This window comes from Nocardia sp. CA-129566 (genome assembly GCF_050956075.1).
Lineage (GTDB): Bacteria > Actinomycetota > Actinomycetes > Mycobacteriales > Mycobacteriaceae > Nocardia.
In genome coordinates, this window is record NZ_CP192086.1 from 1 (window position 1) to 53,930 (window position 53,930).

The 53,930-nt window shown below is 64.1% G+C and carries 66 protein-coding genes and 2 pseudogenes (1 of these 68 running past the window's edge); 44 read left to right on the plus strand and 24 right to left on the minus strand.

All coding sequences use genetic code 11. From position 1 onward, the window contains the following. Both ACQP0C_RS41425 and ACQP0C_RS41430 read left to right on the plus strand, forming a co-directional pair. Positions 1–1,101, plus strand: coding sequence for a hypothetical protein (locus ACQP0C_RS41425; RefSeq protein WP_433734914.1), 1,101 nt, complete (start codon positions 1–3; stop codon positions 1,099–1,101). Next, positions 1,098–2,264, plus strand: a complete 1,167-nt coding sequence (locus ACQP0C_RS41430) for a hypothetical protein (protein WP_433734915.1) — start codon at positions 1,098–1,100, stop codon at positions 2,262–2,264. Before ACQP0C_RS41425 ends, ACQP0C_RS41430 begins: the two co-directional genes overlap by 4 nt. A gap of 54 nt (positions 2,265–2,318) precedes the next feature. Here ACQP0C_RS41430 and ACQP0C_RS41435 read toward each other — a convergent pair whose 3' ends face one another. From ACQP0C_RS41435 to ACQP0C_RS41460, 6 genes are all read right to left on the minus strand, one after another. After that, positions 2,319–2,525, minus strand: a complete 207-nt coding sequence (locus ACQP0C_RS41435) for a helix-turn-helix transcriptional regulator (protein WP_433734916.1) — start codon at positions 2,523–2,525, stop codon at positions 2,319–2,321. A gap of 194 nt (positions 2,526–2,719) precedes the next feature. Continuing rightward, a complete protein-coding gene (locus ACQP0C_RS41440; RefSeq protein WP_433734917.1) occupies positions 2,720–3,091 on the minus strand; it encodes a hypothetical protein in 372 nt (123 codons plus the stop codon). Continuing rightward, a complete protein-coding gene (locus ACQP0C_RS41445; protein WP_433734918.1) occupies positions 3,091–3,483 on the minus strand; it encodes a hypothetical protein in 393 nt (130 codons plus the stop codon). Before ACQP0C_RS41445 ends, ACQP0C_RS41440 begins: the two co-directional genes overlap by 1 nt. Then, positions 3,483–3,689, minus strand: coding sequence for a hypothetical protein (locus ACQP0C_RS41450; protein WP_433734919.1), 207 nt, complete (start codon positions 3,687–3,689; stop codon positions 3,483–3,485). Before ACQP0C_RS41450 ends, ACQP0C_RS41445 begins: the two co-directional genes overlap by 1 nt. A 304-nt stretch (positions 3,690–3,993) precedes the next feature. Continuing rightward, on the minus strand, positions 3,994–4,338 hold the full coding sequence (locus ACQP0C_RS41455) for a type II toxin-antitoxin system PemK/MazF family toxin (RefSeq protein WP_433734920.1): 345 nt from the start codon (positions 4,336–4,338) through the stop codon (positions 3,994–3,996). Further along, complete coding sequence (locus tag ACQP0C_RS41460) at positions 4,335–4,589, minus strand: hypothetical protein (protein WP_433734921.1); 255 nt, start codon at positions 4,587–4,589, stop codon at positions 4,335–4,337. The genes ACQP0C_RS41455 and ACQP0C_RS41460 overlap by 4 nt, the downstream gene beginning before the upstream one ends. Before the next feature lie 131 nt (positions 4,590–4,720). Here ACQP0C_RS41460 and ACQP0C_RS41465 point away from each other — a divergent pair, with 131 nt between their 5' ends. Further along, positions 4,721–5,695 (plus strand): pentapeptide repeat-containing protein, encoded by a 975-nt coding sequence (locus ACQP0C_RS41465; RefSeq protein ID WP_433734922.1) that lies wholly within the window; start codon positions 4,721–4,723, stop codon positions 5,693–5,695. Between the two features lie 135 nt (positions 5,696–5,830). On the opposite strand, the gene ACQP0C_RS41470 is transcribed toward ACQP0C_RS41465, so the two are convergent. Together ACQP0C_RS41470 and ACQP0C_RS41475 are read right to left on the minus strand one after the other, a co-directional pair. Next, positions 5,831–6,688 (minus strand): hypothetical protein, encoded by an 858-nt coding sequence (locus ACQP0C_RS41470; protein WP_433734923.1) that lies wholly within the window; start codon positions 6,686–6,688, stop codon positions 5,831–5,833. Beyond that, positions 6,688–7,563, minus strand: coding sequence for a ParA family protein (locus tag ACQP0C_RS41475; RefSeq protein WP_433734924.1), 876 nt, complete (start codon positions 7,561–7,563; stop codon positions 6,688–6,690). Before ACQP0C_RS41475 ends, ACQP0C_RS41470 begins: the two co-directional genes overlap by 1 nt. A gap of 441 nt (positions 7,564–8,004) precedes the next feature. On the opposite strand from ACQP0C_RS41475, the gene ACQP0C_RS41480 reads away from it, so the two are divergent. Beyond that, the gene (locus ACQP0C_RS41480; RefSeq protein ID WP_433734925.1) at positions 8,005–8,136 is read left to right on the plus strand and encodes a hypothetical protein; all 132 of its coding nucleotides are present in this window, start codon (positions 8,005–8,007) and stop codon (positions 8,134–8,136) included. Positions 8,137–8,139: 3 nt separating this feature from the next. Here the strand turns inward: ACQP0C_RS41480 and ACQP0C_RS41485 are convergent, their stop codons facing one another. Further along, positions 8,140–9,267, minus strand: coding sequence for a hypothetical protein (locus ACQP0C_RS41485; RefSeq protein WP_433734926.1), 1,128 nt, complete (start codon positions 9,265–9,267; stop codon positions 8,140–8,142). 816 nt (positions 9,268–10,083) lie between these two features. On the opposite strand from ACQP0C_RS41485, the gene ACQP0C_RS41490 reads away from it, so the two are divergent. The 4 genes from ACQP0C_RS41490 (at position 10,084) to ACQP0C_RS41505 (ending at position 15,336) form a co-directional block, all read left to right on the plus strand. Then, the gene (locus ACQP0C_RS41490) at positions 10,084–11,826 is read left to right on the plus strand and encodes a hypothetical protein (protein ID WP_433734927.1); all 1,743 of its coding nucleotides are present in this window, start codon (positions 10,084–10,086) and stop codon (positions 11,824–11,826) included. Positions 11,827–11,865: 39 nt separating this feature from the next. Next, complete coding sequence (locus ACQP0C_RS41495; RefSeq protein ID WP_433734928.1) at positions 11,866–12,249, plus strand: hypothetical protein; 384 nt, start codon at positions 11,866–11,868, stop codon at positions 12,247–12,249. 12 nt (positions 12,250–12,261) lie between these two features. Beyond that, entirely contained in the window at positions 12,262–12,711 is a 450-nt protein-coding gene (locus ACQP0C_RS41500; RefSeq protein ID WP_433734929.1) for a hypothetical protein, read from the plus strand. Positions 12,712–13,575: 864 nt separating this feature from the next. Next, on the plus strand, positions 13,576–15,336 hold the full coding sequence (locus ACQP0C_RS41505; protein ID WP_433734930.1) for a hypothetical protein: 1,761 nt from the start codon (positions 13,576–13,578) through the stop codon (positions 15,334–15,336). On the opposite strand, the gene ACQP0C_RS41510 is transcribed toward ACQP0C_RS41505, so the two are convergent. Then, positions 15,300–16,292, minus strand: a complete 993-nt coding sequence (locus ACQP0C_RS41510) for a DnaB-like helicase C-terminal domain-containing protein (RefSeq protein ID WP_433734931.1) — start codon at positions 16,290–16,292, stop codon at positions 15,300–15,302. The genes ACQP0C_RS41505 and ACQP0C_RS41510 overlap by 37 nt on opposite strands. Positions 16,293–16,357: 65 nt before the next feature. Between ACQP0C_RS41510 and ACQP0C_RS41515 the strand changes: the two are divergent. The 3 genes and pseudogenes from ACQP0C_RS41515 to ACQP0C_RS41525 form a co-directional block, all read left to right on the plus strand. Then, a pseudogene (locus tag ACQP0C_RS41515) lies at positions 16,358–16,543 on the plus strand (DciA family protein); the annotation flags it as partial. Positions 16,544–16,555: 12 nt separating this feature from the next. After that, complete coding sequence (locus ACQP0C_RS41520; RefSeq protein WP_433734936.1) at positions 16,556–17,455, plus strand: DnaB-like helicase C-terminal domain-containing protein; 900 nt, start codon at positions 16,556–16,558, stop codon at positions 17,453–17,455. 848 nt (positions 17,456–18,303) lie between these two features. Next, a complete protein-coding gene (locus ACQP0C_RS41525) occupies positions 18,304–19,236 on the plus strand; it encodes a replication protein RepA (protein WP_433734932.1) in 933 nt (310 codons plus the stop codon). Positions 19,237–19,290: 54 nt separating this feature from the next. Here the strand turns inward: ACQP0C_RS41525 and ACQP0C_RS41530 are convergent, their stop codons facing one another. Together ACQP0C_RS41530 and ACQP0C_RS41535 are read right to left on the minus strand one after the other, a co-directional pair. Further along, positions 19,291–19,698 carry a hypothetical protein gene (locus tag ACQP0C_RS41530; RefSeq protein WP_433734933.1) on the minus strand — a complete coding sequence of 136 codons (408 nt, stop codon included), beginning with the start codon at positions 19,696–19,698 and terminating at the stop codon, positions 19,291–19,293. Positions 19,699–19,816: 118 nt separating this feature from the next. Continuing rightward, on the minus strand, positions 19,817–20,716 hold the full coding sequence (locus ACQP0C_RS41535; protein WP_433734934.1) for a TRADD-N-associated membrane domain-containing protein: 900 nt from the start codon (positions 20,714–20,716) through the stop codon (positions 19,817–19,819). Between the two features lie 329 nt (positions 20,717–21,045). Between ACQP0C_RS41535 and ACQP0C_RS41540 the strand changes: the two genes are divergently transcribed. Next, positions 21,046–21,390 (plus strand): hypothetical protein, encoded by a 345-nt coding sequence (locus tag ACQP0C_RS41540; protein ID WP_433734935.1) that lies wholly within the window; start codon positions 21,046–21,048, stop codon positions 21,388–21,390. Positions 21,391–21,695: 305 nt separating this feature from the next. Here ACQP0C_RS41540 and ACQP0C_RS41545 read toward each other — a convergent pair whose 3' ends face one another. Beyond that, positions 21,696–22,040: a hypothetical protein gene (locus ACQP0C_RS41545; RefSeq protein ID WP_433734935.1), complete on the minus strand. Its 345-nt coding sequence runs from the start codon at positions 22,038–22,040 to the stop codon at positions 21,696–21,698. A gap of 329 nt (positions 22,041–22,369) precedes the next feature. Here ACQP0C_RS41545 and ACQP0C_RS41550 point away from each other — a divergent pair, with 329 nt between their 5' ends. After that, entirely contained in the window at positions 22,370–23,269 is a 900-nt protein-coding gene (locus ACQP0C_RS41550) for a TRADD-N-associated membrane domain-containing protein (RefSeq protein ID WP_433734934.1), read from the plus strand. Between the two features lie 118 nt (positions 23,270–23,387). After that, entirely contained in the window at positions 23,388–23,795 is a 408-nt protein-coding gene (locus ACQP0C_RS41555; RefSeq protein WP_433734933.1) for a hypothetical protein, read from the plus strand. A gap of 54 nt (positions 23,796–23,849) precedes the next feature. On the opposite strand, the gene ACQP0C_RS41560 is transcribed toward ACQP0C_RS41555, so the two are convergent. The 3 genes and pseudogenes from ACQP0C_RS41560 to ACQP0C_RS41570 form a co-directional block, all read right to left on the minus strand. Continuing rightward, positions 23,850–24,782 carry a replication protein RepA gene (locus tag ACQP0C_RS41560; protein WP_433734932.1) on the minus strand — a complete coding sequence of 311 codons (933 nt, stop codon included), beginning with the start codon at positions 24,780–24,782 and terminating at the stop codon, positions 23,850–23,852. Between the two features lie 848 nt (positions 24,783–25,630). After that, a complete protein-coding gene (locus tag ACQP0C_RS41565) occupies positions 25,631–26,530 on the minus strand; it encodes a DnaB-like helicase C-terminal domain-containing protein (RefSeq protein WP_433734936.1) in 900 nt (299 codons plus the stop codon). A 12-nt stretch (positions 26,531–26,542) separates the two neighbouring features. Next, positions 26,543–26,728: pseudogene (locus ACQP0C_RS41570) on the minus strand (DciA family protein); the annotation flags it as partial. Positions 26,729–26,793: 65 nt separating this feature from the next. Between ACQP0C_RS41570 and ACQP0C_RS41575 the strand changes: the two are divergent. Beyond that, positions 26,794–27,786: a DnaB-like helicase C-terminal domain-containing protein gene (locus tag ACQP0C_RS41575; protein ID WP_433734931.1), complete on the plus strand. Its 993-nt coding sequence runs from the start codon at positions 26,794–26,796 to the stop codon at positions 27,784–27,786. Here the strand turns inward: ACQP0C_RS41575 and ACQP0C_RS41580 are convergent. The 4 genes from ACQP0C_RS41580 to ACQP0C_RS41595 all read right to left on the minus strand — a co-directional run bounded on the left by ACQP0C_RS41580 (position 27,750) and on the right by ACQP0C_RS41595 (position 33,002). Continuing rightward, positions 27,750–29,510, minus strand: coding sequence for a hypothetical protein (locus ACQP0C_RS41580; protein WP_433734930.1), 1,761 nt, complete (start codon positions 29,508–29,510; stop codon positions 27,750–27,752). The two genes, ACQP0C_RS41575 and ACQP0C_RS41580, sit on opposite strands and share 37 nt — an antisense overlap. An 864-nt stretch (positions 29,511–30,374) precedes the next feature. Next, positions 30,375–30,824: a hypothetical protein gene (locus ACQP0C_RS41585; protein ID WP_433734929.1), complete on the minus strand. Its 450-nt coding sequence runs from the start codon at positions 30,822–30,824 to the stop codon at positions 30,375–30,377. A 12-nt stretch (positions 30,825–30,836) separates the two neighbouring features. Further along, positions 30,837–31,220 carry a hypothetical protein gene (locus tag ACQP0C_RS41590; protein WP_433734928.1) on the minus strand — a complete coding sequence of 128 codons (384 nt, stop codon included), beginning with the start codon at positions 31,218–31,220 and terminating at the stop codon, positions 30,837–30,839. 39 nt (positions 31,221–31,259) lie between these two features. Beyond that, positions 31,260–33,002: a hypothetical protein gene (locus ACQP0C_RS41595; RefSeq protein ID WP_433734927.1), complete on the minus strand. Its 1,743-nt coding sequence runs from the start codon at positions 33,000–33,002 to the stop codon at positions 31,260–31,262. Positions 33,003–33,818: 816 nt separating this feature from the next. On the opposite strand from ACQP0C_RS41595, the gene ACQP0C_RS41600 reads away from it, so the two are divergent. Then, positions 33,819–34,946, plus strand: coding sequence for a hypothetical protein (locus tag ACQP0C_RS41600; protein ID WP_433734926.1), 1,128 nt, complete (start codon positions 33,819–33,821; stop codon positions 34,944–34,946). Between the two features lie 3 nt (positions 34,947–34,949). Here the strand turns inward: ACQP0C_RS41600 and ACQP0C_RS41605 are convergent, their stop codons facing one another. Next, positions 34,950–35,081, minus strand: coding sequence for a hypothetical protein (locus tag ACQP0C_RS41605; protein WP_433734925.1), 132 nt, complete (start codon positions 35,079–35,081; stop codon positions 34,950–34,952). A gap of 441 nt (positions 35,082–35,522) precedes the next feature. Between ACQP0C_RS41605 and ACQP0C_RS41610 the strand changes: the two genes are divergently transcribed. Further along, a complete protein-coding gene (locus tag ACQP0C_RS41610) occupies positions 35,523–36,398 on the plus strand; it encodes a ParA family protein (RefSeq protein WP_433734924.1) in 876 nt (291 codons plus the stop codon). Then, entirely contained in the window at positions 36,398–37,255 is an 858-nt protein-coding gene (locus ACQP0C_RS41615) for a hypothetical protein (protein ID WP_433734923.1), read from the plus strand. The genes ACQP0C_RS41610 and ACQP0C_RS41615 overlap by 1 nt, the downstream gene beginning before the upstream one ends. A 135-nt stretch (positions 37,256–37,390) precedes the next feature. Here the strand turns inward: ACQP0C_RS41615 and ACQP0C_RS41620 are convergent, their stop codons facing one another. Then, on the minus strand, positions 37,391–38,365 hold the full coding sequence (locus ACQP0C_RS41620; RefSeq protein WP_433734922.1) for a pentapeptide repeat-containing protein: 975 nt from the start codon (positions 38,363–38,365) through the stop codon (positions 37,391–37,393). 131 nt (positions 38,366–38,496) lie between these two features. Between ACQP0C_RS41620 and ACQP0C_RS41625 the strand changes: the two genes are divergently transcribed. The 6 genes from ACQP0C_RS41625 to ACQP0C_RS41650 all read left to right on the plus strand — a co-directional run bounded on the left by ACQP0C_RS41625 (position 38,497) and on the right by ACQP0C_RS41650 (position 40,767). Beyond that, entirely contained in the window at positions 38,497–38,751 is a 255-nt protein-coding gene (locus ACQP0C_RS41625; protein WP_433734921.1) for a hypothetical protein, read from the plus strand. Then, complete coding sequence (locus ACQP0C_RS41630) at positions 38,748–39,092, plus strand: type II toxin-antitoxin system PemK/MazF family toxin (RefSeq protein ID WP_433734920.1); 345 nt, start codon at positions 38,748–38,750, stop codon at positions 39,090–39,092. The genes ACQP0C_RS41625 and ACQP0C_RS41630 overlap by 4 nt, the downstream gene beginning before the upstream one ends. 304 nt (positions 39,093–39,396) lie before the next feature. Further along, on the plus strand, positions 39,397–39,603 hold the full coding sequence (locus ACQP0C_RS41635; RefSeq protein WP_433734919.1) for a hypothetical protein: 207 nt from the start codon (positions 39,397–39,399) through the stop codon (positions 39,601–39,603). Continuing rightward, positions 39,603–39,995, plus strand: coding sequence for a hypothetical protein (locus ACQP0C_RS41640; protein ID WP_433734918.1), 393 nt, complete (start codon positions 39,603–39,605; stop codon positions 39,993–39,995). Before ACQP0C_RS41635 ends, ACQP0C_RS41640 begins: the two co-directional genes overlap by 1 nt. Next, entirely contained in the window at positions 39,995–40,366 is a 372-nt protein-coding gene (locus ACQP0C_RS41645; RefSeq protein ID WP_433734917.1) for a hypothetical protein, read from the plus strand. The genes ACQP0C_RS41640 and ACQP0C_RS41645 overlap by 1 nt, the downstream gene beginning before the upstream one ends. Before the next feature lie 194 nt (positions 40,367–40,560). Then, positions 40,561–40,767, plus strand: a complete 207-nt coding sequence (locus ACQP0C_RS41650; RefSeq protein ID WP_433734916.1) for a helix-turn-helix transcriptional regulator — start codon at positions 40,561–40,563, stop codon at positions 40,765–40,767. Between the two features lie 54 nt (positions 40,768–40,821). On the opposite strand, the gene ACQP0C_RS41655 is transcribed toward ACQP0C_RS41650, so the two are convergent. Together ACQP0C_RS41655 and ACQP0C_RS41660 are read right to left on the minus strand one after the other, a co-directional pair. After that, positions 40,822–41,988, minus strand: coding sequence for a hypothetical protein (locus tag ACQP0C_RS41655; RefSeq protein ID WP_433734915.1), 1,167 nt, complete (start codon positions 41,986–41,988; stop codon positions 40,822–40,824). Next, positions 41,985–43,085, minus strand: coding sequence for a hypothetical protein (locus tag ACQP0C_RS41660; RefSeq protein WP_433734914.1), 1,101 nt, complete (start codon positions 43,083–43,085; stop codon positions 41,985–41,987). Before ACQP0C_RS41660 ends, ACQP0C_RS41655 begins: the two co-directional genes overlap by 4 nt. 557 nt (positions 43,086–43,642) lie before the next feature. Between ACQP0C_RS41660 and ACQP0C_RS41665 the strand changes: the two genes are divergently transcribed. The 20 genes from ACQP0C_RS41665 to ACQP0C_RS41760 all read left to right on the plus strand — a co-directional run. Then, positions 43,643–44,137, plus strand: a complete 495-nt coding sequence (locus tag ACQP0C_RS41665; RefSeq protein WP_433734913.1) for a hypothetical protein — start codon at positions 43,643–43,645, stop codon at positions 44,135–44,137. Continuing rightward, positions 44,134–45,834: an FtsK/SpoIIIE domain-containing protein gene (locus ACQP0C_RS41670; RefSeq protein WP_433734912.1), complete on the plus strand. Its 1,701-nt coding sequence runs from the start codon at positions 44,134–44,136 to the stop codon at positions 45,832–45,834. The genes ACQP0C_RS41665 and ACQP0C_RS41670 overlap by 4 nt, the downstream gene beginning before the upstream one ends. 73 nt (positions 45,835–45,907) lie before the next feature. Beyond that, entirely contained in the window at positions 45,908–46,324 is a 417-nt protein-coding gene (locus ACQP0C_RS41675; protein WP_433734911.1) for a hypothetical protein, read from the plus strand. Positions 46,325–46,329: 5 nt separating this feature from the next. Beyond that, positions 46,330–46,719, plus strand: a complete 390-nt coding sequence (locus tag ACQP0C_RS41680) for a hypothetical protein (RefSeq protein ID WP_433734910.1) — start codon at positions 46,330–46,332, stop codon at positions 46,717–46,719. A 67-nt stretch (positions 46,720–46,786) separates the two neighbouring features. Next, positions 46,787–47,074, plus strand: coding sequence for a hypothetical protein (locus ACQP0C_RS41685; protein ID WP_433734909.1), 288 nt, complete (start codon positions 46,787–46,789; stop codon positions 47,072–47,074). Continuing rightward, on the plus strand, positions 47,071–47,376 hold the full coding sequence (locus ACQP0C_RS41690) for a hypothetical protein (protein WP_433734908.1): 306 nt from the start codon (positions 47,071–47,073) through the stop codon (positions 47,374–47,376). Before ACQP0C_RS41685 ends, ACQP0C_RS41690 begins: the two co-directional genes overlap by 4 nt. 3 nt (positions 47,377–47,379) lie before the next feature. After that, positions 47,380–47,862, plus strand: a complete 483-nt coding sequence (locus tag ACQP0C_RS41695) for a hypothetical protein (RefSeq protein WP_433734907.1) — start codon at positions 47,380–47,382, stop codon at positions 47,860–47,862. Next, complete coding sequence (locus tag ACQP0C_RS41700; protein WP_433734906.1) at positions 47,859–48,092, plus strand: hypothetical protein; 234 nt, start codon at positions 47,859–47,861, stop codon at positions 48,090–48,092. The genes ACQP0C_RS41695 and ACQP0C_RS41700 overlap by 4 nt, the downstream gene beginning before the upstream one ends. Next, positions 48,089–48,637, plus strand: a complete 549-nt coding sequence (locus tag ACQP0C_RS41705) for a hypothetical protein (protein WP_433734905.1) — start codon at positions 48,089–48,091, stop codon at positions 48,635–48,637. Before ACQP0C_RS41700 ends, ACQP0C_RS41705 begins: the two co-directional genes overlap by 4 nt. Before the next feature lie 166 nt (positions 48,638–48,803). Next, positions 48,804–49,313, plus strand: a complete 510-nt coding sequence (locus ACQP0C_RS41710) for a hypothetical protein (protein WP_433734904.1) — start codon at positions 48,804–48,806, stop codon at positions 49,311–49,313. A 49-nt stretch (positions 49,314–49,362) separates the two neighbouring features. Next, entirely contained in the window at positions 49,363–49,584 is a 222-nt protein-coding gene (locus ACQP0C_RS41715; RefSeq protein ID WP_433734903.1) for a hypothetical protein, read from the plus strand. Continuing rightward, positions 49,581–50,042 carry a hypothetical protein gene (locus ACQP0C_RS41720; protein WP_433734902.1) on the plus strand — a complete coding sequence of 154 codons (462 nt, stop codon included), beginning with the start codon at positions 49,581–49,583 and terminating at the stop codon, positions 50,040–50,042. Before ACQP0C_RS41715 ends, ACQP0C_RS41720 begins: the two co-directional genes overlap by 4 nt. Next, positions 50,035–50,877: a DUF6551 family protein gene (locus ACQP0C_RS41725; protein WP_433734901.1), complete on the plus strand. Its 843-nt coding sequence runs from the start codon at positions 50,035–50,037 to the stop codon at positions 50,875–50,877. Before ACQP0C_RS41720 ends, ACQP0C_RS41725 begins: the two co-directional genes overlap by 8 nt. A 21-nt stretch (positions 50,878–50,898) precedes the next feature. Then, on the plus strand, positions 50,899–51,639 hold the full coding sequence (locus ACQP0C_RS41730) for a hypothetical protein (protein WP_433734900.1): 741 nt from the start codon (positions 50,899–50,901) through the stop codon (positions 51,637–51,639). 22 nt (positions 51,640–51,661) lie between these two features. Continuing rightward, positions 51,662–52,390: a hypothetical protein gene (locus ACQP0C_RS41735; RefSeq protein ID WP_433734899.1), complete on the plus strand. Its 729-nt coding sequence runs from the start codon at positions 51,662–51,664 to the stop codon at positions 52,388–52,390. Positions 52,391–52,417: 27 nt separating this feature from the next. After that, positions 52,418–52,924 (plus strand): hypothetical protein, encoded by a 507-nt coding sequence (locus ACQP0C_RS41740; RefSeq protein WP_433734898.1) that lies wholly within the window; start codon positions 52,418–52,420, stop codon positions 52,922–52,924. Next, on the plus strand, positions 52,921–53,076 hold the full coding sequence (locus ACQP0C_RS41745; RefSeq protein WP_433734897.1) for a hypothetical protein: 156 nt from the start codon (positions 52,921–52,923) through the stop codon (positions 53,074–53,076). The genes ACQP0C_RS41740 and ACQP0C_RS41745 overlap by 4 nt, the downstream gene beginning before the upstream one ends. Next, entirely contained in the window at positions 53,073–53,399 is a 327-nt protein-coding gene (locus tag ACQP0C_RS41750) for a hypothetical protein (RefSeq protein WP_433734896.1), read from the plus strand. The genes ACQP0C_RS41745 and ACQP0C_RS41750 overlap by 4 nt, the downstream gene beginning before the upstream one ends. Continuing rightward, positions 53,396–53,605: a hypothetical protein gene (locus tag ACQP0C_RS41755; RefSeq protein ID WP_433734895.1), complete on the plus strand. Its 210-nt coding sequence runs from the start codon at positions 53,396–53,398 to the stop codon at positions 53,603–53,605. The genes ACQP0C_RS41750 and ACQP0C_RS41755 overlap by 4 nt, the downstream gene beginning before the upstream one ends. Before the next feature lie 159 nt (positions 53,606–53,764). Beyond that, positions 53,765–53,930, plus strand: partial view of a hypothetical protein gene (locus ACQP0C_RS41760; protein ID WP_433734894.1) — the 5' portion only. It continues 152 nt past the right edge of the window; only the first 166 of its 318 coding nucleotides appear in the window; its start codon is at positions 53,765–53,767; its stop codon lies beyond the right edge, outside the window.

The window sequence follows — 53,930 nt, forward strand, 5'->3', positions numbered from 1 at the left end:
ATGGCAACCATCGCTCTCAAGGCCCTTCTGCAAGACCAGCATCTGCATGAGCACTCCGCTTTCTCGGAGGAGTACAAAAAGCACGCCCGGGCCTTGAACCTCAGCGATGGGCGAGCCGCTCCACCCACCCGGGCGCAGTACTACAAGTGGCTCGCCGGAAACCTGAATGGCGTTCCGCGGGGCCATCATTGCCGCATTCTTGAGAGCATGTTCCCTGGATGGACTGCCGAAGAGCTGTTCGCCCCAGTCGATCTCGTAGCGGACCGCCTGAAGCGCCGCGCGCGCAACGAGTTTGGCCGCGGTCAACTCGTTGAGGCAGTCGCAACGGCGCTTGGAACACGCGATACGAGCGTGACCGGATGGGGGCCTGTCCGCCTGCCGATGACGGCCGTCTCAGCACCAAAGCTGCCGGATGCAGTGAGCGACTTTGATGACGCAGATCTCCCGGAGGACGCTCGGCGGATCGGCAAGAAGCTTGCCGCCCTGTCCAAGGTGCTTCGCCTCAACCACACGGAAACTGTGCAGCTGGCCAGCCTGGTCGGAAATGTCGTTGAGCTGGACTTGCGGATCGACCTCGACATCGATGAGGACGGCCAAGCCCGGATCGTTTACACCCACGATGTTTTCAACATGTCGGAGGTGCCGCTGACACGCGTCGCGCGGGAGCTTTGGTTTGAGTATGCCGACGATGGCGGACTGTCCATCGATCCACTTCGTCGAGACCACCGTCAGATCTCGATTGAGCGCACCCATAATGCTCCAACGATGGCCAAATTCTCCTGCCAGGTCTCACCAGCGATCTTGCCTGGCGAGACCGGCATGATCAGCTACGCCTGCACTGGTGGCCGATTCGTTGATCACTTCTACTGGCGACAGGAGATGGTGCGGTACACGCGCCGATTCACGATCAATCTGCGGCAGAAGGGAATTCACAAGCTGCTCACCTGTTCTGGTGAGGAAGTCCAGCCTGGGGGTGCGATCAACAGCGCTTCAGAGGACCTACTGTGGGACTACGACGGCGACGACATCGTGGTCACGCTTACCAGGGATTATCTGCAGCCGAATCAGTCGGTGACATTACGTTGGGAGTTTGACCGGTGAACAGGGAGTTGCGTGACACCACCGAGCGTGTTTTGCGTGCATGGAACCGCTACGAGGTCGATCGTGGCGCACACCCTGTAATCGACTACGACTGCTACCCAACAGACGCCGAGATCCCCGCCGTCGAGAACCGTCTCGATGCGCTTCACCAGCTGTCCCGCCTGAAGGATGCGGCAACCGCAGCAGGAGAGACCGCGCTCGCAACCCGAATCGATGCCGACATCGCCTATTGCAGCGCGCTGCTTGGTCAACGAGAGCCGCTGGAACAGTACGTTCTACGGACCCAGGGCTGTGAACCCCGTGGCTGGTCGGAGGACTATCTGCACCTGCACCGCGAGCACGCGCAACACCATCTGAATTCGATCGGCATCGACTGGGGACCAAAGTTGACCAGCGATCTCATGACCGTCGAAGGGATCCTCGACGCCTCGGACATCGAAGGAGCCATTCGAGATTCCGCGGCGGGCCTTGAGCCATCGGTCCGGAACATGACCGGGTCGACAGCAGACTACGAACTCAGCATCGAATCCACCGACCTCGACGTCTATTGGAGCTATTGGCTCGACGGCGCCGGCCAGAAGACTCGGTTGCGGATCAATCGTAGAAATGCCCGCTTCACCAAGGTCTTGGCCCGCCAGTTCGCCCTCCATGAGGTATTGGGCCACGCGCTGCAATTCGCCAGCATCTCAGCACACTGCGCTAAGGAAGACGTACCTTGGATCCGACTGCAGGCCGTGCACGCGCCGAGTCAGATCCTCTTCGAGGGATTGGCCCAGGCCATGCCGCTCTTCGTAGCGGCGGATGACAAGCAACTCGTTGCTCGGGTACGTCTCGATCATTATCTGCAACTGGTCCGAGGGCAGCTGCACATCGCTCTTGCCCACGGGGAGTCTCTTTCCGAGCTCGCGGACCGAGCTCGGCGTTACGTCCCCTTCTGGACCGACACACAGATTGCAGACCTGCTGACCGACCGCGGCGCCAATGTCCTTCTTCGCTCCTACCTCTGGTCGTACTCCGCCGGCACCGACTGGTTCGTGCGGCTTGCCGAGTCAGCGCCTGGTGATACGGCACGAGAGGTTCTTCATGCCGTTTACCGCGCCCCTCACACCCCCGCACAGCTCATGGAACTCTGGCCGGATGGGCCAACTATCGGGGGCGAATAGTTCTGGGCGTCTGGACGACATCTCGCCAACCCAAGCGCCTCAAGTCAAAGCGGATCAGTCGACCTGCCGTTTTGGCCGCCCCCCTTCATTCCAGGCGATGATCGTCTGCGGCTCCCAGATCGGCGAGCCCGCGACACGATCAAATGGCTCCGGCAGGCGACCTGCCGATAGGTACGAACTCACTGTCTGCGGTGACCAGCCCAGATAAAGGGCAACGTCTCGCCGGGTCCAGTACGGCGCTTTCGGATCCGGTGTACTCATAGCTTCCGATCGTAGGAGCAAGCCTCCGATTTCCTGTAGCGCGACGGCGGCTTCCCTTGTCCTCATGTGGGGGCAATGGCACGTCGCACTGCTCGCCTGGGCGAAGGTCCACGTAATCCAGGGGCAAAGCGCAGATCCATGCCATGCTCGCGCTGGTCGACAGCATGGTCGCGCACGTCTAACAGGCTCCCGTCTCAGTCGCCTTCTCCGTGTTCACGAAGTCGGCGGTCGGCGCGCTCGAAGAGCGCGCGCACTCGTTGCTCGGCCTCGGCGATTTCCTCGGCGGTCGGCTCGGTCTGGTCGCCGCCGCGGCGGCGGGCCGCTTCCTCGGCCTGGTACTGGATCTCGTGTTCGGCTTCGGATTCCAGGGATCGGGCGGATTCTTCGGCGCGCTCCTGGGCGGCCTCGGCGGGGTGTGTGTGCTCCCAGACGGCCGCGTCCCGGGCTGCGTCGGCCAGTAGCCGAGACCGGCACGCCTTGGAGACCCATTCTGAGAAGTTCTCTCCGGCTGCCTGCTGTATCCGCGTGAACAAGACGTCGTCCATCTCGATGATTGCGGTTGCCATCAGCCCACAGTAGAAGCATTCTCGCGGCGGGACGCAGGTATGAAGACCACGGCGAGGACGACCAAACCTGCGCCAGCTGCAAGTCCCCGCGCGAACGCCGCCGGGTAGAGGCCGGGAAAACGTTCGATCGACGTGCAGAACGCCACAACGGCCAGGCAAGCGCCCATGCCGAAAAGCCCTTGGCGGGTAGCGCGATACAGCCGTGGTTGCGCCCGACGTTCCCATACGACGCCCATCCCGGCGAGATACACCATCGGCGGGATCAACCAGGTCAACCACGACATGAATGCGGACAGATGCATCACTGCAGTTCCCGCCGGCCCGATGGCGAGGGTGGCTTCTACGCCGCAGGCGATGATCATTGCGGCGGCCGCGGCGTTGCGGATGGCCATCATTCGTTGTTGCCCAGCTTGTCGTCCAGAACGATCGGAGGGATGGGCTGGCCAGGATTGGCATCGGGGTCGACCGCGTCGATCACCTTCGCGACCTGCTCGTATACCCGCCTGGTGAGAGCCCGTGTTTCCGGGGCCAAGCGCTGGCGGTGGGTGAGCTTGAGCAGCATCACCAGATTCGGACCCGAGAGAACGACTTCGACCATGTCGCCTCCACGGGCCGTGACCCGGTCTGTCGGCACTCTCGATGCCTCGGCGAAGAATAAGCCGACCCATAGCCGATCCAGCGCACGCCAGGTGTCTGTATGGCAGATCAGTTTGAGGCTGCTGACTCCGACCGCTCGATGCATCCGTTGTTCGTGGCTCGGCGCTGACGAGTCGTGAATCCCTGAGCCCCATCCCATTCTGTGATCTTGCCTGAAACTACCGGCAGCTTGCGTACGAAATCACTCCCACCGCAACGGATTCGAGACTTGAGGTCCCTACGCCCGACTCAATGCGACCCGCTTTTCAGTCGGTGATCAGCTTGACCAGGGTGCCGACGACTTGGCGCATGGTCGCCTCGGTCACGACGCCGATGCGTTCGGTGAGCCAGGCCGTGTACAGCGGGTGGATGCGGTAGACGACGGCGGACAGGCCTGGCAGCGGGTCGTCGTCGGACAGCTCGACGGCGAGGCCGGGCATGCGTGGCGCGTGCTCGATCGGGATCGCCAGCACGGTCGGCAGGATCGAGTTGATGCTGGTCCGCTGGACTATGAGCACGCGGTCCCCGCTCAGGGATGAGGGTTTCTCGCGGCCGGCGATGGTCGGCAGGTAGCGCCACAGTTCGCCGTGGGCGGGAGGGGCTGCGGTCACCAGGCGGCGCCACTGGCGCGGATGACCTCGGCCATCGCGGCGCGTTCGGCCTCGACCTGGGCGAAGTAGTCAGCGGTGTCACGGCCCTGGCTGTACTCGTAGCTGGCGGCGATGCGGGCCGAGTTGCGCATCACCTTGTCCAGCAGTGCGCTCTCGGCGAACGCAGACAAGGTGACCCCGTCAGCGTCGGCTGCCAGTTTGGCCTGCTCCAGCACAGCAGAGTCCACGCTCAGGGACGTATTACGCTTCATATTAGGAATCGTAACAAGATCGTGGCGTGCCCGACCTCGTTAATCCGAATCGTCAATAGTCCCGAGTGCTGCTTGAGCGCACCGGTGTTTCCCTGCGGTGAGAGAGTCGTATCGGTGACAGGATCGGCGGAATGAGGAGGACTTTCGGGGGGCTGGCCACCGTGTTCGTGGTCTCGGCGGCTGGGGCCGGTACCGCCGCCGCACAACCCGGTGCTACGACGACGCTGGTGCCGGAACCGACCACACTTGCGGTGCAAGCCATTGCAGCAGGCGGGTTGACCCAGCCGTACGCGACCGTCATCACCGGTGCGCTGGCGGTGGTGGTCGCGCTGATTGCACTGACCGGTGTGCTACTGACCCGCAGCCAGGCCGAACGACATTTCTCGCGGACGCACGCGCTGGAACAGACCAAGGGCCTACGGGAGCGCTACACCACCTGCGCCGAGCAACTCGCCCACACTTCTCCTGCGGTCCGCCAAGCTGGGGTCTACGGCTTGGCGGCATTGGCCGACGACTGGAACAACAGAACGCTGCATGAGGAGGCGCGGGTCTGCCTCGACTTGCTGTGCGCTTACCTACGCGCCTCCACAGGACCTGAAGACCAGGAAGTACGTCATTCGATCGCCGCGGTGATCCGCCGCCACGCAGATCAATGGTCGAGGTACCGCTATGACCTACACGGAGCGGACCTGACCAGCGCGGACTTGACCGGCGCGAAGCTGATCGGCGCGAACCTGACCGACGCGAAGCTGAGACATACGAACTTGCACGAAGCGAAGCTGCCCAGCGCGGACCTAACCAGAGCGGACCTGACCGACGCGGACCTGACCAGCGCACACCTGTTCGGCACGGACTTGACCGGTGCGAACCTGACCGCCGCGTATGTAGCCAGCGCGGACCTGACCCACGCGGACTTGACCGGTGCAGACCTCACCAGCGCAAACTTGGCCAGCGCGGACCTGGCCAGCGCAGACCTCACCGGCGCGAACTTGGCCAGCGCGCACCTGTTCAGCGCGAACCTCACCGACGCGGACCTGACCGACGTGGCGTACGACGAGTCCACAAGGTGGCCGGACGGCTTCGCGGCGCCTGCTGCCCGTGTATGACCCCTGTTGACGCTGTCCAGGGGTAGCGGGGATGCCAGTAGAACTCGCCGATTTCGGCAGAGTCCTGTCTCCGACGACGGGGCCAGAGTCACCGAACGGCATCGGGGAGAACTCGGGAACCGTTAAGCGGGCAGGTCACGCCTCTTTTGGCTTGTTGAGTGCCTTCTCGATCCGGCGGGCATGCTCGATGAGCGCGGCCGCGAAGGCGCGGGCCTCGTCGGGGTGCTTCTGGGCGCGCTTGGCCACCTTGTCGGCAAGCGTTGCTACCCGGGATCCCTCCGTCTCGAACCACGCAGACGGGGCCTCATCGGCGGCTTGGTCGTCGTCGACCTGTTCGCCGGTTAATCCGAGGACGCTGCGCACAATCTGGGTGATCGTGTCGCGGTCCCATACAACGCCGGGCGGTAGTGCGGCGACGGCGGCGGCGACGGTCTTCTGCACGAGGTTCGCAGTGACCTTGGGGCCGCTTCCGTTGGCGTTGGCGGCTTCCTGGACAAGGGCCAGATACAGATCGACGGCTGCCTGATTGCCGTGCTTATCGGCCACGGGCAACAGCTCACGCACCTGGCGCTCGTTGATTTTGTCCCCCATGGGGGACAAAGCGATGGGCTCCGCGACTGCGGCGGCGCTGATGAGCCGATAGGCCTGGGATGTCTGCATCTGCCACCGATCCACCACGTACGCCTCGAAGGTGTCGTGAGACTCCCGGTACAGGCGAGCATCGGAGATCACCTTGAGAGCCTTGCCCGCACGCCAGAACGCGATCCGCAGTACGTCCAGTGCGGCCTCGCACGCCGCGAGGTGGTTGCGTTCCTTCGCGGTGAGCGCCCCGGTGGCGTCGGGCTGGTCGTATGGCTCGGGGATCTCCGCGACGGTCACAGCGGCAGGAGCGCTGGTTAGTGGCACCTGCGTGGGTGCACCGGATCCCCCGGCGACTCCGCGCTCAAGAACAACAGCCGTGCCTTCAACCTTCGGGATTTCGCGGCGGCTCATCAGCTCGTCACCTTCTGCAATTCCGGTTCGCCGAGCGCGGCGAGGTACCTGTCCACGTAGGACTCTGCGGCGATTTTCATGGCGATGCGGGTTTTGGCGTCGTCGGCGGACTGGGGTGGCTCGCTGAATTCGACGGCTCGCTCGGCGCCGGCGCTCAGGTGCAGCGACGGCGACCAGACGGTATTCCCCCACGTCTCGATCGCTTCTTCCGTGCGTGTCTTGTGGGTTGAAACGCCGGTGCGGACCTTGTTGATGACGACGCCGATCAGGCGGGCGCGCATGTTCAGCGACAACTCGTAGTGCGGGTCGCTCATCATGGCGGCCAAGCGCCGCGCGCCACGGAGCCCGTCGTAGTCGGGCGTCATGACCGCGACCACGTTGACGCCGACACCGTCATGGTCGGGCGCGCGGGACGCGAGCGCGAGATGCAGCAGATGCCCGAGCGTTGGCGCGACATCAATGAGGACATCGTCGTAGTCATTCAGCAGAGGAGCGAGAGCTTGACGCAGCCGCAGGTGTGAGCCCGGAACCCCCGCTTCCGGGACACGGTTTTCGAGCTCGATGCGTGAGGGGGCCAAGGTGATGTTGTCGGCCCAGTCGCCCTCCCATTGGCATGGGAGCAGGCTGGCTTGCAGCACTTCTGGTGATGCCGAGTGGATTACCTCGGCCATGCTGGGCCGTTGCTCGATCTGCTCCTCGAGGTAGCCCATGCGGCGGGTGAGGTTGCCTTGCGGATCAAGGTCGATGCAGAGAATTCTCCGGGGCTTCCCGTCTTGGCGCTGGCGTTGAGCGAGTTCAGCGGCGAGCAGTGTGAGCTCCTGCGTTTTGCCGACGCCGCCCTTGTGATTGCCGAAAACAGTGGGTTGCGCCGCCATGATGCACAGTCCTTTCGAGATACCTTGCCGTGGCGATTCTGCCCCGAGGCATGCCGTTCTTGCCGCAGGACAGGCGGGTACGCGGATGTGTTTTATCCCCCATGGGGGGACAAACGGGATGTCCGGCTTGAGTTCGTCGCCTCCGAAAACTTGGTGGCGACACGGAAACCATAAGACCACACGAGGATCCGACCGGGGACTCCCGCGAATATGTTTGCTGTCCGCGAAACGACGCGCCGCGAGCCGCTGATCAAGCGATGGCCTCGATAGGGCGACCAGTCATGCCTGCTTAACACACCAACACCGTCAGAGAGCACCTTGTTCGTGTCATCGAATACGATGACCGGCCCGCTGCCCGTCGGCGCTCGGATCGCAAGAAGCAGCAGGGCATCAACTGGGATACCGCGCTGCTCGAATACGCGCGTGAGGTCGTGATGCGGGTTGAGCCTGGCATATCCGAACGAACCGGGCACAGCGAGTTTGGCCGCGCTCGTCGATGCCAGTGTGCGGGAAAAGATCACCGACTTCGAGCAGAAGTACAACCGCGGCCGCGCCTTCCTTCCGGTGGCGTAGCCCTCAGTCATTGATTCCGTAGAGGCGTTCTGCCTCGCGGGCGGGGTCGAAGTCTGGCCCGAGGTCGTCGGTAGAGATGGAGGTTGCATAGGCGGGTAGCCCGCCTGCCAGAAGTTCATCTGCGCCGGCCAGCGTGAGGCGGCAGACGTTGCAGCTGAAGCTGGTCGGGGAAATCGTGACTTCCCAGTCGCCGGTATGCGGGTCGTCCGGCCCATCAGGGTCGCAGTCGTAATTGATGGCTTGGCTCAAGTCGATCGGACCTGTTATCCGTCCGTGGCTTCCACATTCCGGACAGGCCCAGTCGACAGCCCATCCCCCATCATCGAGGTCGTAGGCGGCGTCATCCTGGAGCCGTTCGGTCGTTTCTTGGAACAGGGTCTCGCCGAGCCGTTCTTCCAGCAGGGTGAGGTGTCTGCGCGCGCGGGCGAGTTTCTGCGCGACGCGGTGTTGGACGTCGGAACGGCCCTGTGCGACTAGATCTTTGACGTTCCACCTGTGGTCGCCGTAGAACAGCTCGGGCGCGGATTCCAGCTGTTCGAGGAAGAGGTTGCACAGGGTCAGGGAGTCGGTGAGTATGTGGCGGGATGTCTCTGACGAGGCGATATGCATTGCCCCATTTCGTACTTCAACCATGCGATTGCGGCGGCTGTTGTTGAGTGGCAGCGCCCCTGTCACTGCCTCGATCCTGTTCAAGAGCAGTTTGAGGCCAACAGTTCTGAGCTTGGGGTCGGTGAGGCTAGGTGTGGTCGCCAGCTTTACCAGGCTCGCTTCGGCTTCCTGTGACAGCGGTACGACCAGCACGGGGTTCGTTTTCCACAGCACAGCCTTGCCAAGGTGCTCGACGGCCAATGGAGCCAGTAGGGCGACTTTTCCGTAGTCGTCGTCGCTCCACGCGTTCATGGCTTCGCCCATCCAGCCAGATGCCGACTTGATCAGGTGCTGGACGTCGCGATGTCGTTGCATCTCCTCGACTTGGCGCATTTTCTCGAGGGCGTCGGCGGTGTGCGTGGACTTCGGCTTCTCGGGCATGCAGGCCATGGTTTCACTGAGATCGGACAGGAAGTGCTCGATGTCGGTGCCCCGGTATACGATTCGGGCAACTGCGAAGGTCGCGGGTTCGAGTCCCGTCACCTCCACTCATGGGGGTGTAGCTCAGTTGGTAGAGCGTCGCTGTGACCATAGGGCACCCGTTGCCCAGGTAGAAAGGCCCCGCCTAATCAGCGGGGCCTTTCGCGTTGATCGGCTCTGGGTCATCTCCCCTCTCCCCTTTGCACTTCGCCTAGGGTGCTGCTGAATTGGCAGCGGTCTTGGCAGCATCGCAACTCTATGACTGACGAACGATTCCCGGGCATGCTCGGCGCCATGATTGCACTTCGCCACACCTCACAGCAGCGACGTTCGTTCGGACTGAGTCCAGAACTCCCGGAAAGAGACAAAAAGAGACTCGGCAACACTGAAACGCGACAGAAAGACGGCGAAAAGCGACTCGGGGTCGCGAAAAACTGGTGACATGAACGCATTTCGCGGCCCGCGCACTGCCAGAGAAGCTCAAGATCGACAGAGGTCGGCACCGGCCGTTGCTGCGACGGACAGGCTGGCGGCGAGGATGACCAAAGGGCGTAGCTCGCAGACGCTGATATCAACGAGCGTTCGGGCCATAGATGCTGTGAGGCAGCGCGATCAGCGCGGACGCATCCGGGATGGTGCCCGCCGCGGTCGGCCTCACGCAGCGCCGTTGGCGCGCATGCCGGCATCGGCGCGGCTGGTCGACGGGAAATCCAAGCCAAGCACCTGGGCAGGCTTGCGAATCAGCGCTCGACACACACTCTCGGTGTTCGATCCGAGTCAGCTGTCGATCGGAACTGCTAAGCTGTCAACATGGCACACTGCTAACAGTCCAACAGTCTGCCAGTCTTATGCTACTCGCCGCTTGTAGAGGACAGCCCGATGATGAACCTCCGGCTCAAGCCCAAATCCCCGCCGATCGCCGATAAGGATCTGACTTCCGGCGAACTGTCCGAACGCGTGCAGACCGCCCGCGGCCGGTTGGCCTTCCAACACGATCCCGCGCTGCTTGACGCGCTGTCGGAGCGGGAGCTGGCCGCGAATCGCGAGCTGGCCGAACGCATTCGCGACTACGGGCGCCGCGAAGACCTCGCGCGCGTCGAAACGGCGGCCACGGCTGCCGAACGGATGCGGCGCACTGCCGACCGCCTCGCCGACCAAGAGGCCGACGACCTGGTGACCGCACGCCAGGCCATCGTCGAGCAGCGTCGCCAGCACAGCCCACACGCCCGCCTGGCCTGGTTGCATCGGCGCCGCGGCAAGGTGCTGCGCGGGCTGACGCTGCTGATGGCGTTCGCCATGATCTTTTCCGCGGTCACGGTGCAGCAGAACATCGCCCCGACCGGTGGAGTCGGCAACCCCATGTGGTGGCTGTCCTACGGTCTTGAGGGACTCATCAGCGGAATGCTGATCGCAATCGCGATCAGCGCAAGCGACACCGCCGAGTGGGTCATCGACGAGGACGAATGGAAAGTTCGCACCGCCGAGGTCGCGCTGCTGCTCGTGACAATCGGTCTCAACACCTACCCCTACATCGGCGACGGCAACGTCTATGGCATCGCTGTGCACATGATCGCGCCGGTGATGATCGGCTTCGCACTCGTCATCCACGACGCCGCGTCCAAGCGCTACAGCCGCGCGATCGAGGCCGTGACGAACTCGATCACCGAAGCCGAATCCGACATCACCGCGCGCCTGGCCGAGCTCGCTCGACTGACAGACGTACCGACCACCGCAACGCGCATCGAGTCGGAGCGCATCGATGCCACCACGCCCGCACTCGAGCAGGCCCCCGCAGTGGTGCGGGACAGTGGTGCGGGCGTGGAGAACCAACCCAGACCTGAGCCCGCAGTGCGGACCACCCCGCACCCACACTCGCACTCGGCGACCCGCACCACTGCGGGCACTGCGGGACCCGCACCCGTAGCGGAACCCGCAGTGCGGGATGACGCCCGCACTGCTGCGGGTTCCGACCCCGCACCCGCACACGCAGTGCGGGATGACACTGGTGCCGAGCCCGCACCTGGTGCGGGCGAGCTGGAGGACGCCATCGTCCACACCCACGCGGATGAGGTCGCTGACCTGCTGTTGGTGCGGACCCGCACCGAAAACCCGCACCAGTCCACCGGTAGTGATGCACCGGCTGCGGCGGCCCGCACCGCTGTGAACTCGAGCGTCGAGCCGATCGAGACAGACGTCGAACACGATCCGGTCGAGTCCGGAGCTGTGGCCGCAGTGCGACCCCGCACCACCCCGCACCAGTCGACTCCGTCCCGCGTCGAGGCCTCGCCCGCACCGATGCGCGCCCAGGCCCGCACCACCACGATGGCGGTCGGAGCAGGCACCGCGACAGCGGCGGCCCTGCAGCCACAGTGGATGTCACCGGTGTTCGAACTTGCCGCGGAGGTGAAGGCTCGCGGAATCGCGAAGACCAAGCCCGTGGAAACGGTTGCTGCGGTCATCACCGCGATCGACGCCAACGAGAAGAACAACGCCATCGCGAATGCGCCAGAGACGAAGATGTCGCACAGCACCGTGGAGAGCATCCGTAGGACCGTCGCCGAGATCCGTCACGAGCACCGCGGTGGTGGCCGCGTCATCGAGCTGAGGAAGCAGGGGAACTGATCAGTGACAACGAAACCGACGCCGCAGCAGTTTGATTCAGTGCAACATCTGTGCGCCGCACAAACCATCCTGGATCGCGCCCAGTCGACCATGGGTGAGGTCATGGAGACCATGGCTCGCCTTTCCCGCGACATCCATGACGCCGAAACCCGGATCCGGCTGGCGCTCGCCCTGCACAAGGAGCAATCCGGCGAGATCGAGGCGGCGGTACCCACAGAGGCAATGGTGCTCGCGCAGAAGGTCAGCGAGCGTGGTCTGTCGAAGCAGTCGGTCGAGATCCTCACCCAGATCTATGAGGCTGCCTCACAGCCACACATGACAGCGAACGGCATCGCCACCGCGATGGGGTTGGCGCACTCGACAGTCGACAGGGCGATCAAAGCCGCGGCCTTGGTCACCGGACCGCACCCGGTGACCAAGTAGGAGGTAAAGCAGATGACCACCGACGACCATTTGACGAATGCCCGGATTGCCATTCTCCGGAAGTTGGACGCCGAGCGAACCGACCACGACATACGAACCTGGACAACCCACTACGAGCAGCTGGACGAAACGCTCAGCATGCTGCAGACCCTGGAGACGACGGTCGACGGGCTCGACAACACCAATGAATGGCCGACACTCGATCACAGCGCTCTGATCGCGCTGCTGCAGAAGGTGGCCGTACTACGCGAGCGTCTCGATCTCATCGAAATCACCGCCCTGGAAGCCGCGCAGCACGCCGGGGTCCCCTGGGAGAGGGTCGATTCCGTTTACGCGCCGGTGTCCGCGTCAGCGGCGAAGCAGCGCTACCTGGATCTGACGGTGCGCCACAACGGCATCAGCCTGTTCGGCTTCAGCCCAGACGATCTCCCTGATGACGACGATGCCGCCGCTGGCGTCTGAAAACCGGCCTGATGCAACACATCTCGAGACAACCGATGGCTGAAAATTTGCTGATCAGGATGTCACACACTTTGTGTGGGTACGCGTGTCGTAGGCACCCTCAGGCCCCAGAATGTGGTGGGGTAAGGAGTTGGCAGGGTCTACTCCCCCGCCAAACCCGAAGCGTGACAAAAAAAGAACCCATCCTCCCACTCGCCGCGAAACGAAAGAGGACGGGTTCCGGAACCCAAGTCGGGTGCGCTCACACAAATTGTGTGGGTCGCGCGTATGACGATACAGCCACACACCGACATGTGTGGATTGGACCCGCCATACGACCGCGTGTCGCACCTGGCTCTGACTCCCAGGAAGGGACAGAGTGCTCGACGCGATGACGATGCTGGCGCAGCGATTCACGCGCGCCCAATCACCACCGCCGCGGTTGCTAACCCTTGCTATCTCCCGACACGCCGACTGGCTGGGCAAGGGTGAAGTCATGACCGCCGAGGATCAAAGGGCCCAGAATGGGTTCTCGCGCTGTCGATTAGAGACTCCGGCGTGCGGGACGGTCGATCCGTGATGATCGACGTCCCGCAACCGCCGCATGGCTCCGGCGCGCCGAAACCGCAACCGGAAGCCCGAAGGAGGTGGACCACCTAGGTGTCCAACACCTAACTAACTGAACAACCACACATCAGCAGGCTGAGCCCTTCGCGGCCAAACGATCGCTCACCTGCTGCTTTCCAAAGAAACCGCTCCGAGAAGCGGCGCCTTTGTCGTGTCCCTGAAAGGAACCCGTTGGATAACCGGTCCCATGTTAAAGCACGCTCTTGCACAACGTGTGCTAGCCAGATAGATAACCTGGTCACAACTTCATCTAAATCGGTGCCACCCCAGGTCAATCGGCCGTATAAGGCTGGTAATTCCGACGCGGTCGCCGAGAGGATCGCCGAGCTCAACCGCGACCAGTTCGGCATGTCGTGGTCGCTGCCGCTCGAGGACGGCGCCTCCGCATTGGTGCCGGTGGTCAGCGTGCGGGACTGGCTGCCACGCGTAGCCCTGGCCCTCGACAGCGAGGCCGGCCGCGCAGCAGTCGCCAAGCACTGCACCAGCGTCACAGCAGTGCTGGATTGCGCGCCGGTCGTGGGCTCATTCGCCAACCTGCACACCGGCCGCGGCATCACCGCCGCGCAAGCGACCATAGCGGAACAGACCAGCTACTCGGACAAGACCATCCGCAAGGTGCTCTACGTGCTGCGTGATCTCGGGCTCGCCAAGGACATGAAGACCGGCCGTCGGCTGTCCACGATCGAGATCGCGGCCGCACACGCCCACCACGGCGGCCGCCAGCTCAACGCGGCCAGCGTGTGGCATCTGACCGTCCCCCGCCCGTCAGCGGCCACCGAGGCCCCACTGACGCCGCGCCGGAAGTCGGCGAGCCTGGGCCGGATGAACCGCGCCGCGCACATCGCCGCGGCCGCCGAAATAAAGCCGGAAACAATGTCGTCCCCGACCAGCAGCGATGTGGTCAGCGGGCACCTATCTTCACGTACTGAAGTACGTGAAGATCCTTACGCTGGTACTGATGATTTTCTTCTCAATGAATCTTACGTTGGGAAAAAATCACCAACGCGCGCGCAAAGCGCGCACGCGGGCAAAAATTCTCGCAAAAAAGCCAAAAACGCCAGGACGGGCAGGGATCCGCGACCGCTGCACCTGCAGCTGGCGGCCGCCGGACTCGCGGCCCGCATCGTCGTCCGGGGGTCGATCACGCTCGACCAGTGGCTGTCTGACCACGGAATCCACATCGGCGCCTTCGCCGACGTCCTGACCAGGGTTGGGATCGACACCGCCCGCTGGAGCGGTGTGGGCATCAAAACCCATCTCGACGTCACGAGCTGCGCAAAAGGCCTGGACTGGCCCGATCGGATCAACAACCCCCTGGCCTTCCTGCAGATCCGGCTCGCAGGCCTGGACTGGTCCGGGCCCGCTCCCGGCGAATTCACGGACCGCAAACACCGTGCAGGCACCTCAACCGCCCCTCGCCCGAATTGTGAGCTCTGCGGCGGCGGCGGATGGGTTCTCGGTCTCGATGGGGAGGCTGTCGAGCCCGTGATCTGGTGCAAGTGCCCGACCGATCTCACAGCCAAGCAGGCAGTGGTCGAGTCGCTGGCGGCCGCGGCCGGCACCGGCACCGCGGGGTCCGCCGCTGGCGGCCAGGGCGTGGCTATCCCGGCATGGCGCAAGGCACGTGCGGCCCTGGATCTGCGCAACCCCCGCCTCAGGAAGCAGTCACCGGTCTCCAGGCCCACCTTCCGGCGATCCCGGACTTCGACCCCTATGCACCCCACCAACTTCGCCGACCCGATCCCTCGTCTTGCGGCAGATAACGCGCCAGCAGGCCACACAGACCCCATTTCGAGCGTTAACAGGACGAGCACGGACCCGCGTGAGACAGAGCCGGCGGCCGGAGACCAGTGCATGCTATGCCAGAAAGCCCCAGGCACAGTGCGCACGTCGATGCCGTCGCAGCCGCTGGTGTGTGATCCGTGCTGGGACAGCGCTGGATTCGCCGGTGTCCCAGCACCTGCCGGTACGGCCGCGGTCGGTTATCCCCGAGCCATGTCGGCGAATCGGCTCAGGTGAAGCTGATGGGCAACGGTGAATATCGCGGTCGGCCCATGTCGGTTCTTGGCCAGATGCAGGTCGGCTTCACCACCACGCGGATGGTCCCGCTCCCACGCGTCAGGACGATCAAGAAGGATCACGTAGTCCGCAATATGGGCGATGGTGCCCGAATCACGCAGATCCGCCAGGCTCATCGCCACCGGAAACGGTTGCCGCGGGCCAGGATTGGTGGACAACTGGGCGGTGGTGACGACCACGGTGTTGGTGTCGAGCGCGAAGGCCTTCAGCCGCCGAGTGATCTCACCGACCTCACGTTCACGGTTCTCATACGACATGTCCTGGCGGGCGGTCAGCAGATGCAGCGAGTCGATCACGATCAGTCGCATGCCGTACATCTCGGTGAGCTTGCCGAGGAAGCTGGTCACCGAGGCGATATCGCGGTCCTTGGGGCGGGTGATCGCGAGCGGCGCCTCGCTGACCTGGGTCATGCGTCTGGCCAGCTTCGTCCAGTCGTCGTCGGTCATGCGCCCGGTCTGCAAATCGTAGTGCTTGATCTTCGCCTCAGCGCTGATCACCCGCTGGGTCACCGCCACTGGTGTGTTGTCCAAAACCACATAGGCAGCGGGAATTCCGTGCTTGATCGCGGCGTGCCGCGCGAAGTCCAGTGCCAGCGTGCTGGACCCCACGCCCGGATGGCCAGCAACCACCGTGAGCGATCCCGGTCCGAGACCGTTGGTGATTTCATCGAGCATGGCGAACCCTGTCGGAACACCGATCGATTTCCCGCTGGCGACGGCGTCGACGTTGTCCATCATCGGCTGGAACAACTCCTCGATGAACGACCCATCAGCCTCTTCGAAACCGGCCGCCACGCCGACGTTTTCGTCATCATCGACTGGCGCCTGGTCCTCGTTTTCGCTGAAGTCATCCCCGATCTGGCTTCCCGCCGCGGGGGTCTCAGTGGAGTCTGGCACCCGCTCGTTATACCCCAGCCACCTGACTCCACTGTCCCGGATCCGACAGAAAGTGAAGTACCACAGTGCATCTCAAAAACTGGAAGGACATCGTCGGTGAGGAGATCGCGGCCCACTGCACTCCTGTAGCGCTTCGGGACAACGTTCTGATCATCCATGTCACCGGCGGATCTGCGTGGGCCGTGCAGCTGCGGATGCTGCAAGGACTGCTGCTGAAACGGATCGCCGAAATCGGAGGGGAACAGATCACAGCGCTGCGGATCGTGGATCCCGCCGCCGAATTCGCCGAACAGTTCGACCTGGTCGGGGACCTTCTTGTGCCGATGATGGACGAGATCGACACCGCTGTCAGCGCCGGCGTCCCTGGGCGGATCTCGTCCGGCTTCGCCCGGTTCGACGAGATCACCGCAGGAGGGTTTCAGGGCGGAACGTTGACCGTCCTTGCTGGTTCTCCTGGCGCGGGATCCACTGCGCTCGCGCTCGGGTTTGTCCGTACCGCCGCGATCCGGCACCGGATCGGCGCGGCCTACTTGCCTCTGGGTACTTCCCCATGGTCGATCACTCAACGGCTGCTCTCCGCTGAGGCCGGAATCGAAACGGAACGCTTGAAAACAGGACGGCTATCCCAGCTCGACCGCAGGACGGTGGCGCGCTGCCGATCTGAGATCGACAAAGCACCACTGGTGATCAAACGCCCCGATAGCCGCGATATCACGGTGCTCACCCAACAGATCACGGAGCTGGCCGCCGACGGCGCGCGCCTGAGCGTCGTCGACCCGCTGCACAAGATCAACATAGGCGACCTCCCCTTCGAGAACCGGCAACGGGAAGTCTCCGAAGTCACCCGCCAATTGAAAGTTCTCGCTCTCGACACCAACACAGCGATCATCACCACCGCACACCTGTCCTCACCACGCCAACGGATCGACTACCGCCAGCACCTGTCAGACCTGCGCGAATCAGGCTCCATAGCCCATATCGCGGACCTCGTAGTCCTGATCAATCGACCCAGCCTCTGGACCGATGACACACCCCGCATCGACGAGGTCGACCTGGATATCGCCAAGCACCGCCACGGCCCTGCCGACGTAGAACTCACCGTTGAGCACCAACTCCATCTGTCGCGACTGATCGGCCCGGGCCAGGTGCGTCGGCAGTGGTAAGCCTGATCGGCGGTGAGACGACGCCGAGCAACGAAAACATCGTCGTCACCCAACCATGAGGTGGCCACAGACGACCACCAGCACCGGGGTCGATCGGGATCCAGCACGAGGAATTAGCCCGTAACCTGGGCAAATTGGCCGATTAGAAGCTGGGCCAGGACGAAAACCACGATCATCCATCCACAGCTCCGGGCAGCCTACTACAGGATTTCTCTCACAGGAAAGAACTACAGGGGCCCCGGCGATTCCACCTATGACCAGCGAAAATGCGGCGGCCTGGTCGGCCGTTTATGCGTAACGGTCGGCCGTTTATGCGTGCCATCTTGGTATTTTCCAGCTCTGCGGGTCGGCCGTTTATGCGTGGATAACTCGCCCTGAACGCCGAGTTATCCACAGGCGCGCTGGGTCGGCCGTTTATGCGTGAGAACCACCGCAGCGCCAACCACGGTCGGCCGTTTATGCGTTGACCCGCGCACCCGGTCGGCCGTTTATGCGCACCACTGGTTGTCGGTCAACGCCTGCCCGAGAAGGCAGTGCGCGGTGGACCGGTCGGCTGTTTATGCGTAGCAATGCCCCTAATGGCGTCCGCCGCCAGCACGCCGTACTCACCCCCGCAAAACGGGCGATAATGGCCGCCGCAGTATCGAGGGTTACGCCCGCTGTACTGGCGTTATGCAGGACGTCGGGTCGGCCGTTTATGCGCAGCGGACCCTGATCCCTGCCCTCTGCCTGATCTTGGTCGGCCGTTTATGCGTACCGGTCTGGTGATCTTGCCTGTCGATCCGCACGCGACACGCCACCGCAGCTCAGCCCACGTCCCGCAAGCGTGCGTGCCATGCTTGATACCCATGTCGTCCCGAGAGTTGGAGCTGGCCAGCGCCGCCGCCGAACTCTGGACCTCCCCCGATCAAGAGATCGGCTACCTCGCAAGGCTTTTCAGCCAGACCAGCCTCCCATACCAGAACCCCGGCGACCTTCCCGTCTGGTATCGGCGCAACGGCGCCCTGACCCTCACCGTCCAGCCGGGCGTGCGGATCGACGCTCACGGCAACCCGAAAAGCCTGGGATACCCCTACGGCACCGTGCCGCGGCTCCTGCTGACCTGGCTGTCGACCGAAGCGGTCCGAACCAAGAGCCCCGAGCTGGTCCTCGGTGAGTCACTGTCGGAATTCATGCGCAAACTCGACCTGACCCCCACCGGCGGCAAGAACGGCACCATCACCCGACTCCGCGGGCAGATGGAAAGACTCTTCCAAGCCAACCTGTCCGTCCGCATCGACGACGGCGACCCCGACCACCAGGCCGGGGCCAAACTATCGGTCGCATCCAGCTACGACCTGTGGTGGGCCAAGGGCGACCAACCCGCCCTCCTACCATCCACCGTGCGCCTCACCGGCGAATTCTTCGACGAAGTCACCACCAGGCCCGTCCCCGTAGACCTCGGCGCGCTCCGCGCGCTGCGCCGCTCCCCCATGCGCCTGGACATCTACGCCTGGCTCACCCACCGCATGAGCTACCTACAACGCCAGACCGTCATCCCCTGGGAGGCGCTGCGCTTCCAATTCGGGTCCATCCTCAAAGACACCAAACAAGGCCGCCAGCAGTTCAAGCGGGACTTCGAGCGCCACCTCAAAGAAGTACTCGTCGTCTACCGCGACGCGCGCGTCGAGATCACCCCCGCCGGCGTCGTTCTGAAACCGAGCTTCACCCACGTCCCGTTCAAGGGCGTCCGCGCCTTGCAGAGAAGCGCAGACGCCTTGGAAGGCAACAGCTTCAGCTGATTCTCCAGGTCGGATCCGCGTGGTCCGTGCAGCTGCGGAGACTGGGCATTTCGCTCATCGTGAATAGCCGCGTTCGATCCGGGACCGGGTGAACGCTTTGGCCGGAGTGCCGCGGCATTCAATGCCACGGAGGTGTCGACGTGTGCCTTCAAGCGGCGGGGCAGCGTCCAGGACAGTGGTGGGATGTTCCAGGGCGTAGCGCTTGCGCGCGGCCGCGGCCCGGTCGGCATCGCGGCCGGTGACGGCGAGCGAGTACGCCTGGATCTTCTTCGAGCGGGCCTCGCGGCTGAACTTGGTCAGCTCGTCGTGGCGCGGCCCGGCTGGCACGGTGGTCCGCAGTTCCTTGTCGAGCTGCGCGAGGGCGCGCCCGATCTCCGCGATCCGCGTGATAGTGGTGGCGTCACGAGGGAGCAATCTCAGCTCCTCGAGCACATCGCCGAATCGTTGTTCCAGACTGCGCATTTCACAGCTCCCCTTGCCTCGTAGCGGCCTGATCGGCCCGCCGACCGGGTTCAGAGACCAGAGTACGACCAGACACCGACAGCGCCAGCAGATCGGACGCCATGTGCGCGCCGGTTGCTTATTCGACCTGGGTGCTGGCTGTGTCGCCCTCGGGGCGCGGCCTGTCAGCTTCTGCCTCACTCGACATCGCCGAGACGGCGGGCACCGCGAGCAGGGTCAGCGCGAGCTGCGCGCGAATGTTGTTTCGCTGTGCCTCGTTGGTGATGGCGGCCGCCAGTTCACGCGCCGCGCTCAGCCGTCGGTCATCACGACTTTCTTCTCGCAGGAGCGCACCCTGCTCAAGCATGCTGCGCCGGGCTCGGTTCGATTGGACGAAGAACAGGGAGGCGGTCAGGTTGATGACGATGCCTGCGGTGGAAGCGACGATGCTGGCGTAACGGTCCCCGGTGCCCGGTGCATTCCAGATCGCAAGGCCGATACCGATCAGCAGGACGGTTGCACCGATCACGGCGAACGTGAGACTGATGCGGAAGCTGTTGCGCGCCTGAGCAAGCCCCTGGGTGTACATCTCCCGCAGGATGGCTTCCTGCTTTTCCATCGACTCCGAGACACGGGCAGCTTCGGTGTCGGGAACGAAGCTGGTGATCGTATCGACCGATGCGCCTTCGCTGACGTTGATTATGGTCTGCGGCCGAGGGGTGACCCCTTTTGCGATGTCATCACGAACCTGGTCCGCCTCGGTCGCCAAGGAACCAACCCCAGCGGCAAGCTGCGTGATAAATAGCGGTGCCGCCACTCCAAAAACCGCACCGGCAGTCGGCGGAAGGTCCGGAACGGCTGCTGCGACGGCGAACGCCAGCCCGGCTCCGAGCACACATCGGATGAATACGGCCAACGCGTAGATTGCGCCCGATCCGTCCTCCCAAGGCCACTCTTTGGTTCGACGTGTGCCTTCAAGGAACATGACCGCGCTGTAGGCGACCGCTCCTGCCGCCCCCCACAGGGCAAACTCCCACATAGCAACAGAACGTTAGGTGCATGAAGCCAGTGAAGCGACCAGTTCGCCAGATACCGGGTCGTGTGACTTCCTTGAGGTGCCTGCTGGCTCTCACCAGCCGGATATACGCGCGCGCGGGGCCCGGGCACCGTGGTGGCTGTAACGAAACGCCTTGAAGGCCGGGAGTACGCCAGTTCAGGCTGCCAACAGCACAGGAACGCAGCAGTCCGAAGGGGGTGTACAAAGCCGGGGAAGTTGGAAAATAATCAAAGAAGAAATGAAGGAAGTAATCTAGAAATCTTGGGAATCTTCCATTATGATGGAAGATAGCAACTACGAAGGAGCGGAAATTGAGCAACGAGCTGGATCGCATTCACTCGGTCACGACCCGCTTGCGCGGATACGACCTGGTATTGCTCGATCAGGCCATCGCGCAGTGGAAATTGACAGTCGGATCTCGGAAGATCGACACCTCCGTGGCATTGAATGCCGCGGCACTCCTGATCATCCGCGCGGGCGACGAAAACCTCATTCGAGAGCATGCCGAACGGAAGGGCATGCCTGATCAGGACCTCGAAAAGCTGATCGGATACTACAAGTGGTTTTTCGACGAGTACTTCGAGGTCCTGCGAGACGTGGTCGAGACGCGGAAAAGGCTGGACGGCCGCCGCAAAGGCGACAGTGGGGAGGAATAAACGAACGGTCCCAGGTGCGCACGGAAGGAAGATTGCCACCTGGGACCGATTACGTTACACTCCGCAACCATGCCAAGAATAAACGACGACAATGGAAGTTACGATGGAAATAAATAACGGAAAGAAGGAAGAAAGTAATTAAAGTAAGTTTCAGAAACTTACTTTAATTACTTTCTTCCTTCTTTCCGTTATTTATTTCCATCGTAACTTCCATTGTCGTCGTTTATTCTTGGCATGGTTGCGGAGTGTAACGTAATCGGTCCCAGGTGGCAATCTTCCTTCCGTGCGCACCTGGGACCGTTCGTTTATTCCTCCCCACTGTCGCCTTTGCGGCGGCCGTCCAGCCTTTTCCGCGTCTCGACCACGTCTCGCAGGACCTCGAAGTACTCGTCGAAAAACCACTTGTAGTATCCGATCAGCTTTTCGAGGTCCTGATCAGGCATGCCCTTCCGTTCGGCATGCTCTCGAATGAGGTTTTCGTCGCCCGCGCGGATGATCAGGAGTGCCGCGGCATTCAATGCCACGGAGGTGTCGATCTTCCGAGATCCGACTGTCAATTTCCACTGCGCGATGGCCTGATCGAGCAATACCAGGTCGTATCCGCGCAAGCGGGTCGTGACCGAGTGAATGCGATCCAGCTCGTTGCTCAATTTCCGCTCCTTCGTAGTTGCTATCTTCCATCATAATGGAAGATTCCCAAGATTTCTAGATTACTTCCTTCATTTCTTCTTTGATTATTTTCCAACTTCCCCGGCTTTGTACACCCCCTTCGGACTGCTGCGTTCCTGTGCTGTTGGCAGCCTGAACTGGCGTACTCCCGGCCTTCAAGGCGTTTCGTTACAGCCACCACGGTGCCCGGGCCCCGCGCGCGCGTATATCCGGCTGGTGAGAGCCAGCAGGCACCTCAAGGAAGTCACACGACCCGGTATCTGGCGAACTGGTCGCTTCACTGGCTTCATGCACCTAACGTTCTGTTGCTATGTGGGAGTTTGCCCTGTGGGGGGCGGCAGGAGCGGTCGCCTACAGCGCGGTCATGTTCCTTGAAGGCACACGTCGAACCAAAGAGTGGCCTTGGGAGGACGGATCGGGCGCAATCTACGCGTTGGCCGTATTCATCCGATGTGTGCTCGGAGCCGGGCTGGCGTTCGCCGTCGCAGCAGCCGTTCCGGACCTTCCGCCGACTGCCGGTGCGGTTTTTGGAGTGGCGGCACCGCTATTTATCACGCAGCTTGCCGCTGGGGTTGGTTCCTTGGCGACCGAGGCGGACCAGGTTCGTGATGACATCGCAAAAGGGGTCACCCCTCGGCCGCAGACCATAATCAACGTCAGCGAAGGCGCATCGGTCGATACGATCACCAGCTTCGTTCCCGACACCGAAGCTGCCCGTGTCTCGGAGTCGATGGAAAAGCAGGAAGCCATCCTGCGGGAGATGTACACCCAGGGGCTTGCTCAGGCGCGCAACAGCTTCCGCATCAGTCTCACGTTCGCCGTGATCGGTGCAACCGTCCTGCTGATCGGTATCGGCCTTGCGATCTGGAATGCACCGGGCACCGGGGACCGTTACGCCAGCATCGTCGCTTCCACCGCAGGCATCGTCATCAACCTGACCGCCTCCCTGTTCTTCGTCCAATCGAACCGAGCCCGGCGCAGCATGCTTGAGCAGGGTGCGCTCCTGCGAGAAGAAAGTCGTGATGACCGACGGCTGAGCGCGGCGCGTGAACTGGCGGCCGCCATCACCAACGAGGCACAGCGAAACAACATTCGCGCGCAGCTCGCGCTGACCCTGCTCGCGGTGCCCGCCGTCTCGGCGATGTCGAGTGAGGCAGAAGCTGACAGGCCGCGCCCCGAGGGCGACACAGCCAGCACCCAGGTCGAATAAGCAACCGGCGCGCACATGGCGTCCGATCTGCTGGCGCTGTCGGTGTCTGGTCGTACTCTGGTCTCTGAACCCGGTCGGCGGGCCGATCAGGCCGCTACGAGGCAAGGGGAGCTGTGAAATGCGCAGTCTGGAACAACGATTCGGCGATGTGCTCGAGGAGCTGAGATTGCTCCCTCGTGACGCCACCACTATCACGCGGATCGCGGAGATCGGGCGCGCCCTCGCGCAGCTCGACAAGGAACTGCGGACCACCGTGCCAGCCGGGCCGCGCCACGACGAGCTGACCAAGTTCAGCCGCGAGGCCCGCTCGAAGAAGATCCAGGCGTACTCGCTCGCCGTCACCGGCCGCGATGCCGACCGGGCCGCGGCCGCGCGCAAGCGCTACGCCCTGGAACATCCCACCACTGTCCTGGACGCTGCCCCGCCGCTTGAAGGCACACGTCGACACCTCCGTGGCATTGAATGCCGCGGCACTCCGGCCAAAGCGTTCACCCGGTCCCGGATCGAACGCGGCTATTCACGATGAGCGAAATGCCCAGTCTCCGCAGCTGCACGGACCACGCGGATCCGACCTGGAGAATCAGCTGAAGCTGTTGCCTTCCAAGGCGTCTGCGCTTCTCTGCAAGGCGCGGACGCCCTTGAACGGGACGTGGGTGAAGCTCGGTTTCAGAACGACGCCGGCGGGGGTGATCTCGACGCGCGCGTCGCGGTAGACGACGAGTACTTCTTTGAGGTGGCGCTCGAAGTCCCGCTTGAACTGCTGGCGGCCTTGTTTGGTGTCTTTGAGGATGGACCCGAATTGGAAGCGCAGCGCCTCCCAGGGGATGACGGTCTGGCGTTGTAGGTAGCTCATGCGGTGGGTGAGCCAGGCGTAGATGTCCAGGCGCATGGGGGAGCGGCGCAGCGCGCGGAGCGCGCCGAGGTCTACGGGGACGGGCCTGGTGGTGACTTCGTCGAAGAATTCGCCGGTGAGGCGCACGGTGGATGGTAGGAGGGCGGGTTGGTCGCCCTTGGCCCACCACAGGTCGTAGCTGGATGCGACCGATAGTTTGGCCCCGGCCTGGTGGTCGGGGTCGCCGTCGTCGATGCGGACGGACAGGTTGGCTTGGAAGAGTCTTTCCATCTGCCCGCGGAGTCGGGTGATGGTGCCGTTCTTGCCGCCGGTGGGGGTCAGGTCGAGTTTGCGCATGAATTCCGACAGTGACTCACCGAGGACCAGCTCGGGGCTCTTGGTTCGGACCGCTTCGGTCGACAGCCAGGTCAGCAGGAGCCGCGGCACGGTGCCGTAGGGGTATCCCAGGCTTTTCGGGTTGCCGTGAGCGTCGATCCGCACGCCCGGCTGGACGGTGAGGGTCAGGGCGCCGTTGCGCCGATACCAGACGGGAAGGTCGCCGGGGTTCTGGTATGGGAGGCTGGTCTGGCTGAAAAGCCTTGCGAGGTAGCCGATCTCTTGATCGGGGGAGGTCCAGAGTTCGGCGGCGGCGCTGGCCAGCTCCAACTCTCGGGACGACATGGGTATCAAGCATGGCACGCACGCTTGCGGGACGTGGGCTGAGCTGCGGTGGCGTGTCGCGTGCGGATCGACAGGCAAGATCACCAGACCGGTACGCATAAACGGCCGACCAAGATCAGGCAGAGGGCAGGGATCAGGGTCCGCTGCGCATAAACGGCCGACCCGACGTCCTGCATAACGCCAGTACAGCGGGCGTAACCCTCGATACTGCGGCGGCCATTATCGCCCGTTTTGCGGGGGTGAGTACGGCGTGCTGGCGGCGGACGCCATTAGGGGCATTGCTACGCATAAACAGCCGACCGGTCCACCGCGCACTGCCTTCTCGGGCAGGCGTTGACCGACAACCAGTGGTGCGCATAAACGGCCGACCGGGTGCGCGGGTCAACGCATAAACGGCCGACCGTGGTTGGCGCTGCGGTGGTTCTCACGCATAAACGGCCGACCCAGCGCGCCTGTGGATAACTCGGCGTTCAGGGCGAGTTATCCACGCATAAACGGCCGACCCGCAGAGCTGGAAAATACCAAGATGGCACGCATAAACGGCCGACCGTTACGCATAAACGGCCGACCAGGCCGCCGCATTTTCGCTGGTCATAGGTGGAATCGCCGGGGCCCCTGTAGTTCTTTCCTGTGAGAGAAATCCTGTAGTAGGCTGCCCGGAGCTGTGGATGGATGATCGTGGTTTTCGTCCTGGCCCAGCTTCTAATCGGCCAATTTGCCCAGGTTACGGGCTAATTCCTCGTGCTGGATCCCGATCGACCCCGGTGCTGGTGGTCGTCTGTGGCCACCTCATGGTTGGGTGACGACGATGTTTTCGTTGCTCGGCGTCGTCTCACCGCCGATCAGGCTTACCACTGCCGACGCACCTGGCCCGGGCCGATCAGTCGCGACAGATGGAGTTGGTGCTCAACGGTGAGTTCTACGTCGGCAGGGCCGTGGCGGTGCTTGGCGATATCCAGGTCGACCTCGTCGATGCGGGGTGTGTCATCGGTCCAGAGGCTGGGTCGATTGATCAGGACTACGAGGTCCGCGATATGGGCTATGGAGCCTGATTCGCGCAGGTCTGACAGGTGCTGGCGGTAGTCGATCCGTTGGCGTGGTGAGGACAGGTGTGCGGTGGTGATGATCGCTGTGTTGGTGTCGAGAGCGAGAACTTTCAATTGGCGGGTGACTTCGGAGACTTCCCGTTGCCGGTTCTCGAAGGGGAGGTCGCCTATGTTGATCTTGTGCAGCGGGTCGACGACGCTCAGGCGCGCGCCGTCGGCGGCCAGCTCCGTGATCTGTTGGGTGAGCACCGTGATATCGCGGCTATCGGGGCGTTTGATCACCAGTGGTGCTTTGTCGATCTCAGATCGGCAGCGCGCCACCGTCCTGCGGTCGAGCTGGGATAGCCGTCCTGTTTTCAAGCGTTCCGTTTCGATTCCGGCCTCAGCGGAGAGCAGCCGTTGAGTGATCGACCATGGGGAAGTACCCAGAGGCAAGTAGGCCGCGCCGATCCGGTGCCGGATCGCGGCGGTACGGACAAACCCGAGCGCGAGCGCAGTGGATCCCGCGCCAGGAGAACCAGCAAGGACGGTCAACGTTCCGCCCTGAAACCCTCCTGCGGTGATCTCGTCGAACCGGGCGAAGCCGGACGAGATCCGCCCAGGGACGCCGGCGCTGACAGCGGTGTCGATCTCGTCCATCATCGGCACAAGAAGGTCCCCGACCAGGTCGAACTGTTCGGCGAATTCGGCGGCGGGATCCACGATCCGCAGCGCTGTGATCTGTTCCCCTCCGATTTCGGCGATCCGTTTCAGCAGCAGTCCTTGCAGCATCCGCAGCTGCACGGCCCACGCAGATCCGCCGGTGACATGGATGATCAGAACGTTGTCCCGAAGCGCTACAGGAGTGCAGTGGGCCGCGATCTCCTCACCGACGATGTCCTTCCAGTTTTTGAGATGCACTGTGGTACTTCACTTTCTGTCGGATCCGGGACAGTGGAGTCAGGTGGCTGGGGTATAACGAGCGGGTGCCAGACTCCACTGAGACCCCCGCGGCGGGAAGCCAGATCGGGGATGACTTCAGCGAAAACGAGGACCAGGCGCCAGTCGATGATGACGAAAACGTCGGCGTGGCGGCCGGTTTCGAAGAGGCTGATGGGTCGTTCATCGAGGAGTTGTTCCAGCCGATGATGGACAACGTCGACGCCGTCGCCAGCGGGAAATCGATCGGTGTTCCGACAGGGTTCGCCATGCTCGATGAAATCACCAACGGTCTCGGACCGGGATCGCTCACGGTGGTTGCTGGCCATCCGGGCGTGGGGTCCAGCACGCTGGCACTGGACTTCGCGCGGCACGCCGCGATCAAGCACGGAATTCCCGCTGCCTATGTGGTTTTGGACAACACACCAGTGGCGGTGACCCAGCGGGTGATCAGCGCTGAGGCGAAGATCAAGCACTACGATTTGCAGACCGGGCGCATGACCGACGACGACTGGACGAAGCTGGCCAGACGCATGACCCAGGTCAGCGAGGCGCCGCTCGCGATCACCCGCCCCAAGGACCGCGATATCGCCTCGGTGACCAGCTTCCTCGGCAAGCTCACCGAGATGTACGGCATGCGACTGATCGTGATCGACTCGCTGCATCTGCTGACCGCCCGCCAGGACATGTCGTATGAGAACCGTGAACGTGAGGTCGGTGAGATCACTCGGCGGCTGAAGGCCTTCGCGCTCGACACCAACACCGTGGTCGTCACCACCGCCCAGTTGTCCACCAATCCTGGCCCGCGGCAACCGTTTCCGGTGGCGATGAGCCTGGCGGATCTGCGTGATTCGGGCACCATCGCCCATATTGCGGACTACGTGATCCTTCTTGATCGTCCTGACGCGTGGGAGCGGGACCATCCGCGTGGTGGTGAAGCCGACCTGCATCTGGCCAAGAACCGACATGGGCCGACCGCGATATTCACCGTTGCCCATCAGCTTCACCTGAGCCGATTCGCCGACATGGCTCGGGGATAACCGACCGCGGCCGTACCGGCAGGTGCTGGGACACCGGCGAATCCAGCGCTGTCCCAGCACGGATCACACACCAGCGGCTGCGACGGCATCGACGTGCGCACTGTGCCTGGGGCTTTCTGGCATAGCATGCACTGGTCTCCGGCCGCCGGCTCTGTCTCACGCGGGTCCGTGCTCGTCCTGTTAACGCTCGAAATGGGGTCTGTGTGGCCTGCTGGCGCGTTATCTGCCGCAAGACGAGGGATCGGGTCGGCGAAGTTGGTGGGGTGCATAGGGGTCGAAGTCCGGGATCGCCGGAAGGTGGGCCTGGAGACCGGTGACTGCTTCCTGAGGCGGGGGTTGCGCAGATCCAGGGCCGCACGTGCCTTGCGCCATGCCGGGATAGCCACGCCCTGGCCGCCAGCGGCGGACCCCGCGGTGCCGGTGCCGGCCGCGGCCGCCAGCGACTCGACCACTGCCTGCTTGGCTGTGAGATCGGTCGGGCACTTGCACCAGATCACGGGCTCGACAGCCTCCCCATCGAGACCGAGAACCCATCCGCCGCCGCCGCAGAGCTCACAATTCGGGCGAGGGGCGGTTGAGGTGCCTGCACGGTGTTTGCGGTCCGTGAATTCGCCGGGAGCGGGCCCGGACCAGTCCAGGCCTGCGAGCCGGATCTGCAGGAAGGCCAGGGGGTTGTTGATCCGATCGGGCCAGTCCAGGCCTTTTGCGCAGCTCGTGACGTCGAGATGGGTTTTGATGCCCACACCGCTCCAGCGGGCGGTGTCGATCCCAACCCTGGTCAGGACGTCGGCGAAGGCGCCGATGTGGATTCCGTGGTCAGACAGCCACTGGTCGAGCGTGATCGACCCCCGGACGACGATGCGGGCCGCGAGTCCGGCGGCCGCCAGCTGCAGGTGCAGCGGTCGCGGATCCCTGCCCGTCCTGGCGTTTTTGGCTTTTTTGCGAGAATTTTTGCCCGCGTGCGCGCTTTGCGCGCGCGTTGGTGATTTTTTCCCAACGTAAGATTCATTGAGAAGAAAATCATCAGTACCAGCGTAAGGATCTTCACGTACTTCAGTACGTGAAGATAGGTGCCCGCTGACCACATCGCTGCTGGTCGGGGACGACATTGTTTCCGGCTTTATTTCGGCGGCCGCGGCGATGTGCGCGGCGCGGTTCATCCGGCCCAGGCTCGCCGACTTCCGGCGCGGCGTCAGTGGGGCCTCGGTGGCCGCTGACGGGCGGGGGACGGTCAGATGCCACACGCTGGCCGCGTTGAGCTGGCGGCCGCCGTGGTGGGCGTGTGCGGCCGCGATCTCGATCGTGGACAGCCGACGGCCGGTCTTCATGTCCTTGGCGAGCCCGAGATCACGCAGCACGTAGAGCACCTTGCGGATGGTCTTGTCCGAGTAGCTGGTCTGTTCCGCTATGGTCGCTTGCGCGGCGGTGATGCCGCGGCCGGTGTGCAGGTTGGCGAATGAGCCCACGACCGGCGCGCAATCCAGCACTGCTGTGACGCTGGTGCAGTGCTTGGCGACTGCTGCGCGGCCGGCCTCGCTGTCGAGGGCCAGGGCTACGCGTGGCAGCCAGTCCCGCACGCTGACCACCGGCACCAATGCGGAGGCGCCGTCCTCGAGCGGCAGCGACCACGACATGCCGAACTGGTCGCGGTTGAGCTCGGCGATCCTCTCGGCGACCGCGTCGGAATTACCAGCCTTATACGGCCGATTGACCTGGGGTGGCACCGATTTAGATGAAGTTGTGACCAGGTTATCTATCTGGCTAGCACACGTTGTGCAAGAGCGTGCTTTAACATGGGACCGGTTATCCAACGGGTTCCTTTCAGGGACACGACAAAGGCGCCGCTTCTCGGAGCGGTTTCTTTGGAAAGCAGCAGGTGAGCGATCGTTTGGCCGCGAAGGGCTCAGCCTGCTGATGTGTGGTTGTTCAGTTAGTTAGGTGTTGGACACCTAGGTGGTCCACCTCCTTCGGGCTTCCGGTTGCGGTTTCGGCGCGCCGGAGCCATGCGGCGGTTGCGGGACGTCGATCATCACGGATCGACCGTCCCGCACGCCGGAGTCTCTAATCGACAGCGCGAGAACCCATTCTGGGCCCTTTGATCCTCGGCGGTCATGACTTCACCCTTGCCCAGCCAGTCGGCGTGTCGGGAGATAGCAAGGGTTAGCAACCGCGGCGGTGGTGATTGGGCGCGCGTGAATCGCTGCGCCAGCATCGTCATCGCGTCGAGCACTCTGTCCCTTCCTGGGAGTCAGAGCCAGGTGCGACACGCGGTCGTATGGCGGGTCCAATCCACACATGTCGGTGTGTGGCTGTATCGTCATACGCGCGACCCACACAATTTGTGTGAGCGCACCCGACTTGGGTTCCGGAACCCGTCCTCTTTCGTTTCGCGGCGAGTGGGAGGATGGGTTCTTTTTTTGTCACGCTTCGGGTTTGGCGGGGGAGTAGACCCTGCCAACTCCTTACCCCACCACATTCTGGGGCCTGAGGGTGCCTACGACACGCGTACCCACACAAAGTGTGTGACATCCTGATCAGCAAATTTTCAGCCATCGGTTGTCTCGAGATGTGTTGCATCAGGCCGGTTTTCAGACGCCAGCGGCGGCATCGTCGTCATCAGGGAGATCGTCTGGGCTGAAGCCGAACAGGCTGATGCCGTTGTGGCGCACCGTCAGATCCAGGTAGCGCTGCTTCGCCGCTGACGCGGACACCGGCGCGTAAACGGAATCGACCCTCTCCCAGGGGACCCCGGCGTGCTGCGCGGCTTCCAGGGCGGTGATTTCGATGAGATCGAGACGCTCGCGTAGTACGGCCACCTTCTGCAGCAGCGCGATCAGAGCGCTGTGATCGAGTGTCGGCCATTCATTGGTGTTGTCGAGCCCGTCGACCGTCGTCTCCAGGGTCTGCAGCATGCTGAGCGTTTCGTCCAGCTGCTCGTAGTGGGTTGTCCAGGTTCGTATGTCGTGGTCGGTTCGCTCGGCGTCCAACTTCCGGAGAATGGCAATCCGGGCATTCGTCAAATGGTCGTCGGTGGTCATCTGCTTTACCTCCTACTTGGTCACCGGGTGCGGTCCGGTGACCAAGGCCGCGGCTTTGATCGCCCTGTCGACTGTCGAGTGCGCCAACCCCATCGCGGTGGCGATGCCGTTCGCTGTCATGTGTGGCTGTGAGGCAGCCTCATAGATCTGGGTGAGGATCTCGACCGACTGCTTCGACAGACCACGCTCGCTGACCTTCTGCGCGAGCACCATTGCCTCTGTGGGTACCGCCGCCTCGATCTCGCCGGATTGCTCCTTGTGCAGGGCGAGCGCCAGCCGGATCCGGGTTTCGGCGTCATGGATGTCGCGGGAAAGGCGAGCCATGGTCTCCATGACCTCACCCATGGTCGACTGGGCGCGATCCAGGATGGTTTGTGCGGCGCACAGATGTTGCACTGAATCAAACTGCTGCGGCGTCGGTTTCGTTGTCACTGATCAGTTCCCCTGCTTCCTCAGCTCGATGACGCGGCCACCACCGCGGTGCTCGTGACGGATCTCGGCGACGGTCCTACGGATGCTCTCCACGGTGCTGTGCGACATCTTCGTCTCTGGCGCATTCGCGATGGCGTTGTTCTTCTCGTTGGCGTCGATCGCGGTGATGACCGCAGCAACCGTTTCCACGGGCTTGGTCTTCGCGATTCCGCGAGCCTTCACCTCCGCGGCAAGTTCGAACACCGGTGACATCCACTGTGGCTGCAGGGCCGCCGCTGTCGCGGTGCCTGCTCCGACCGCCATCGTGGTGGTGCGGGCCTGGGCGCGCATCGGTGCGGGCGAGGCCTCGACGCGGGACGGAGTCGACTGGTGCGGGGTGGTGCGGGGTCGCACTGCGGCCACAGCTCCGGACTCGACCGGATCGTGTTCGACGTCTGTCTCGATCGGCTCGACGCTCGAGTTCACAGCGGTGCGGGCCGCCGCAGCCGGTGCATCACTACCGGTGGACTGGTGCGGGTTTTCGGTGCGGGTCCGCACCAACAGCAGGTCAGCGACCTCATCCGCGTGGGTGTGGACGATGGCGTCCTCCAGCTCGCCCGCACCAGGTGCGGGCTCGGCACCAGTGTCATCCCGCACTGCGTGTGCGGGTGCGGGGTCGGAACCCGCAGCAGTGCGGGCGTCATCCCGCACTGCGGGTTCCGCTACGGGTGCGGGTCCCGCAGTGCCCGCAGTGGTGCGGGTCGCCGAGTGCGAGTGTGGGTGCGGGGTGGTCCGCACTGCGGGCTCAGGTCTGGGTTGGTTCTCCACGCCCGCACCACTGTCCCGCACCACTGCGGGGGCCTGCTCGAGTGCGGGCGTGGTGGCATCGATGCGCTCCGACTCGATGCGCGTTGCGGTGGTCGGTACGTCTGTCAGTCGAGCGAGCTCGGCCAGGCGCGCGGTGATGTCGGATTCGGCTTCGGTGATCGAGTTCGTCACGGCCTCGATCGCGCGGCTGTAGCGCTTGGACGCGGCGTCGTGGATGACGAGTGCGAAGCCGATCATCACCGGCGCGATCATGTGCACAGCGATGCCATAGACGTTGCCGTCGCCGATGTAGGGGTAGGTGTTGAGACCGATTGTCACGAGCAGCAGCGCGACCTCGGCGGTGCGAACTTTCCATTCGTCCTCGTCGATGACCCACTCGGCGGTGTCGCTTGCGCTGATCGCGATTGCGATCAGCATTCCGCTGATGAGTCCCTCAAGACCGTAGGACAGCCACCACATGGGGTTGCCGACTCCACCGGTCGGGGCGATGTTCTGCTGCACCGTGACCGCGGAAAAGATCATGGCGAACGCCATCAGCAGCGTCAGCCCGCGCAGCACCTTGCCGCGGCGCCGATGCAACCAGGCCAGGCGGGCGTGTGGGCTGTGCTGGCGACGCTGCTCGACGATGGCCTGGCGTGCGGTCACCAGGTCGTCGGCCTCTTGGTCGGCGAGGCGGTCGGCAGTGCGCCGCATCCGTTCGGCAGCCGTGGCCGCCGTTTCGACGCGCGCGAGGTCTTCGCGGCGCCCGTAGTCGCGAATGCGTTCGGCCAGCTCGCGATTCGCGGCCAGCTCCCGCTCCGACAGCGCGTCAAGCAGCGCGGGATCGTGTTGGAAGGCCAACCGGCCGCGGGCGGTCTGCACGCGTTCGGACAGTTCGCCGGAAGTCAGATCCTTATCGGCGATCGGCGGGGATTTGGGCTTGAGCCGGAGGTTCATCATCGGGCTGTCCTCTACAAGCGGCGAGTAGCATAAGACTGGCAGACTGTTGGACTGTTAGCAGTGTGCCATGTTGACAGCTTAGCAGTTCCGATCGACAGCTGACTCGGATCGAACACCGAGAGTGTGTGTCGAGCGCTGATTCGCAAGCCTGCCCAGGTGCTTGGCTTGGATTTCCCGTCGACCAGCCGCGCCGATGCCGGCATGCGCGCCAACGGCGCTGCGTGAGGCCGACCGCGGCGGGCACCATCCCGGATGCGTCCGCGCTGATCGCGCTGCCTCACAGCATCTATGGCCCGAACGCTCGTTGATATCAGCGTCTGCGAGCTACGCCCTTTGGTCATCCTCGCCGCCAGCCTGTCCGTCGCAGCAACGGCCGGTGCCGACCTCTGTCGATCTTGAGCTTCTCTGGCAGTGCGCGGGCCGCGAAATGCGTTCATGTCACCAGTTTTTCGCGACCCCGAGTCGCTTTTCGCCGTCTTTCTGTCGCGTTTCAGTGTTGCCGAGTCTCTTTTTGTCTCTTTCCGGGAGTTCTGGACTCAGTCCGAACGAACGTCGCTGCTGTGAGGTGTGGCGAAGTGCAATCATGGCGCCGAGCATGCCCGGGAATCGTTCGTCAGTCATAGAGTTGCGATGCTGCCAAGACCGCTGCCAATTCAGCAGCACCCTAGGCGAAGTGCAAAGGGGAGAGGGGAGATGACCCAGAGCCGATCAACGCGAAAGGCCCCGCTGATTAGGCGGGGCCTTTCTACCTGGGCAACGGGTGCCCTATGGTCACAGCGACGCTCTACCAACTGAGCTACACCCCCATGAGTGGAGGTGACGGGACTCGAACCCGCGACCTTCGCAGTTGCCCGAATCGTATACCGGGGCACCGACATCGAGCACTTCCTGTCCGATCTCAGTGAAACCATGGCCTGCATGCCCGAGAAGCCGAAGTCCACGCACACCGCCGACGCCCTCGAGAAAATGCGCCAAGTCGAGGAGATGCAACGACATCGCGACGTCCAGCACCTGATCAAGTCGGCATCTGGCTGGATGGGCGAAGCCATGAACGCGTGGAGCGACGACGACTACGGAAAAGTCGCCCTACTGGCTCCATTGGCCGTCGAGCACCTTGGCAAGGCTGTGCTGTGGAAAACGAACCCCGTGCTGGTCGTACCGCTGTCACAGGAAGCCGAAGCGAGCCTGGTAAAGCTGGCGACCACACCTAGCCTCACCGACCCCAAGCTCAGAACTGTTGGCCTCAAACTGCTCTTGAACAGGATCGAGGCAGTGACAGGGGCGCTGCCACTCAACAACAGCCGCCGCAATCGCATGGTTGAAGTACGAAATGGGGCAATGCATATCGCCTCGTCAGAGACATCCCGCCACATACTCACCGACTCCCTGACCCTGTGCAACCTCTTCCTCGAACAGCTGGAATCCGCGCCCGAGCTGTTCTACGGCGACCACAGGTGGAACGTCAAAGATCTAGTCGCACAGGGCCGTTCCGACGTCCAACACCGCGTCGCGCAGAAACTCGCCCGCGCGCGCAGACACCTCACCCTGCTGGAAGAACGGCTCGGCGAGACCCTGTTCCAAGAAACGACCGAACGGCTCCAGGATGACGCCGCCTACGACCTCGATGATGGGGGATGGGCTGTCGACTGGGCCTGTCCGGAATGTGGAAGCCACGGACGGATAACAGGTCCGATCGACTTGAGCCAAGCCATCAATTACGACTGCGACCCTGATGGGCCGGACGACCCGCATACCGGCGACTGGGAAGTCACGATTTCCCCGACCAGCTTCAGCTGCAACGTCTGCCGCCTCACGCTGGCCGGCGCAGATGAACTTCTGGCAGGCGGGCTACCCGCCTATGCAACCTCCATCTCTACCGACGACCTCGGGCCAGACTTCGACCCCGCCCGCGAGGCAGAACGCCTCTACGGAATCAATGACTGAGGGCTACGCCACCGGAAGGAAGGCGCGGCCGCGGTTGTACTTCTGCTCGAAGTCGGTGATCTTTTCCCGCACACTGGCATCGACGAGCGCGGCCAAACTCGCTGTGCCCGGTTCGTTCGGATATGCCAGGCTCAACCCGCATCACGACCTCACGCGCGTATTCGAGCAGCGCGGTATCCCAGTTGATGCCCTGCTGCTTCTTGCGATCCGAGCGCCGACGGGCAGCGGGCCGGTCATCGTATTCGATGACACGAACAAGGTGCTCTCTGACGGTGTTGGTGTGTTAAGCAGGCATGACTGGTCGCCCTATCGAGGCCATCGCTTGATCAGCGGCTCGCGGCGCGTCGTTTCGCGGACAGCAAACATATTCGCGGGAGTCCCCGGTCGGATCCTCGTGTGGTCTTATGGTTTCCGTGTCGCCACCAAGTTTTCGGAGGCGACGAACTCAAGCCGGACATCCCGTTTGTCCCCCCATGGGGGATAAAACACATCCGCGTACCCGCCTGTCCTGCGGCAAGAACGGCATGCCTCGGGGCAGAATCGCCACGGCAAGGTATCTCGAAAGGACTGTGCATCATGGCGGCGCAACCCACTGTTTTCGGCAATCACAAGGGCGGCGTCGGCAAAACGCAGGAGCTCACACTGCTCGCCGCTGAACTCGCTCAACGCCAGCGCCAAGACGGGAAGCCCCGGAGAATTCTCTGCATCGACCTTGATCCGCAAGGCAACCTCACCCGCCGCATGGGCTACCTCGAGGAGCAGATCGAGCAACGGCCCAGCATGGCCGAGGTAATCCACTCGGCATCACCAGAAGTGCTGCAAGCCAGCCTGCTCCCATGCCAATGGGAGGGCGACTGGGCCGACAACATCACCTTGGCCCCCTCACGCATCGAGCTCGAAAACCGTGTCCCGGAAGCGGGGGTTCCGGGCTCACACCTGCGGCTGCGTCAAGCTCTCGCTCCTCTGCTGAATGACTACGACGATGTCCTCATTGATGTCGCGCCAACGCTCGGGCATCTGCTGCATCTCGCGCTCGCGTCCCGCGCGCCCGACCATGACGGTGTCGGCGTCAACGTGGTCGCGGTCATGACGCCCGACTACGACGGGCTCCGTGGCGCGCGGCGCTTGGCCGCCATGATGAGCGACCCGCACTACGAGTTGTCGCTGAACATGCGCGCCCGCCTGATCGGCGTCGTCATCAACAAGGTCCGCACCGGCGTTTCAACCCACAAGACACGCACGGAAGAAGCGATCGAGACGTGGGGGAATACCGTCTGGTCGCCGTCGCTGCACCTGAGCGCCGGCGCCGAGCGAGCCGTCGAATTCAGCGAGCCACCCCAGTCCGCCGACGACGCCAAAACCCGCATCGCCATGAAAATCGCCGCAGAGTCCTACGTGGACAGGTACCTCGCCGCGCTCGGCGAACCGGAATTGCAGAAGGTGACGAGCTGATGAGCCGCCGCGAAATCCCGAAGGTTGAAGGCACGGCTGTTGTTCTTGAGCGCGGAGTCGCCGGGGGATCCGGTGCACCCACGCAGGTGCCACTAACCAGCGCTCCTGCCGCTGTGACCGTCGCGGAGATCCCCGAGCCATACGACCAGCCCGACGCCACCGGGGCGCTCACCGCGAAGGAACGCAACCACCTCGCGGCGTGCGAGGCCGCACTGGACGTACTGCGGATCGCGTTCTGGCGTGCGGGCAAGGCTCTCAAGGTGATCTCCGATGCTCGCCTGTACCGGGAGTCTCACGACACCTTCGAGGCGTACGTGGTGGATCGGTGGCAGATGCAGACATCCCAGGCCTATCGGCTCATCAGCGCCGCCGCAGTCGCGGAGCCCATCGCTTTGTCCCCCATGGGGGACAAAATCAACGAGCGCCAGGTGCGTGAGCTGTTGCCCGTGGCCGATAAGCACGGCAATCAGGCAGCCGTCGATCTGTATCTGGCCCTTGTCCAGGAAGCCGCCAACGCCAACGGAAGCGGCCCCAAGGTCACTGCGAACCTCGTGCAGAAGACCGTCGCCGCCGCCGTCGCCGCACTACCGCCCGGCGTTGTATGGGACCGCGACACGATCACCCAGATTGTGCGCAGCGTCCTCGGATTAACCGGCGAACAGGTCGACGACGACCAAGCCGCCGATGAGGCCCCGTCTGCGTGGTTCGAGACGGAGGGATCCCGGGTAGCAACGCTTGCCGACAAGGTGGCCAAGCGCGCCCAGAAGCACCCCGACGAGGCCCGCGCCTTCGCGGCCGCGCTCATCGAGCATGCCCGCCGGATCGAGAAGGCACTCAACAAGCCAAAAGAGGCGTGACCTGCCCGCTTAACGGTTCCCGAGTTCTCCCCGATGCCGTTCGGTGACTCTGGCCCCGTCGTCGGAGACAGGACTCTGCCGAAATCGGCGAGTTCTACTGGCATCCCCGCTACCCCTGGACAGCGTCAACAGGGGTCATACACGGGCAGCAGGCGCCGCGAAGCCGTCCGGCCACCTTGTGGACTCGTCGTACGCCACGTCGGTCAGGTCCGCGTCGGTGAGGTTCGCGCTGAACAGGTGCGCGCTGGCCAAGTTCGCGCCGGTGAGGTCTGCGCTGGCCAGGTCCGCGCTGGCCAAGTTTGCGCTGGTGAGGTCTGCACCGGTCAAGTCCGCGTGGGTCAGGTCCGCGCTGGCTACATACGCGGCGGTCAGGTTCGCACCGGTCAAGTCCGTGCCGAACAGGTGTGCGCTGGTCAGGTCCGCGTCGGTCAGGTCCGCTCTGGTTAGGTCCGCGCTGGGCAGCTTCGCTTCGTGCAAGTTCGTATGTCTCAGCTTCGCGTCGGTCAGGTTCGCGCCGATCAGCTTCGCGCCGGTCAAGTCCGCGCTGGTCAGGTCCGCTCCGTGTAGGTCATAGCGGTACCTCGACCATTGATCTGCGTGGCGGCGGATCACCGCGGCGATCGAATGACGTACTTCCTGGTCTTCAGGTCCTGTGGAGGCGCGTAGGTAAGCGCACAGCAAGTCGAGGCAGACCCGCGCCTCCTCATGCAGCGTTCTGTTGTTCCAGTCGTCGGCCAATGCCGCCAAGCCGTAGACCCCAGCTTGGCGGACCGCAGGAGAAGTGTGGGCGAGTTGCTCGGCGCAGGTGGTGTAGCGCTCCCGTAGGCCCTTGGTCTGTTCCAGCGCGTGCGTCCGCGAGAAATGTCGTTCGGCCTGGCTGCGGGTCAGTAGCACACCGGTCAGTGCAATCAGCGCGACCACCACCGCCAGCGCACCGGTGATGACGGTCGCGTACGGCTGGGTCAACCCGCCTGCTGCAATGGCTTGCACCGCAAGTGTGGTCGGTTCCGGCACCAGCGTCGTCGTAGCACCGGGTTGTGCGGCGGCGGTACCGGCCCCAGCCGCCGAGACCACGAACACGGTGGCCAGCCCCCCGAAAGTCCTCCTCATTCCGCCGATCCTGTCACCGATACGACTCTCTCACCGCAGGGAAACACCGGTGCGCTCAAGCAGCACTCGGGACTATTGACGATTCGGATTAACGAGGTCGGGCACGCCACGATCTTGTTACGATTCCTAATATGAAGCGTAATACGTCCCTGAGCGTGGACTCTGCTGTGCTGGAGCAGGCCAAACTGGCAGCCGACGCTGACGGGGTCACCTTGTCTGCGTTCGCCGAGAGCGCACTGCTGGACAAGGTGATGCGCAACTCGGCCCGCATCGCCGCCAGCTACGAGTACAGCCAGGGCCGTGACACCGCTGACTACTTCGCCCAGGTCGAGGCCGAACGCGCCGCGATGGCCGAGGTCATCCGCGCCAGTGGCGCCGCCTGGTGACCGCAGCCCCTCCCGCCCACGGCGAACTGTGGCGCTACCTGCCGACCATCGCCGGCCGCGAGAAACCCTCATCCCTGAGCGGGGACCGCGTGCTCATAGTCCAGCGGACCAGCATCAACTCGATCCTGCCGACCGTGCTGGCGATCCCGATCGAGCACGCGCCACGCATGCCCGGCCTCGCCGTCGAGCTGTCCGACGACGACCCGCTGCCAGGCCTGTCCGCCGTCGTCTACCGCATCCACCCGCTGTACACGGCCTGGCTCACCGAACGCATCGGCGTCGTGACCGAGGCGACCATGCGCCAAGTCGTCGGCACCCTGGTCAAGCTGATCACCGACTGAAAAGCGGGTCGCATTGAGTCGGGCGTAGGGACCTCAAGTCTCGAATCCGTTGCGGTGGGAGTGATTTCGTACGCAAGCTGCCGGTAGTTTCAGGCAAGATCACAGAATGGGATGGGGCTCAGGGATTCACGACTCGTCAGCGCCGAGCCACGAACAACGGATGCATCGAGCGGTCGGAGTCAGCAGCCTCAAACTGATCTGCCATACAGACACCTGGCGTGCGCTGGATCGGCTATGGGTCGGCTTATTCTTCGCCGAGGCATCGAGAGTGCCGACAGACCGGGTCACGGCCCGTGGAGGCGACATGGTCGAAGTCGTTCTCTCGGGTCCGAATCTGGTGATGCTGCTCAAGCTCACCCACCGCCAGCGCTTGGCCCCGGAAACACGGGCTCTCACCAGGCGGGTATACGAGCAGGTCGCGAAGGTGATCGACGCGGTCGACCCCGATGCCAATCCTGGCCAGCCCATCCCTCCGATCGTTCTGGACGACAAGCTGGGCAACAACGAATGATGGCCATCCGCAACGCCGCGGCCGCCGCAATGATCATCGCCTGCGGCGTAGAAGCCACCCTCGCCATCGGGCCGGCGGGAACTGCAGTGATGCATCTGTCCGCATTCATGTCGTGGTTGACCTGGTTGATCCCGCCGATGGTGTATCTCGCCGGGATGGGCGTCGTATGGGAACGTCGGGCGCAACCACGGCTGTATCGCGCTACCCGCCAAGGGCTTTTCGGCATGGGCGCTTGCCTGGCCGTTGTGGCGTTCTGCACGTCGATCGAACGTTTTCCCGGCCTCTACCCGGCGGCGTTCGCGCGGGGACTTGCAGCTGGCGCAGGTTTGGTCGTCCTCGCCGTGGTCTTCATACCTGCGTCCCGCCGCGAGAATGCTTCTACTGTGGGCTGATGGCAACCGCAATCATCGAGATGGACGACGTCTTGTTCACGCGGATACAGCAGGCAGCCGGAGAGAACTTCTCAGAATGGGTCTCCAAGGCGTGCCGGTCTCGGCTACTGGCCGACGCAGCCCGGGACGCGGCCGTCTGGGAGCACACACACCCCGCCGAGGCCGCCCAGGAGCGCGCCGAAGAATCCGCCCGATCCCTGGAATCCGAAGCCGAACACGAGATCCAGTACCAGGCCGAGGAAGCGGCCCGCCGCCGCGGCGGCGACCAGACCGAGCCGACCGCCGAGGAAATCGCCGAGGCCGAGCAACGAGTGCGCGCGCTCTTCGAGCGCGCCGACCGCCGACTTCGTGAACACGGAGAAGGCGACTGAGACGGGAGCCTGTTAGACGTGCGCGACCATGCTGTCGACCAGCGCGAGCATGGCATGGATCTGCGCTTTGCCCCTGGATTACGTGGACCTTCGCCCAGGCGAGCAGTGCGACGTGCCATTGCCCCCACATGAGGACAAGGGAAGCCGCCGTCGCGCTACAGGAAATCGGAGGCTTGCTCCTACGATCGGAAGCTATGAGTACACCGGATCCGAAAGCGCCGTACTGGACCCGGCGAGACGTTGCCCTTTATCTGGGCTGGTCACCGCAGACAGTGAGTTCGTACCTATCGGCAGGTCGCCTGCCGGAGCCATTTGATCGTGTCGCGGGCTCGCCGATCTGGGAGCCGCAGACGATCATCGCCTGGAATGAAGGGGGGCGGCCAAAACGGCAGGTCGACTGATCCGCTTTGACTTGAGGCGCTTGGGTTGGCGAGATGTCGTCCAGACGCCCAGAACTATTCGCCCCCGATAGTTGGCCCATCCGGCCAGAGTTCCATGAGCTGTGCGGGGGTGTGAGGGGCGCGGTAAACGGCATGAAGAACCTCTCGTGCCGTATCACCAGGCGCTGACTCGGCAAGCCGCACGAACCAGTCGGTGCCGGCGGAGTACGACCAGAGGTAGGAGCGAAGAAGGACATTGGCGCCGCGGTCGGTCAGCAGGTCTGCAATCTGTGTGTCGGTCCAGAAGGGGACGTAACGCCGAGCTCGGTCCGCGAGCTCGGAAAGAGACTCCCCGTGGGCAAGAGCGATGTGCAGCTGCCCTCGGACCAGTTGCAGATAATGATCGAGACGTACCCGAGCAACGAGTTGCTTGTCATCCGCCGCTACGAAGAGCGGCATGGCCTGGGCCAATCCCTCGAAGAGGATCTGACTCGGCGCGTGCACGGCCTGCAGTCGGATCCAAGGTACGTCTTCCTTAGCGCAGTGTGCTGAGATGCTGGCGAATTGCAGCGCGTGGCCCAATACCTCATGGAGGGCGAACTGGCGGGCCAAGACCTTGGTGAAGCGGGCATTTCTACGATTGATCCGCAACCGAGTCTTCTGGCCGGCGCCGTCGAGCCAATAGCTCCAATAGACGTCGAGGTCGGTGGATTCGATGCTGAGTTCGTAGTCTGCTGTCGACCCGGTCATGTTCCGGACCGATGGCTCAAGGCCCGCCGCGGAATCTCGAATGGCTCCTTCGATGTCCGAGGCGTCGAGGATCCCTTCGACGGTCATGAGATCGCTGGTCAACTTTGGTCCCCAGTCGATGCCGATCGAATTCAGATGGTGTTGCGCGTGCTCGCGGTGCAGGTGCAGATAGTCCTCCGACCAGCCACGGGGTTCACAGCCCTGGGTCCGTAGAACGTACTGTTCCAGCGGCTCTCGTTGACCAAGCAGCGCGCTGCAATAGGCGATGTCGGCATCGATTCGGGTTGCGAGCGCGGTCTCTCCTGCTGCGGTTGCCGCATCCTTCAGGCGGGACAGCTGGTGAAGCGCATCGAGACGGTTCTCGACGGCGGGGATCTCGGCGTCTGTTGGGTAGCAGTCGTAGTCGATTACAGGGTGTGCGCCACGATCGACCTCGTAGCGGTTCCATGCACGCAAAACACGCTCGGTGGTGTCACGCAACTCCCTGTTCACCGGTCAAACTCCCAACGTAATGTCACCGACTGATTCGGCTGCAGATAATCCCTGGTAAGCGTGACCACGATGTCGTCGCCGTCGTAGTCCCACAGTAGGTCCTCTGAAGCGCTGTTGATCGCACCCCCAGGCTGGACTTCCTCACCAGAACAGGTGAGCAGCTTGTGAATTCCCTTCTGCCGCAGATTGATCGTGAATCGGCGCGTGTACCGCACCATCTCCTGTCGCCAGTAGAAGTGATCAACGAATCGGCCACCAGTGCAGGCGTAGCTGATCATGCCGGTCTCGCCAGGCAAGATCGCTGGTGAGACCTGGCAGGAGAATTTGGCCATCGTTGGAGCATTATGGGTGCGCTCAATCGAGATCTGACGGTGGTCTCGACGAAGTGGATCGATGGACAGTCCGCCATCGTCGGCATACTCAAACCAAAGCTCCCGCGCGACGCGTGTCAGCGGCACCTCCGACATGTTGAAAACATCGTGGGTGTAAACGATCCGGGCTTGGCCGTCCTCATCGATGTCGAGGTCGATCCGCAAGTCCAGCTCAACGACATTTCCGACCAGGCTGGCCAGCTGCACAGTTTCCGTGTGGTTGAGGCGAAGCACCTTGGACAGGGCGGCAAGCTTCTTGCCGATCCGCCGAGCGTCCTCCGGGAGATCTGCGTCATCAAAGTCGCTCACTGCATCCGGCAGCTTTGGTGCTGAGACGGCCGTCATCGGCAGGCGGACAGGCCCCCATCCGGTCACGCTCGTATCGCGTGTTCCAAGCGCCGTTGCGACTGCCTCAACGAGTTGACCGCGGCCAAACTCGTTGCGCGCGCGGCGCTTCAGGCGGTCCGCTACGAGATCGACTGGGGCGAACAGCTCTTCGGCAGTCCATCCAGGGAACATGCTCTCAAGAATGCGGCAATGATGGCCCCGCGGAACGCCATTCAGGTTTCCGGCGAGCCACTTGTAGTACTGCGCCCGGGTGGGTGGAGCGGCTCGCCCATCGCTGAGGTTCAAGGCCCGGGCGTGCTTTTTGTACTCCTCCGAGAAAGCGGAGTGCTCATGCAGATGCTGGTCTTGCAGAAGGGCCTTGAGAGCGATGGTTGCCATGACATTCGCCTTCTAGCGCCGATGGAGGGGTGAAGTCCGTTCCCGCAGAGGATCTTACGCGCGAAAGGCGACAAAAAGAGACTCAAAGAGCCTAAAACACGACATCGGGACGATGAAAAGCGACTCTGACCTGGTGGAACGTTGATGCATGGTTTCAAACCACCCTTCTATAACAACAGCTGGCCTGCTGAAACCCACCCTGGACTTTGTAGGAGGCATGCTCCTACACTCGACACATGTACGTAGGAGCACTACTCCTACGGGGTCGAGAAGCAGGGAACTGAGCTGATCGTTCCCAAACGGTGTTTCGGCACATAAAACTCCATCCCCGGCGGTCGAGCGCGTACGTGAAATCCCTTCACCACAAAGGGATTTCACTTCGCCAGAGAGTTCGCACCTCTCCAACAGCGCCCGCCGCCTCCAGATTGAGGGCCTGCCGTAAGGGCAGTCCCTGAACCTTCTTTTCAAAGGAGAGACTGCAAATGGGCAGGTCTCAGGCTAGTCCACGTCTTCAACAGGGTTCAGAGCGGAAGCCGACCCCGTTTGTCAACGCGTTCATGCTGCTCGGCACCCCGGTGGGATTGGGGTATCTGACCCACCCGTTGTGGCCGGCAGATCTGGCGTCCCGGGCCGGGGCTGTGGTGGTCCCGGTGCTGGTGGGGCTCGCATTCATCGCGGCCGCGTTGCTGCTGGTTGCAGGGACCATCGCCTTCGCTTTCGGGCGTGGGGCGCGGTGGCTGCGGTATCGGCTGCGGTGGGCACGCGCCCTCGACGACGCCGGGCTGACCGTGGAGAAGAACCATCAGGTGCTGGTGCCGCAGCTGGCGTCGGTGACCTTGCGTCGCGCCGCCGATGTGGTGCGAGTCCGGATGCTGCCCGGCCAGGCCCCCGCCGACTTCGCCGGGCAGTTGCGTGGTTTGGCGGTGGCGTTCGGCGCGGCCACATGCAATTTGCGGCTGGTCGAACACCGACCCGCCTTGATCGAACTGGTATTCACCCGCACCGCAGCCAGCATGGCCACGGTCAAGCCATTGTTTGGAGGTGCGGCGTGATCGAGCTCGGATTCGTCGCTTTTGCCGTGATCTTCGCTCTCGGTTTCCTGGTCATCGCCACGGCCGCGTTCGCGTTCGGCCCGGCCGGAGTCGTTGCGGTGATGGCCGCTGTCGGATCGGTCATCGTGCTGGTTGTGGCGGCCAGGGTGTCCAAGCGCACCCAGATCGCGCGGGCCGCGGCCGCCAACCAAGCCGCATGGGACAACTGGCTCGATAGCTTCCCGCACTCGGTGCGGCATGTGGTGCGCAGGCTGACCGATCCGTGGTCGGCGGTCACATTGTGGTCGGCGATCGGGATGGGTACCGAGCCCAACCCGACGCGTGGAGAGCCCGGATCCTGGCCGGTGCTGGAGCCGTCGTACGGGTCCTACCCACCGGATGAGGGCATCTGGCCGGTGCCGGTCGGCGCCCGTGTCCGGTTGCGGATGCTGCCCGGCCACGCCCCCAAGCACTACGCGGCGAAGCTCGAGGAGCTGACCGTCGCGCTGGATGTGGACGCGGTGCGCGTCGTGGAACACAAGGGGCAGTTGATCTGCCTGGACGTACGCACCCGCGACCCCCTCGAGAACGCGATCGCGGTGCCGGTCCCGGTGGAGCCGGTCGACCTGACCAAGCTGAATCCAGGGCTGCGTGATGACGGCGATTTCTGGCTGGTGCCGCTGCTGGAGCGCAACTGGCTCGGCGTCGGCGTCCCGGGTGCCGGAAAGTCCGGGTTCGTTCACAGCGCGCTGGTCGCGACCGCCCCTGCCGCCCGCGACGGCCTGGTGGTCAACATCATGTTGGACTTCAAGTTCGGCATCGAGGCAGCCAAGGCGAAGGGCTTGCTGCACTACGCCGCGACCAGCGAGAAGGCTGGCGCGAAAGTGCTGCGGTGGCTGCGCTACGAGGTGGTGGAAAAGCGCGGCCGCGACATGGAACGCCGCGGCGTCGACAAGCACACTCCCACCCCGGACGCGCCGATGTATCACTTGATCGTCGACGAGCTGGCCGAGCTGCTCGACAACCCCGAGACCCGCAAAGAGTTTCTGCGGCTGCTGATCTCGATCATGCGGCTCGGCCGCGCGATCGGCGTCTCGGTATCGGCTTACACCCAGCTGGGCAACAAGGCGATCCTCGGCATGCTGCGCGATCTGTTCCAGATCCGCGTCGGCATGCGCATGGCATCGCCTGAGCAGGTGGTCATGACCTACGGCGACCATCACGCCATCGAGCGCGGCGCCGCGAACACCTCCATCCCCGACCGCGACACCCAGGGCATGGCCTACGTCGTCGATGACGGCAGCAGCCAGATCGTGCGAGTCCGCGCCTACTACGTCACCCCCGCGGATCTCGAACGGTTCGCACGCATGTACCCCCCGTTCGACCACCAGATCGCCGAGCAGGTGGAGAACTACACCAGCGGCCACGCCACCGAAGAGGACGGCATCGGCAGTGGCCGCGCGGCCGATGTGCTGCCGATGACCACCCGCAAGCGCACCTCCCCAGCCCTCCCCGACGGTGATCTTCCCGCCTCGATCCTCGCCTTCCACGGTCCCGCCGATGACAAGAGCACCGACGACGAGAGCGCTGAGGCGGCCGAGGACGGCATGAGCGAGGACGACGCCATCGCCAAGGCCTTCGCTGAGGCCGACGCGCTGTCCGACGCGATCGGCAACGAGCTCGATGCCGCTTCTGCGGACGACGAAGACAGCGCCTAAACACTTCTAGACTGCAAGACTGCTAACAGTCTAGAATTCTGTTAGTTCCGTTTCATCGAAAGGAATCACCCTGATGACCACCACCCTCAGCCCCGCCGAGATGCCGTTCACCGTGCTGATCGACGAAATCGGATCCGCGATCGACGCGCTGGAGGCATCCTTGGACGCCTCCCCAAATGCCGACGTACTCGCTCCGCAGCTGCGCGAGGAGTTCGCGATTTTGTTGCCCCGTGGCAGGTGGTGGCGCAAGCTCTCGCTCCGCCTGGCCGAGCCGGAAGGCCGCGGCCCCAGCATCTTCCGTGACCGTCAGAGCGCGGAGAACGAGATGTTCGACGTGTCCGCCATGGCCCGCGGTGTGTTCGGGGTCCGTCGCCGCGACTACCGGCTACGGCTGATGGTGCGCAACGTGCGCATCAGCGACACCGGCGCCACCACCACAAGCCCGTGGCGCCCGGCCGACGTGCTCGCCGACACCACTGCGGTCCGGTGATCACGATGACGCTGCTGCACCCATTTCGAGGCACCGCCGACGACGAGATGGCTGAGCTGCGTACCCAGATCCGCCGCCGTGCCCGCCGTGCCCGCACCCGCCAGGACATGCTCGCCCTGGTCGACGACATGATCGACGCCCTCGGCGCGGTGCTGGTCGCGGACACACCGCCCGATGCGGGGCCCGCCACCGGTCTGATCCAGGGCCCGGAGGGAGTGGATTCGCGCTGGTCCTGCACCGATCCCGGACCCCTCACTGTCGACGAAGCCCGTGAAGTCCTCGAAGAGCACATCGACTGCGTGCCCGATCGGGCGCTCTGCCGCATCAAACACACCGCGCTGACGGTGCTGGCCGCCGCTGGCATCCGCACCCCAGACGGCTGCCGCGTCCCGTGAATGGCGAAGGGACCAGCCCGCTGATACCGGGCTGGTCCCTTCCACCTCAGATTACGGAAGGAATCCGATGCCAAACACCACCACCCACACCGAAGCCGCACTCGGCACTGAAATCGCGGCGGTGGCCCGACGCGCCGCGGACATGCTCACCGGCCTGGAAGACCCCGAATCGCTCTACCAGCTCGTCATCGACCTGGCCGACCACGCCGACCGCCTCGGGACGGCGCTGCTCGACTCCGGCGAGCACCCGCTCAACGCCGCCGCCCTGGTCAACAGCGTGCGGGAGCAGACCCCAGAAAACCTGCACCACCTGCTCGGAGCCCCGATCCACCGGGACTGGGGTGATGACCTGTGAGCCCCAAAGACGTCGAAGGCACGGTCTATCTGCTGCATTTCAAGCGGCCGTACCGTCACGCCCGCCACTACACCGGCTGGACAACCGATCTCGACGCCCGCCTCGCCGAGCACCGCGCCGGTCGCGGTGCGCGCCTGCTCGCAGTGATCGGCCAAGCCGGCATCGAGTGGACACTGGCCCGCACCTGGGACGGCACCCGCCGCCGCGAACGCCAGCTCAAGAGCGCCGGCGGCGCGGCACGGCGGTGCCCGCTGTGCGGGATCAGCCCACGCGCCCGCTCCGGAGCAAAGGCGGAGGGATAGCCGATGACCACCGCATACACCTGCGCGGACCGCGCCACCCTCGCCGACGCGGCCGCCACCGACCTGGGCACCTGGGCCAACCACCTCACCGAAGTCCTCGCCCAGGTCGGCAGCACACCGGCCACCGCGAATCTGGTGTGCAGCTCCGACACTGGCGACCGCCTCTACAGCTCGCTGACCGAGCTCGCCGACCTCGGCGGCTCGATCGACCTGAACCGTCTACACGCTGCGCTGCCGGTCCTGCTGCGACCGCTGCTCGGCGCACCCGACGCCGGGTTCCCGCGCCTGACCGACCTGATCGCGGCCGCGGTCGAGCTGATCGCCCGCGCGGAGGCCTCGCACGCCATCACCGTCACCATCGCCGGCGCCGAACACGACCCGACCGCGCGCGCCGTCGACTCCCACCTGCAGTTCGCGGGCAGCGTGCTGCGCCAGGCCCTCACGATGCTCGATCCGACCATCACCACTTCTGGAGGTATCCGATGACCACCACCGCCATTCCCGAGTGGCAGGAACGTCTGCGCGCGGACCTCGCCCGGATCCAGGCGTTCGCGGCTCAGTTCACCGCGGCCGCCGCCACCGGCGATCTGACCATCGAGCAGCTGCACGCCGCGCAGGACCGCATGGATGTCATCCGCGCCGAATGGGAACACGCGCCCTCGGTGGCGGCGCGGCGCATGTGGGCACGCCTCGAATCCGGTGGCGGTGCCCGATGAACATCGCCATCTTCGAATCCGACGAACCTGCCGACGCTGGCACACGGCTGCGGGGCATCGATGCCGAGCAGACCGCTCGCGAGTTGCCGGATATCGCGGCCGCCGATCTGGGGCAGCTGGGTTTCGCGGCGCTCGCGATGCTTGGGCGCGTCAGTCACTTCGGCCACGCCCTCGAGGCGGCCGAGCACGCGAAAACCGTTCTCCAACAATTGATCCTGTCGCTGGAAGGCATGGAGGACCAAGCGGTCGACGACGACGGCGAAGGCCTGCGCCGGTTCCTGATGCAGGCCCGGGAGCAGTTGCCGCCCGGACTGCGCCCGCACCTGGATATCGAGGCCGAGGACATCGAACTCGGACCGCGCTGGCTCGCTGACGCCTTCACCTCGGTGGCGGATCTGCTGGGCCTGGCCGAGTCCGTCGCCGGGATCCACTACCGCACCCACAACGACCCGCAACGTGCCGCGCGAATCAGCGGCGCCCTGGCCGCCGCCCGCGTGGCCGTCACCACCGCGACCGACCTCAACACCGCCGGAGGCCTCCGGTGACACGTCGGCCGCCTGGCCGCCGAGCGCGGGAGCCGCGCCGACCGGGATTCGCCAGACCCACGGTGCATCCGCTTCCGGCAGCGACCGAGAAGCCGTGCGGCGGACTGATGTGCGTCCCACAGATCGACATCAACCGAGCCGACACCGGCCCAACCGAGGAGGAGATGTGAAACGAAAGTTCAAGCGCAGCAACAGGATCAATGTCGATGATCCATGGCTGCTGAGCGCGACGGTGGCGACCCGCACCGGTGTGCTCGGCTGGCTGCTGCCGCGGCCGCGCACGGTTGTCATCGCCGCGAACTGCCCACGCTGCCTTCCCGCAGGCCATTCGCGCGCCATGCCACGGCTGCGGGGATGGGTCAACCCGTGCGGGCACCGCGACGACCCGATCGCGGTCCTCGCCGAGGCCGACGAGCTGGAGCGGGCCCGCGACGTCTACCGGCAGATGGCCGCCGCCCGGATATCGCATCCGCCGAAACCGCTGGTGTCCGCGCTTCGGCGCGCCCCCGCCGCTCCCACCGACCCGCCCGGCTTCTGCTGCGGTGCGCCGCTGGCGAAGATCCCCGGCCGTGACGTCGACATCGCGATCGGCATCGAGCACTTGGCCCACTGCCGCGAATGCGGCCACTACGAGCCGTGGGACGCCGACACCGATTCGGAACTCTTCGATGGCTAGCCGCCTGACCGGAACCGTATTCGATCGCCGCGAGAGGGAGGAAAACCCGATGACCAGCAACAACACTCACGCAGCGCACCAGCTGCGCATGGAGTCGGTGCCCGCATCGGCCGGCCGCGAGTTGTGGGTCGGATCGTGCTCGTGCCAGCAGATGACTCCGACACCGCCGTGGGAGGACGACGCCGTCCGCCAAGCCCACCAGCTGCACGTCGAGCTGGCGCAGGTCTCCGTCGACCAACTGCACGCCAAAAACGGAGGTCAGGCCGGATGAACTTGCTGACCACCTACCGCAAACGGCGCTGGATCCGGCGCGAGGCCGATATCGCGCGTACCGAACCCGACACCATGGCCCGCCACGCTCAGACCGAAGAAGTCGAGCCCGGATCGCTGCAGACGGTCACCCTGCGTGACCACATCGGCGGCCCATGGTGGGCATTGGGCCTGTTTGGACCGATCGTCTCCGTCGACATCGGCACGCACTGCCCGCGCTGCGGCCAACCCCGCGGACTCCCGCAATGGCGCGGCCGCGTGCAGACCTGGACCAACCCCTGCGGGCACATCGACCGGCCCGCCGCGCTGATCGACGAGGCATCCGAGCTGCTGCTCGGCGCCCGCGTCGACGCTCAAATTCAGCGAATCCACAACCGCAACAACCTCATTGCCGCCCGATCCGCTGCGCAGACGCGCGCCAACCGAGCAGCTCGAGCCAAGGGATACACCCATGCCTGATACCAACACCGCCGTACTCGATCGCCCGACCACTCTTGAGCCCACCGCCGTCGACGCGCCCAATGTCTATATCGCGGCCATCCCGATCATCGAGATGTTCTCTGATGCGGCCTATCAGCGTGAGCTCGATCGAGCCCGGGCAAAGAAGATCGCTCGAGAATGGGATCCACGCCTGGTCGGTGTCGTCGAGGTGTCCGACCGCGGGCCCCGCTGCCCCCAAGGCCGCTACGCGCTGATCAACGGCCAGCACCGGTGGGCCGCCGCAGGCCTGCGCGACCCGAACACCGTGCTGGTCGCCAACGTCCACACCGGTCTCTCGGTCACCCAGGAAGCCACGCTCTTCCATGAAATCGACTCCAAGACAAAGAATCTGAGCACCTGGGACAAATGGCGCTCCCGCCGCGCCGCCATGGATCCGGCCGTGCTCGACATCGAGGACACCGTCGCTGCGGCTGGTCTCTCGATCGACATGGCTCCCAAGGACGGCCACATCCGGTGCATCGCAACCTTGGAGCGGATCCACCGCATGGGCGGTACCCGACTGCTCGGCAACACCCTGCAGACCATCGTCAACGTGTGGGGCCGCCGCCTGGACTCGGTGGACGCCCCGATCGTGATGGGTCTGGCGCTGATCCTGCACACCTACACCGACACCCTCGATCACCGCCGCCTCGGTGAGGTGCTGATCGAGATGGTGCCCCGCCAGATCAAAGCCCGCGCCCAAGCGCTGCGGGAAGTCGAAACCGGTCAGATCGGCAAGCTCGCCGCCAAATACATGGTCACCACCTACAACAACGGCTTCAGCCGCAAGCTCGACCGCGGCCAACTCAGCTGACCAACCCGAAAGGAGATCCTGATGACCCTCATCCCGGTCACCATCCCGCTGCGCGACCACAACCAGGTCACCCTCACCGGTGAGCAGGTCAGCACGCATTTCGCGCTCGTACCCGCGACAACCCTCCGCGAGGACGGAACCCTCGGGTTCGCCAGCCACGGATACGGGCTCACCCACATCCCGACCGGCCGCGCAGTCACCTTCGACACCTTCGTCGACCCGCGCCGCCTGGCCCTCGCGCTGGAGGAACTGCCGATCGACTGGGCCAACCTCACCGAGCCCACCCGCGGACAGACTGCCCTGGTCCACGAGACCTACCTGCAGGTGTGGAACGACCCAGAGAAACGCTTGCCGTGGCCGGCATGGGCCGGTGACGAGTCGACCCCGGCGCTGTCACTGATCGTGCACCAACTCGACGACCAGCTCGACAACACCGAGCACCGACGCGAGTTGCGGCGCGCCCTCGAACAGCAGATCGCCGCCTACGATCCCGAACTCGGACACACCGTCACCGGCCATCTGCTCGCGTCCAGCTCGATCGAAACGGTGTCCGCCTACGCGCTGGTCTACCTGCTCGCAGCGTTCATGCGCACCGATCCCGCCGCCGCCGACCGCGCCGCCCGCCACGTCACCGAGGCATGGGAGCACGGCGACGACGCCAGCGAGTGCATCTACCAGTGGCGTCAGCAAATCGCCGACCAGGTGCCGATGCAGCTGCCCGGGTTCCCGGACCTGCCCACCGCCGCCACCGTCACCGTCTGATCCCCGGAAAAAAGGAAAAAACGTGACCCTTATCCAGCTCACCATTCCCCTGCGCAACGGCGGGCACGCAAGCGTCACCGGCCAGCGGTTGACCGAGCATTTCGCCGTCGCACCGGCGCTGAGGATCGAGGACGACGCGACGGTCGGTTTCGCCGACCACGGGCGCGTCCTCAACCACATCCCAACCGGGCGCGTGGTCACCCACTCGGTGTTCGTCGACTACATCCGGTTCGCGACCGAACTGGAGGCACTGCCCATCGACTGGGCCAACTTCGCCCAGCTCACAGCCGAGCAGGCCCAAGCGATCAAAGACGCACATCAGCGCGTGTCGAGCGAGCAGGCCCCCGCATGGCCGTGGCCAGAATGGGCCGGTGACGAGTCCTCACCGGCGCTGTCGCTGCTGGGCACCCTGCTCGATGACGGCGCCCAGGACGCGCGCCGCGACGAGTTGGTGGACAAGCTCACCAGCCGCGCCACCGAACTCGACTCCGAATTCGGCACCGAGCTGGGCAATCAGCTGCGCTGGATGCTCGCCGGGATCCACACCACCAACTACAGCGCGGTGTGGCTGCTGGCGGTCCTGCACCGCGTCGACCCCGCGGCCGCCGACCAGGCAGCCAAAGAACTGGCCTGCGCTCTCGACGCCGGTGACGCCTTGGGCGAATGGACCTACCAGTGGCGCCAGGAACTCGCCGACCAGATCCCGCTGACCTTGCACGGATTCCCCGACCTGCCCACCCCCATCTCCTGAACTCAGGAAGAAAGGAAAAAAAGGGATATGCCCGAGATCATCGCGCTGTGTGGCTCGATGCGTTTCTTCCCGCAGATGCTGGACGTCGCCGCCGAGCAGACCGTTGCCGGACGCATCGTGGTGCCGCCATTCAAAACGGTGCCCGCCGACCAGCAGGACAGCCCGCTCAAAGCGCGGCTGGACGAGCTGCACCGCCACAAGATCGAAATGGCCGATCACGTCCTGGTCGTCACCGACGTCACCGGCTACATCGGCGAATCGACCCGCAACGAGATCGAATACGCCCAAGCCACCGGCAAACCGGTCACGGTGCTGCGCCGCGGCCGCGGTCTGTCGCGGATCCTCACCGAGGCACACGGTTTGCTCGCCCAGGCCAGTGAGCTCGGCGAGACCGTGGTGCCGGCGGACGAGATCGCCGAGCAGTTCACCACCATGCGCCAGGCCTACGCCGATGCGCTGGCCATGGCCGAGATGTCGCTGAACTACGCGGCTTCCCTGGTTCCCGATGACACAGCAGTGGCGGCCCGGTCATGAAGCGGGCCACCGACGTGCTGTGTGACTGCGGCGCACCCTTCGACGAGATCGATACCGACGACGGCATGCGCGCCAAATGCAGTGACCCCGATTGCGCCCGGGTCGAGGCCTGGCCCGAACACCTCACCGGTGTGGGCGGTGATCTCCGATGACCTCCGTCCTGGAACCACCGGCGATCGCGGCCGCCGCGACCGCGGAATTCATCGACGCCCTGGTCGCCGAACTCGCCGACCGCACCGCCGATGTCGCCGGTGCCGCACTGACATTGATCGATACCGCCGAGAGCGGCCATCTCGTTCGGGTGATGTCCGCGGCCGCCGCGCTGCGTTCGGAACTCGACATGCTCCTCGGCTCTCTTGGCCCTTCTGCCCGTGCCGGGCTCATCGTCGACCCGGCCGCCGTCGCGCCTGCGCTGCAGGCGCGGCTCACCACCACCATCTGGATCGCCGACCTCGATAGGACTCAGCTGCCATGACCACGACCATCTATCCGACCTTCGAAGGACCGACCGCCGCACAGTACGGCGGACCAGCGCCACAGCCGTTGCTCGCCACCGTGCGATTCGAGTCCGCACCCTCGCGCCGCCATGGGATCTCCGCCACCACAACGGCCGCCGCCGTCGCTATCGGCATCGCAACCGGATTCGCGGCGGGTTTCGTCCTCGGCTGGCAAGCGCTGTGACCAGCAATTTTCGGAATCAGCACACCAACAATCAAAAAGCTAGACTGCTAACAGTCTAGGCTGCTAGAGTGAGATCATTCCGAGGACGCAGCGGGAACCGAACATCTGATACGTGCCCGGTTCCCGCTCCGACTCTCCAACGACGGAAGGGCACCCCCGATGCAGGACACCACCGCCGACCTCACCCCCGCCATCACCGAGCGCGCCAACCAGCTCGTCGACGCCGTACTCGCCCTGGCCCTCGGCAACACCCCCGGCCCGGCGATGTTCACCGCGATGCGCGACCACGCCGAGGACGCCTCCACCGCCGCGCCCGCGCTGCACG

Bases quoted from the DNA above. Each gene is read 5' to 3' on its own strand.
- ACQP0C_RS41425 (WP_433734914.1), top strand. From the start codon at position 1: ATGGCAACCATCGCTCTCAAGGCCCTTCTGCAAGACCAGCATCTGCAT.
- ACQP0C_RS41435 (WP_433734916.1), bottom strand. From the start codon at position 2,525: ATGAGTACACCGGATCCGAAAGCGCCGTACTGGACCCGGCGAGACGTT.
- ACQP0C_RS41440 (WP_433734917.1), bottom strand. From the start codon at position 3,091: ATGGCAACCGCAATCATCGAGATGGACGACGTCTTGTTCACGCGGATA.
- ACQP0C_RS41445 (WP_433734918.1), bottom strand. From the start codon at position 3,483: ATGGCCATCCGCAACGCCGCGGCCGCCGCAATGATCATCGCCTGCGGC.
- ACQP0C_RS41450 (WP_433734919.1), bottom strand. From the start codon at position 3,689: ATGGTCGAAGTCGTTCTCTCGGGTCCGAATCTGGTGATGCTGCTCAAG.
- ACQP0C_RS41460 (WP_433734921.1), bottom strand. From the start codon at position 4,589: ATGAAGCGTAATACGTCCCTGAGCGTGGACTCTGCTGTGCTGGAGCAG.
- ACQP0C_RS41465 (WP_433734922.1), top strand. From the start codon at position 4,721: ATGAGGAGGACTTTCGGGGGGCTGGCCACCGTGTTCGTGGTCTCGGCG.
- ACQP0C_RS41470 (WP_433734923.1), bottom strand. From the start codon at position 6,688: ATGAGCCGCCGCGAAATCCCGAAGGTTGAAGGCACGGCTGTTGTTCTT.
- ACQP0C_RS41475 (WP_433734924.1), bottom strand. From the start codon at position 7,563: ATGGCGGCGCAACCCACTGTTTTCGGCAATCACAAGGGCGGCGTCGGC.
- ACQP0C_RS41490 (WP_433734927.1), top strand. From the start codon at position 10,084: ATGATGAACCTCCGGCTCAAGCCCAAATCCCCGCCGATCGCCGATAAG.
- ACQP0C_RS41500 (WP_433734929.1), top strand. From the start codon at position 12,262: ATGACCACCGACGACCATTTGACGAATGCCCGGATTGCCATTCTCCGG.
- ACQP0C_RS41525 (WP_433734932.1), top strand. From the start codon at position 18,304: ATGTCGTCCCGAGAGTTGGAGCTGGCCAGCGCCGCCGCCGAACTCTGG.
- ACQP0C_RS41530 (WP_433734933.1), bottom strand. From the start codon at position 19,698: ATGCGCAGTCTGGAACAACGATTCGGCGATGTGCTCGAGGAGCTGAGA.
- ACQP0C_RS41535 (WP_433734934.1), bottom strand. From the start codon at position 20,716: ATGTGGGAGTTTGCCCTGTGGGGGGCGGCAGGAGCGGTCGCCTACAGC.
- ACQP0C_RS41550 (WP_433734934.1), top strand. From the start codon at position 22,370: ATGTGGGAGTTTGCCCTGTGGGGGGCGGCAGGAGCGGTCGCCTACAGC.
- ACQP0C_RS41555 (WP_433734933.1), top strand. From the start codon at position 23,388: ATGCGCAGTCTGGAACAACGATTCGGCGATGTGCTCGAGGAGCTGAGA.
- ACQP0C_RS41560 (WP_433734932.1), bottom strand. From the start codon at position 24,782: ATGTCGTCCCGAGAGTTGGAGCTGGCCAGCGCCGCCGCCGAACTCTGG.
- ACQP0C_RS41585 (WP_433734929.1), bottom strand. From the start codon at position 30,824: ATGACCACCGACGACCATTTGACGAATGCCCGGATTGCCATTCTCCGG.
- ACQP0C_RS41595 (WP_433734927.1), bottom strand. From the start codon at position 33,002: ATGATGAACCTCCGGCTCAAGCCCAAATCCCCGCCGATCGCCGATAAG.
- ACQP0C_RS41610 (WP_433734924.1), top strand. From the start codon at position 35,523: ATGGCGGCGCAACCCACTGTTTTCGGCAATCACAAGGGCGGCGTCGGC.
- ACQP0C_RS41615 (WP_433734923.1), top strand. From the start codon at position 36,398: ATGAGCCGCCGCGAAATCCCGAAGGTTGAAGGCACGGCTGTTGTTCTT.
- ACQP0C_RS41620 (WP_433734922.1), bottom strand. From the start codon at position 38,365: ATGAGGAGGACTTTCGGGGGGCTGGCCACCGTGTTCGTGGTCTCGGCG.
- ACQP0C_RS41625 (WP_433734921.1), top strand. From the start codon at position 38,497: ATGAAGCGTAATACGTCCCTGAGCGTGGACTCTGCTGTGCTGGAGCAG.
- ACQP0C_RS41635 (WP_433734919.1), top strand. From the start codon at position 39,397: ATGGTCGAAGTCGTTCTCTCGGGTCCGAATCTGGTGATGCTGCTCAAG.
- ACQP0C_RS41640 (WP_433734918.1), top strand. From the start codon at position 39,603: ATGGCCATCCGCAACGCCGCGGCCGCCGCAATGATCATCGCCTGCGGC.
- ACQP0C_RS41645 (WP_433734917.1), top strand. From the start codon at position 39,995: ATGGCAACCGCAATCATCGAGATGGACGACGTCTTGTTCACGCGGATA.
- ACQP0C_RS41650 (WP_433734916.1), top strand. From the start codon at position 40,561: ATGAGTACACCGGATCCGAAAGCGCCGTACTGGACCCGGCGAGACGTT.
- ACQP0C_RS41660 (WP_433734914.1), bottom strand. From the start codon at position 43,085: ATGGCAACCATCGCTCTCAAGGCCCTTCTGCAAGACCAGCATCTGCAT.
- ACQP0C_RS41665 (WP_433734913.1), top strand. From the start codon at position 43,643: ATGCTGCTCGGCACCCCGGTGGGATTGGGGTATCTGACCCACCCGTTG.
- ACQP0C_RS41675 (WP_433734911.1), top strand. From the start codon at position 45,908: ATGACCACCACCCTCAGCCCCGCCGAGATGCCGTTCACCGTGCTGATC.
- ACQP0C_RS41680 (WP_433734910.1), top strand. From the start codon at position 46,330: ATGACGCTGCTGCACCCATTTCGAGGCACCGCCGACGACGAGATGGCT.
- ACQP0C_RS41685 (WP_433734909.1), top strand. From the start codon at position 46,787: ATGCCAAACACCACCACCCACACCGAAGCCGCACTCGGCACTGAAATC.
- ACQP0C_RS41695 (WP_433734907.1), top strand. From the start codon at position 47,380: ATGACCACCGCATACACCTGCGCGGACCGCGCCACCCTCGCCGACGCG.
- ACQP0C_RS41700 (WP_433734906.1), top strand. From the start codon at position 47,859: ATGACCACCACCGCCATTCCCGAGTGGCAGGAACGTCTGCGCGCGGAC.
- ACQP0C_RS41705 (WP_433734905.1), top strand. From the start codon at position 48,089: ATGAACATCGCCATCTTCGAATCCGACGAACCTGCCGACGCTGGCACA.
- ACQP0C_RS41715 (WP_433734903.1), top strand. From the start codon at position 49,363: ATGACCAGCAACAACACTCACGCAGCGCACCAGCTGCGCATGGAGTCG.
- ACQP0C_RS41720 (WP_433734902.1), top strand. From the start codon at position 49,581: ATGAACTTGCTGACCACCTACCGCAAACGGCGCTGGATCCGGCGCGAG.
- ACQP0C_RS41725 (WP_433734901.1), top strand. From the start codon at position 50,035: ATGCCTGATACCAACACCGCCGTACTCGATCGCCCGACCACTCTTGAG.
- ACQP0C_RS41730 (WP_433734900.1), top strand. From the start codon at position 50,899: ATGACCCTCATCCCGGTCACCATCCCGCTGCGCGACCACAACCAGGTC.
- ACQP0C_RS41740 (WP_433734898.1), top strand. From the start codon at position 52,418: ATGCCCGAGATCATCGCGCTGTGTGGCTCGATGCGTTTCTTCCCGCAG.
- ACQP0C_RS41745 (WP_433734897.1), top strand. From the start codon at position 52,921: ATGAAGCGGGCCACCGACGTGCTGTGTGACTGCGGCGCACCCTTCGAC.
- ACQP0C_RS41750 (WP_433734896.1), top strand. From the start codon at position 53,073: ATGACCTCCGTCCTGGAACCACCGGCGATCGCGGCCGCCGCGACCGCG.
- ACQP0C_RS41755 (WP_433734895.1), top strand. From the start codon at position 53,396: ATGACCACGACCATCTATCCGACCTTCGAAGGACCGACCGCCGCACAG.